At 70.6% G+C, this 57,671-nt stretch carries 47 protein-coding genes and 1 pseudogene (1 of these 48 running past the window's edge); 18 read left to right on the top strand and 30 right to left on the bottom strand.

All coding sequences use genetic code 11. The annotated features are described in order from the left end of the window. Positions 1–170 carry the final stretch of an acetate uptake transporter gene (locus tag ACFVW8_RS13305; RefSeq protein WP_389689241.1) on the top strand. The gene continues 403 nt to the left of window position 1, outside the view, so 170 of the gene's 573 nt are visible here — the last part of the coding sequence; its start codon lies beyond the left edge, outside the window; the stop codon is at positions 168–170. Between the two features lie 144 nt (positions 171–314). Here the strand turns inward: ACFVW8_RS13305 and glmS are convergent, their stop codons facing one another. Both glmS and ACFVW8_RS13295 read right to left on the bottom strand, forming a co-directional pair. Continuing rightward, the gene (gene glmS / locus ACFVW8_RS13300) at positions 315–2,144 is read right to left on the bottom strand and encodes a glutamine--fructose-6-phosphate transaminase (isomerizing) (RefSeq protein ID WP_389689239.1); all 1,830 of its coding nucleotides are present in this window, start codon (positions 2,142–2,144) and stop codon (positions 315–317) included. A gap of 97 nt (positions 2,145–2,241) precedes the next feature. Beyond that, on the bottom strand, positions 2,242–2,517 hold the full coding sequence (locus ACFVW8_RS13295; protein WP_389689237.1) for a hypothetical protein: 276 nt from the start codon (positions 2,515–2,517) through the stop codon (positions 2,242–2,244). Positions 2,518–2,844: 327 nt separating this feature from the next. On the opposite strand from ACFVW8_RS13295, the gene ACFVW8_RS13290 reads away from it, so the two are divergent. Beyond that, positions 2,845–4,506: a beta-N-acetylhexosaminidase gene (locus tag ACFVW8_RS13290; RefSeq protein WP_389689235.1), complete on the top strand. Its 1,662-nt coding sequence runs from the start codon at positions 2,845–2,847 to the stop codon at positions 4,504–4,506. Between the two features lie 121 nt (positions 4,507–4,627). Here ACFVW8_RS13290 and ACFVW8_RS13285 read toward each other — a convergent pair whose 3' ends face one another. From ACFVW8_RS13285 to ACFVW8_RS13260, 6 genes are all read right to left on the bottom strand, one after another. Continuing rightward, positions 4,628–5,605: an ABC transporter substrate-binding protein gene (locus ACFVW8_RS13285; protein WP_389689267.1), complete on the bottom strand. Its 978-nt coding sequence runs from the start codon at positions 5,603–5,605 to the stop codon at positions 4,628–4,630. Positions 5,606–5,781: 176 nt separating this feature from the next. Next, positions 5,782–6,423 carry a GNAT family N-acetyltransferase gene (locus tag ACFVW8_RS13280; protein WP_389689233.1) on the bottom strand — a complete coding sequence of 214 codons (642 nt, stop codon included), beginning with the start codon at positions 6,421–6,423 and terminating at the stop codon, positions 5,782–5,784. A gap of 103 nt (positions 6,424–6,526) precedes the next feature. Next, on the bottom strand, positions 6,527–7,693 hold the full coding sequence (locus tag ACFVW8_RS13275) for an acyl-CoA dehydrogenase family protein (RefSeq protein WP_389689231.1): 1,167 nt from the start codon (positions 7,691–7,693) through the stop codon (positions 6,527–6,529). Positions 7,694–7,701: 8 nt separating this feature from the next. Next, a complete protein-coding gene (locus ACFVW8_RS13270; protein WP_389689265.1) occupies positions 7,702–8,631 on the bottom strand; it encodes a hydroxymethylglutaryl-CoA lyase in 930 nt (309 codons plus the stop codon). 20 nt (positions 8,632–8,651) lie between these two features. After that, a complete protein-coding gene (locus ACFVW8_RS13265; RefSeq protein ID WP_389689262.1) occupies positions 8,652–10,730 on the bottom strand; it encodes an acetyl/propionyl/methylcrotonyl-CoA carboxylase subunit alpha in 2,079 nt (692 codons plus the stop codon). 13 nt (positions 10,731–10,743) lie between these two features. Further along, positions 10,744–12,351 carry a carboxyl transferase domain-containing protein gene (locus tag ACFVW8_RS13260; protein WP_389689229.1) on the bottom strand — a complete coding sequence of 536 codons (1,608 nt, stop codon included), beginning with the start codon at positions 12,349–12,351 and terminating at the stop codon, positions 10,744–10,746. 93 nt (positions 12,352–12,444) lie between these two features. Here ACFVW8_RS13260 and ACFVW8_RS13255 point away from each other — a divergent pair, with 93 nt between their 5' ends. From ACFVW8_RS13255 to ACFVW8_RS13240, 4 genes are all read left to right on the top strand, one after another. Beyond that, positions 12,445–13,089 carry a TetR/AcrR family transcriptional regulator gene (locus ACFVW8_RS13255; protein ID WP_389689227.1) on the top strand — a complete coding sequence of 215 codons (645 nt, stop codon included), beginning with the start codon at positions 12,445–12,447 and terminating at the stop codon, positions 13,087–13,089. Positions 13,090–13,235: 146 nt separating this feature from the next. Next, a complete protein-coding gene (locus ACFVW8_RS13250) occupies positions 13,236–14,663 on the top strand; it encodes a glycosyltransferase (protein ID WP_389689225.1) in 1,428 nt (475 codons plus the stop codon). 62 nt (positions 14,664–14,725) lie between these two features. Continuing rightward, positions 14,726–16,234, top strand: coding sequence for a DUF6056 family protein (locus ACFVW8_RS13245; protein WP_389689223.1), 1,509 nt, complete (start codon positions 14,726–14,728; stop codon positions 16,232–16,234). Between the two features lie 118 nt (positions 16,235–16,352). Beyond that, complete coding sequence (locus ACFVW8_RS13240; protein WP_389689221.1) at positions 16,353–17,132, top strand: phosphatase; 780 nt, start codon at positions 16,353–16,355, stop codon at positions 17,130–17,132. A 95-nt stretch (positions 17,133–17,227) separates the two neighbouring features. Here ACFVW8_RS13240 and ACFVW8_RS13235 read toward each other — a convergent pair whose 3' ends face one another. From ACFVW8_RS13235 to ACFVW8_RS13220, 4 genes are all read right to left on the bottom strand, one after another. Next, positions 17,228–18,313 carry a cation diffusion facilitator family transporter gene (locus ACFVW8_RS13235; protein ID WP_389689219.1) on the bottom strand — a complete coding sequence of 362 codons (1,086 nt, stop codon included), beginning with the start codon at positions 18,311–18,313 and terminating at the stop codon, positions 17,228–17,230. Between the two features lie 59 nt (positions 18,314–18,372). Then, the gene (locus ACFVW8_RS13230) at positions 18,373–19,260 is read right to left on the bottom strand and encodes an acyl-CoA thioesterase (protein ID WP_389689217.1); all 888 of its coding nucleotides are present in this window, start codon (positions 19,258–19,260) and stop codon (positions 18,373–18,375) included. An 18-nt stretch (positions 19,261–19,278) separates the two neighbouring features. Continuing rightward, positions 19,279–20,436 carry an acyl-CoA dehydrogenase family protein gene (locus ACFVW8_RS13225; RefSeq protein WP_389689215.1) on the bottom strand — a complete coding sequence of 386 codons (1,158 nt, stop codon included), beginning with the start codon at positions 20,434–20,436 and terminating at the stop codon, positions 19,279–19,281. 147 nt (positions 20,437–20,583) lie between these two features. Next, positions 20,584–21,354 (bottom strand): TetR/AcrR family transcriptional regulator, encoded by a 771-nt coding sequence (locus ACFVW8_RS13220; RefSeq protein ID WP_389689213.1) that lies wholly within the window; start codon positions 21,352–21,354, stop codon positions 20,584–20,586. 144 nt (positions 21,355–21,498) lie between these two features. Here ACFVW8_RS13220 and ACFVW8_RS13215 point away from each other — a divergent pair, with 144 nt between their 5' ends. Together ACFVW8_RS13215 and ACFVW8_RS13210 are read left to right on the top strand one after the other, a co-directional pair. Then, positions 21,499–22,125 carry an NADPH-dependent FMN reductase gene (locus ACFVW8_RS13215; protein ID WP_389689211.1) on the top strand — a complete coding sequence of 209 codons (627 nt, stop codon included), beginning with the start codon at positions 21,499–21,501 and terminating at the stop codon, positions 22,123–22,125. 28 nt (positions 22,126–22,153) lie between these two features. After that, complete coding sequence (locus ACFVW8_RS13210) at positions 22,154–23,668, top strand: MDR family MFS transporter (protein ID WP_389689209.1); 1,515 nt, start codon at positions 22,154–22,156, stop codon at positions 23,666–23,668. 136 nt (positions 23,669–23,804) lie between these two features. Here ACFVW8_RS13210 and ACFVW8_RS13205 read toward each other — a convergent pair whose 3' ends face one another. Continuing rightward, a complete protein-coding gene (locus ACFVW8_RS13205; protein ID WP_389689207.1) occupies positions 23,805–25,274 on the bottom strand; it encodes a PucR family transcriptional regulator in 1,470 nt (489 codons plus the stop codon). 123 nt (positions 25,275–25,397) lie between these two features. Here ACFVW8_RS13205 and ACFVW8_RS13200 point away from each other — a divergent pair, with 123 nt between their 5' ends. Then, positions 25,398–26,885, top strand: a complete 1,488-nt coding sequence (locus ACFVW8_RS13200; RefSeq protein ID WP_389689205.1) for a sodium:solute symporter — start codon at positions 25,398–25,400, stop codon at positions 26,883–26,885. Between the two features lie 65 nt (positions 26,886–26,950). Then, positions 26,951–27,292, top strand: a complete 342-nt coding sequence (locus ACFVW8_RS13195) for a DUF5713 family protein (protein WP_389689203.1) — start codon at positions 26,951–26,953, stop codon at positions 27,290–27,292. 42 nt (positions 27,293–27,334) lie between these two features. On the opposite strand, the gene ACFVW8_RS13190 is transcribed toward ACFVW8_RS13195, so the two are convergent. Together ACFVW8_RS13190 and ACFVW8_RS13185 are read right to left on the bottom strand one after the other, a co-directional pair. Further along, positions 27,335–27,556 carry a DUF397 domain-containing protein gene (locus tag ACFVW8_RS13190; protein ID WP_389689201.1) on the bottom strand — a complete coding sequence of 74 codons (222 nt, stop codon included), beginning with the start codon at positions 27,554–27,556 and terminating at the stop codon, positions 27,335–27,337. Further along, positions 27,549–28,343 (bottom strand): Scr1 family TA system antitoxin-like transcriptional regulator, encoded by a 795-nt coding sequence (locus tag ACFVW8_RS13185; protein ID WP_389689199.1) that lies wholly within the window; start codon positions 28,341–28,343, stop codon positions 27,549–27,551. Before ACFVW8_RS13185 ends, ACFVW8_RS13190 begins: the two co-directional genes overlap by 8 nt. Positions 28,344–28,455: 112 nt before the next feature. Between ACFVW8_RS13185 and ACFVW8_RS13180 the strand changes: the two genes are divergently transcribed. Beyond that, positions 28,456–28,764 carry a hypothetical protein gene (locus tag ACFVW8_RS13180; RefSeq protein WP_389689197.1) on the top strand — a complete coding sequence of 103 codons (309 nt, stop codon included), beginning with the start codon at positions 28,456–28,458 and terminating at the stop codon, positions 28,762–28,764. Between the two features lie 48 nt (positions 28,765–28,812). Here ACFVW8_RS13180 and ACFVW8_RS13175 read toward each other — a convergent pair whose 3' ends face one another. Continuing rightward, positions 28,813–29,433, bottom strand: a complete 621-nt coding sequence (locus ACFVW8_RS13175) for a hypothetical protein (protein ID WP_389689195.1) — start codon at positions 29,431–29,433, stop codon at positions 28,813–28,815. Between the two features lie 260 nt (positions 29,434–29,693). Between ACFVW8_RS13175 and ACFVW8_RS13170 the strand changes: the two are divergent. Next, a pseudogene (locus tag ACFVW8_RS13170) lies at positions 29,694–29,843 on the top strand (DUF5713 family protein); the annotation flags it as partial. Between the two features lie 77 nt (positions 29,844–29,920). On the opposite strand, the gene ACFVW8_RS13165 reads toward ACFVW8_RS13170, so the two are convergent. From ACFVW8_RS13165 to ACFVW8_RS13105, 13 genes are all read right to left on the bottom strand, one after another. Next, a complete protein-coding gene (locus ACFVW8_RS13165; RefSeq protein ID WP_389689193.1) occupies positions 29,921–30,745 on the bottom strand; it encodes an SDR family oxidoreductase in 825 nt (274 codons plus the stop codon). Then, entirely contained in the window at positions 30,742–31,869 is a 1,128-nt protein-coding gene (locus ACFVW8_RS13160; RefSeq protein ID WP_389689191.1) for a hypothetical protein, read from the bottom strand. Before ACFVW8_RS13160 ends, ACFVW8_RS13165 begins: the two co-directional genes overlap by 4 nt. Positions 31,870–31,947: 78 nt before the next feature. Continuing rightward, entirely contained in the window at positions 31,948–32,958 is a 1,011-nt protein-coding gene (locus ACFVW8_RS13155) for an AraC family transcriptional regulator ligand-binding domain-containing protein (RefSeq protein WP_389689260.1), read from the bottom strand. Positions 32,959–33,202: 244 nt separating this feature from the next. Continuing rightward, positions 33,203–34,069: an immunity 49 family protein gene (locus ACFVW8_RS13150; RefSeq protein WP_389689189.1), complete on the bottom strand. Its 867-nt coding sequence runs from the start codon at positions 34,067–34,069 to the stop codon at positions 33,203–33,205. Between the two features lie 15 nt (positions 34,070–34,084). Then, positions 34,085–36,922 carry a hypothetical protein gene (locus tag ACFVW8_RS13145; protein ID WP_389689187.1) on the bottom strand — a complete coding sequence of 946 codons (2,838 nt, stop codon included), beginning with the start codon at positions 36,920–36,922 and terminating at the stop codon, positions 34,085–34,087. Further along, on the bottom strand, positions 36,919–37,344 hold the full coding sequence (locus ACFVW8_RS13140; RefSeq protein WP_389689185.1) for a DUF6507 family protein: 426 nt from the start codon (positions 37,342–37,344) through the stop codon (positions 36,919–36,921). The genes ACFVW8_RS13145 and ACFVW8_RS13140 overlap by 4 nt, the downstream gene beginning before the upstream one ends. 92 nt (positions 37,345–37,436) lie before the next feature. Next, entirely contained in the window at positions 37,437–37,757 is a 321-nt protein-coding gene (locus tag ACFVW8_RS13135; RefSeq protein ID WP_389689183.1) for a pore-forming ESAT-6 family protein, read from the bottom strand. Between the two features lie 106 nt (positions 37,758–37,863). Next, a complete protein-coding gene (locus tag ACFVW8_RS13130) occupies positions 37,864–38,196 on the bottom strand; it encodes a hypothetical protein (RefSeq protein WP_389689181.1) in 333 nt (110 codons plus the stop codon). 109 nt (positions 38,197–38,305) lie between these two features. Continuing rightward, positions 38,306–39,772 carry a DUF6177 family protein gene (locus ACFVW8_RS13125; protein WP_389689179.1) on the bottom strand — a complete coding sequence of 489 codons (1,467 nt, stop codon included), beginning with the start codon at positions 39,770–39,772 and terminating at the stop codon, positions 38,306–38,308. Positions 39,773–39,838: 66 nt separating this feature from the next. Continuing rightward, the gene (gene eccCa / locus ACFVW8_RS13120) at positions 39,839–43,849 is read right to left on the bottom strand and encodes a type VII secretion protein EccCa (RefSeq protein ID WP_389689177.1); all 4,011 of its coding nucleotides are present in this window, start codon (positions 43,847–43,849) and stop codon (positions 39,839–39,841) included. A gap of 52 nt (positions 43,850–43,901) precedes the next feature. Beyond that, positions 43,902–45,101 carry a MinD/ParA family protein gene (locus ACFVW8_RS13115; protein WP_389689175.1) on the bottom strand — a complete coding sequence of 400 codons (1,200 nt, stop codon included), beginning with the start codon at positions 45,099–45,101 and terminating at the stop codon, positions 43,902–43,904. A 79-nt stretch (positions 45,102–45,180) separates the two neighbouring features. Further along, complete coding sequence (eccD, locus tag ACFVW8_RS13110) at positions 45,181–46,521, bottom strand: type VII secretion integral membrane protein EccD (protein ID WP_389689173.1); 1,341 nt, start codon at positions 46,519–46,521, stop codon at positions 45,181–45,183. Positions 46,522–46,710: 189 nt separating this feature from the next. Next, positions 46,711–47,001 carry a hypothetical protein gene (locus ACFVW8_RS13105; protein ID WP_389689171.1) on the bottom strand — a complete coding sequence of 97 codons (291 nt, stop codon included), beginning with the start codon at positions 46,999–47,001 and terminating at the stop codon, positions 46,711–46,713. A gap of 262 nt (positions 47,002–47,263) precedes the next feature. Between ACFVW8_RS13105 and speB the strand changes: the two genes are divergently transcribed. The 4 genes from speB to ACFVW8_RS13085 all read left to right on the top strand — a co-directional run bounded on the left by speB (position 47,264) and on the right by ACFVW8_RS13085 (position 54,948). After that, positions 47,264–48,292: an agmatinase gene (speB, locus tag ACFVW8_RS13100; RefSeq protein WP_389689169.1), complete on the top strand. Its 1,029-nt coding sequence runs from the start codon at positions 47,264–47,266 to the stop codon at positions 48,290–48,292. Further along, positions 48,289–49,974: a thiamine pyrophosphate-binding protein gene (locus ACFVW8_RS13095; protein ID WP_389689167.1), complete on the top strand. Its 1,686-nt coding sequence runs from the start codon at positions 48,289–48,291 to the stop codon at positions 49,972–49,974. Before speB ends, ACFVW8_RS13095 begins: the two co-directional genes overlap by 4 nt. A gap of 179 nt (positions 49,975–50,153) precedes the next feature. After that, a complete protein-coding gene (locus ACFVW8_RS13090; RefSeq protein ID WP_389689165.1) occupies positions 50,154–51,011 on the top strand; it encodes a serine hydrolase in 858 nt (285 codons plus the stop codon). A 148-nt stretch (positions 51,012–51,159) separates the two neighbouring features. Further along, positions 51,160–54,948, top strand: a complete 3,789-nt coding sequence (locus ACFVW8_RS13085) for an ABC transporter ATP-binding protein (protein ID WP_389689163.1) — start codon at positions 51,160–51,162, stop codon at positions 54,946–54,948. A 26-nt stretch (positions 54,949–54,974) separates the two neighbouring features. Here ACFVW8_RS13085 and ACFVW8_RS13080 read toward each other — a convergent pair whose 3' ends face one another. Beyond that, the gene (locus ACFVW8_RS13080) at positions 54,975–55,475 is read right to left on the bottom strand and encodes a hypothetical protein (RefSeq protein WP_389689161.1); all 501 of its coding nucleotides are present in this window, start codon (positions 55,473–55,475) and stop codon (positions 54,975–54,977) included. A 198-nt stretch (positions 55,476–55,673) separates the two neighbouring features. Between ACFVW8_RS13080 and ACFVW8_RS13075 the strand changes: the two genes are divergently transcribed. Continuing rightward, positions 55,674–56,090, top strand: a complete 417-nt coding sequence (locus ACFVW8_RS13075) for a hypothetical protein (protein WP_389689159.1) — start codon at positions 55,674–55,676, stop codon at positions 56,088–56,090. Between the two features lie 97 nt (positions 56,091–56,187). Next, positions 56,188–57,663: a S28 family serine protease gene (locus ACFVW8_RS13070; RefSeq protein WP_389689157.1), complete on the top strand. Its 1,476-nt coding sequence runs from the start codon at positions 56,188–56,190 to the stop codon at positions 57,661–57,663. The last annotated feature ends 8 nt before the right edge of the window (positions 57,664–57,671 follow it).

Genomic DNA, 57,671 nt, shown 5'->3' with positions numbered 1-57,671 from the left:
TGCTGGGCATCGGGCAGTTCGCGGACAGCGGCTTCCTCGCCAAGGCGGGCGGCTGGTTCGCCGCCGTGGCCGGCCTGGCCGCCTGGTACGGAGCCACGGCCGCACTGGCCCACTGGCCGACGGCGGTACCGAGGCGCGCTGCCGGCCGAGGAGTGACGGCCACCGGCTGAGGGCCTGCCGCCCGGTCGGAGGGCACCGGGAAGGCTCCGGGGCAGCGGACGGGCCGGTACCGGCGGCACCGGCCCGGTTGGAGCGGCCCCGCACCCGTGCGAGACGGTTGCGGGGCCGCTCCTGAGCCCGGAGTGCGGGCGCGACTACTCGACGGTGACGGACTTCGCCAGGTTGCGCGGCTTGTCGATGTCCCGGCCCATGGCCAGCGCCGTGTGGTAGGCGAAGAGCTGGAGCGGGATGCCCATCAGGATCGGGTCCAGCTCGTTCTCGTTCTTCGGTACGACGATGGTGTGGTCGGCCTTCTCCTGCACCTGGTGGGCGACGGCGAGGATGCGGCCGCTGCGGGCCTTGATCTCCTCCATCGCGGCGCGGTTCTTCTCCAGCAGATCGTCGTCCGGAACGATCGCCACGGTCGGCATCGCGGGCTCGATCAGCGCCAGCGGTCCGTGCTTCAGCTCCGAGGCCGGGTAGGCCTCGGCGTGGATGTACGAGACCTCCTTGAGCTTCAGCGAGGCCTCGCGGGCGACGGGGTAGCCGCGCACCCGGCCGATGAACATCATCGACTTGGCGTCCGCGTACTCCGCGGCCAGCTTCTTGATCTCGTCCTCGTTGTCGAGGATCTCGCTGATCTGGGCCGGCAGCCTGCGCAGCCCCTCGATGATCCGCTTGCCGTCGGCGACCGACAGGTCCCGGATCCGGCCCAGGTGCAGCGCGAGCAGCGCGAACGACACGACGGTGTTGGTGAAGCACTTGGTGGAGACGACGCAGACCTCGGGGCCGGCGTGCACGTACGTACCGCCGTCGGCCTCGCGCGCGATGGCGGAACCGACCACGTTGACCACACCGAGCACCCGGGCGCCCTTGCGCTTGAGCTCCTGGACGGCGGCCAGCACGTCGTACGTCTCACCGGACTGGGAGACCGCGACGTACAGCGTGTCCGGGTCCACCACCGGGTTGCGGTAGCGGAACTCGGAGGCCGGCTCGGCGTCCGCGGGGATGCGGGCGAGCTCCTCGATCAGCTGGGCGCCGATCTGGCCCGCGTGGTACGAGGTGCCGCAGCCGAGGATCTTGATCCGGCGGACCCCGCGCGCCTCGCGGGCGTCCAGGTTGAGCCCGCCGAGGTGGACGGTGGCGAACCGGTCGTCGATCCGGCCGCGCAGCACCCGGTCGACGGCCTCGGCCTGCTCCGAGATCTCCTTGTGCATGTACGTGTCGTGGCCGCCCATGTCGTACGACTCGGCCTCCCACTCCACGGTGGTCGGCGTGGCCGTCGTGGTCGAGCCCTCCGTGGTGTACGTACGGAAGTCGTCGGCCTTGATGGTGGCCATCTCGCCGTCGTCGAGCGTGACGACCTGGCGGGTGTGGGTGACCAGGGCGGCGACGTCCGAGGCGACGAACATCTCCTTCTCGCCGATGCCGAGGACGACCGGGGAGCCGTTGCGGGCCACCACGATGCGGTCGTTGAAGTCGGCGTGCATCACGGCGATGCCGTACGTGCCCTCGATGGAGCGCAGCGCCTCGCGGACCTTCTCCTCCAGGGTGTCGGCCTCGGAGCGGGCGATCAGGTGGACCAGCACCTCGGTGTCGGTCTCGGAGAGGAAGACGACGCCCTCGGCGACGAGCCTGGTGCGCAGCTCGGAGGCGTTGTCGATGATCCCGTTGTGGACGACGGCGACCTTGCCGCCGGCGTCCAGGTGCGGGTGGGCGTTCTCGTCGCTCGGGGCGCCGTGGGTGGCCCAGCGGGTGTGGGCGATGCCGGTCGTGCCGGTGAACCGCTTGGGGACCCGGGCCTCCAGCTCGCGGACCCGGCCCTTGGCCTTGACCATCTTCAGCGCGGCGGCCTTGCCGGCCGCGGGCTTGCCGGTGATCACGATGCCGGCGGAGTCGTAGCCCCGGTACTCCAGCCGCTGCAGCCCTTCCAGCAGCAGCGGAGCCACATCACGCTTTCCGATATAACCGACGATTCCGCACATAACGTCTCTGCCCCTCCGTGAATCCGACGACGTACAAGTAAGTGGACGTACAAGTGAGTGACGTGCAAGTGAGTGGGTGCCCGGCCGCGGGCCGGCCTCAGCCGTAGACGATGCGGCGCAGCTGCCGGAGCGAGAGCTCCGGCGGTGCGACCGCCCGGTGCGGCAGCTCGGCCGCGATCCGCTCGAAGATCTCCGCGTTGACCAGGCCGCCGGACTGCATTTCGCGATGGCGGCGGCGGACGAAGTCGTCGGTCGTCTCGTCGAAGTACGCCAGCACGTCGAGGATCACCCGGGAGGCCTCACCGCGCTGGAGCGCGGTGCTGCGCACCAGGTGGTCAATGAGGTCGTCGTACGACGAGCGGCGTTCGAGCACTCGTCGATACTGCGGCGGAAGGGGCTCCAGCGCAACAATTCTGCCCGATATCGGGCAGGACTGCGGGCAATCGGCCCTCCTTCTGTGGTTGGCGACGGTTTCGGAGCTCCTCGGGGTGGTTTCCGTGGTGCCCGGCACGCTCCGCGCCCGACGGGGCCGCAGGGATGAATTCGGCCATAAGCCGCGGAACGTCGGCCACGTTCCGGCACGGCCAACAGGGGGAAGTGGTCTACACCTTGACCATCCGTTGGGTACGCGGTACGGATGTCGACGGTTCGGTTGGTCAGGAGATCCGCAGATGTGAACCCGTAGAAAGGGACCCGGCTTGTGAGACTGCACACGGCGCGGCGCAGTGCTCTTCCCCGTGCTCTACCCCGACTTCTCGGCTCGCTGCTTCTCGTCACGGCGGCCGGTATCTCCACCGCCTGCGCGGCCCCCACGGCATCGGCGGTGGCCGGCAGCCCGGCCGCCCTGACGTCCCGGCCGCTGGGCCAGGTCGTGCCCGCCCCCGCTTCGGTCAGGCCGGGCGGCGCCCCCTACTCCCTCAACGACGGCACCAGGATCCGGGTCGACGGCTCGTCCGGCGAGGCCCGCAAGATCGGTGAGTACCTGGCGGGCGTGCTGCGCCCCTCCACCGGGTACGCCCTGCCGGTCACCACCAAGAACGGCGCCGACGGCATCCGGCTGCGGCTCGGCTCCCGCGACAGCAAGCTGGGCGCGGAGGGCTACACCCTGACGTCCGGGCGCGGCTCCGTCACCATCACCGCCCGGAAGCCGGCAGGGCTCTTCCACGGCGTCCAGACGCTGCGTCAGCTGCTGCCGGCCCAGGTGGAGTCGCACAGCCGCCAGAAGGGCCCCTGGAACGTCGCCGGCGGCAGCATCACCGACACGCCGCGCTACGGCTACCGGGGCGCGATGCTCGATGTCTCGCGGCACTTCTTCTCGGTCACCGAGGTGAAGCGCTACATCGACCAGATCGCGCTGTACAAGATGAACACGTTCCACATCCACCTCTCCGACGACCAGGGCTGGCGCATCGCCATCGACTCCTGGCCGAAGCTGGCCACGTACGGCGGCTCGACGGAGGTCGGCGGCGGAAAGGGCGGGTACTACACCAAGAGCCAGTACAAGGAGATCGTGCGGTACGCGGCCTCCCGCTACCTGGAGGTGGTGCCCGAGATCGACATGCCGAGCCACACGAACGCCGCGCTCGCCTCGTACGCCGAGCTGAACTGCGACGGCGTCGCGCCGCCGCTCTACACCGGCATCGAGGTCGGGTTCAGCTCGCTGTGCGCCGGCAAGGACGTCACGTACGACTTCATCGACGACGTCCTTCGCGAACTGTCCGCGCTGACCCCCGGCAAGTACCTCCACATCGGCGGTGACGAGGCGCACTCCACCAGTCACGAGGACTACGCGGAGATCATGAACAAGGCGCAGGCCGTCGTCGGCAAGTACGGCAAGACCGTGATGGGCTGGCACCAGATCACCGGGGCCACGCCGGTCAAGGGCGCGGTCGCCCAGTACTGGGGCTACGACAAGACGAGCGCCGCGGACCGGCAGCAGGTCGTCGACGCCGCGAAGAACGGCACCAAGCTGGTGCTGTCGCCGGCGGACCGGGTGTACCTGGACATGAAGTACAACGAGCAGACCGAACTGGGCCTGAAGTGGGCCGGTCTGGTCGAGGTCCAGCGCTCCTACGACTGGGACCCGGCGACCTATCTCACCGGCGCCCCGCAGGACGCGGTGCTGGGAGTCGAGGCGCCGATCTGGGCGGAGACGCTGACGGACAGCGACGACATCGACGCGATGGCGTTCCCGAGGCTGCCCGGGGCGGCGGAGCTGGGCTGGTCACCGGCGGCGACGCACGACTGGGACACGTACAAGCTGCGGCTGGCGGCGCTCGGGCCGCGGTTCACCGCGATGGGGATCGACTACTACCGGTCGCCCCAGGTGCCGTGGCCGGCGGAGCCGGCTTCGGCGGGGTGACGTGAGGTGAGCCCGTCCGGCGATTGAGGCCTTGTCCTCAATCGCCGGACGGGCTTCACACGCTGTCCTCGGTCGACGGGCGGGCTTGCCCTCGGTTACGACCGGAACGGCTGGTTCCGCTTCAGCGGGCCTTCTTGGCGTCCTCGATGGCCTTCGCGAGGTCGTCGAGGATCGGCGCGCACTTGTCGTAGCTGAAGATCGGCTCGGCGGTTCGGGGGATGACCTGTCCGGCCTTGACCGCGGGCAGCTGCGTCCAGGTCGGCTTGGACGTCAGGGCGCCGGGCTGGAGCGCCGATGACCGGTTGTCCATCATGATGATGTCGGCCTGGTACTTGTCGACGTTCTCCCAGCTCAGCTCCTCGAAGAAGCCCGCCGAGTTCACCTTCGGCTCGACGAACTTCACGCCCAGCTCCTGGAAGTACAGGGTGTCGGCGGCCGTCTTCGCGAGGGTGACGTAGAAGAGGTCCTGGCTGGCCGAGCCGATCATGACCTTGATGTCCGGCTTGGACTTCGCGGCGGCGCGCAGCCGGGCGGCGGCCTTCTCGAAGCGGGCCTTGGCGTCCGTGACCTTCGTGGCCTTCACATCGGCGCCGAGCGACACGGCGAGGTCCTCGTGACGCTGGATGGCCTTCGGGATGGTGGTCTGCGCCGCCCACAGGGCGACGCTCGGGGCCAGCTTAAGGATCTTGTCCTTGGACTGGTCCGGCACGTACCAGAGGGCGTCCTTCTCCCACATCGCGGTGACCAGCAGCTCCGGGCCGAGCGCCGCGTACTTCTCGACGTTGAACTCGCCCCAGACGTTGCCGAGGATCTCGACCTTGCTGATGTCCAGGTCGCCGGCCTGCACATCGGCCTTGCCGTCCTTGGTCTTCGTCGGACCGAACACGGCCTTGACCTCGACGCCGTAGTCGTGGAGCGCGGCGGCGACACCGGTGAAGGCGACGATGTTCTTCGGCACCGACTTGGCCTCGGCGGTCTTCCCGCGGTCGTCCTTGAAGCTCCACGGCCCCGCGCTCTTCGAGCCGGCGGCCCCCGAGTCCTTCCCGTCGCTGTCGCCGCAGGCGGCGAGCACGGCGCCGAGGCCTACGGCGCCGCCCATGGCCAGCAGGCCACGGCGGGTGGGACGGGACGCTCGGGCAGTGCGCATGACAGGGTCCGCTTTCGTACGAGCCGGAGACCGGCCGCTGACAAGGTCGAGGGAAGGCTAGCCTAACCTCAGGGTTTGCCGACCTGTCGAGGGCCCCGCCCCGGGGGTACCGGACGAGAAGGGCGGACTCATCCGCCGAACATTCCCCGGCAGCCGTCGAGCCCCTCGATCGTCACCTCGACCGTGCGGTGCTCCTCCCACCGGGTGCGCTCCAGGCGCAGCCGCTGGAGCGTGACGGGGGCGCCCCGCAGGGCGGCGGTCTCCAGTCCGTCCGGGAGGTAGCCGAGCCGGCGCGAGACACCGAGCGAGCGCGGGTTGTCGGTCATCGCCGCGGAAACGGCCGTCTCGGCGCCGAGACCCGCGAAGACGAGGTGAAGGGCGGCGGCCCGCATCTCGGTGCCGATGCCCCGGCCCTGGTGCGCGAGCCCCAGCCAGGAACCGGTGCTCACCTCACCGGTCACCGCGAAGTCCTTCGCCATCACGTCCTGACGGCCGACCACCCGGCCCTCGTGCAGCACCGCGAGGCTCAACGACCAGTCCCGCGACGACCAGTTGGCGACGGAGGCCAGCACGTGCTGGAACACCGCCCTCCCGCGCTCGGCGGGCGAGCCGTCGGTCCAGGGGACGGTGAACGGCATGGCGTCAGGCGAGTGCACCCCATCGGCGGCGACCGAGGCCAGCTCGTCGAGCAACTCCAGGTCCGGGAGACGGAGTTCCAGCCGGGGCGTGCGGATGCGGAGCCCGTACAGGGGCCAGTGCTGCGGCTTCATGGACGAACACTGCCGGGAACGGGCTCTTACTGTCGAGCGGATTGACGCGGGCGGGGAGCGGGATGGTGCAGGTCGGGGACCTGGGCCACCCCGCGCGCCGGGCTCAGGCCGGCAGTCCCAGCTCCCGCGCGATCAGCATCCGCTGCACCTCGCTGGTGCCCTCGCCGATCTCCAGGATCTTGGAGTCGCGCCACATCCGGGCCACCGGGTACTCGTTCATGAAGCCGTAGCCGCCGTGGATCTGGGTCGCCTCGCGGGCGTTGTCCACCGCCACGGTCGAGGAGTACAGCTTGGAGATCGCCGCCTCCTTCTTGAACGGCTCGTCCGCCAGCAGCCGTGACGCCGCGTCCCGCCAGCCGATCCGGGCCATGTGCGCCCGCATCTCCATGTCCGCGATCTTGAACTGGATCGCCTGGTTGGCGCCGATCGGCTTCCCGAACGCGTGCCGCTCGGCGGCGTACTTCACCGACTCGTCCACACAGCCCTGCGCGAGGCCTGTGGACAGCGCCGCGATGGCGATCCGGCCCTCGTCCAGGATCCGCAGGAACTGTGCGTAGCCGCGGCCCTCCTCGCCCAGCAGGTTCTCCAGCGGCACCCGCACGTCGGCGAAGGAGAGCTCGCGGGTGTCCGAGGCGTTCCAGCCGACCTTGGAGTACGGGGCGGCGACCGTGAAGCCGGGGGTGCCGGACGGCATGATGATCGCGGAGATGCGCGGGGCGCCGTTCTCCTTGCGGCCGGTCACCGCCGTGACCGTCACCAACTCCGTGATGTCCGTGCCGGAGTTGGTGATGAAGCACTTGGAGCCGTTGATCACCCACTCGCCCGTCGCCTCGTCGCGCACGGCCGTCGTCCTGGTGCCGCCCGCGTCCGAGCCGCCGTCCGGCTCGGTCAGGCCGAACGCGCCGAGCGCCTCGCCCGCGCAGAGCTTCGGCAGCCACTGCCGCTTCTGCTCCTCCGTACCGAAGCGGAACACCGGCATCGCGCCGAGCGAGACCCCGGCCTCCAGGGTGATCGCCACGGACGAGTCGACCCGGGCCAGCTCCTCCAGGGCGATGCCGAGGGCGAGGTAGTCGCCGCCCATCCCGCCGTACTCCTCCGGGAACGGCAGCCCGAACAGGCCCATCCGCCCCATCTCGCGCACGATCTCGTACGGGAACTCATGGCGCTCGTAGAAGTCGCCGATCTTCGGCGCGACCACGTCGTGGGCGAACTCCTCGACGATGCGTCGGAGTTCCTCGTGCTCGGCGGTCAGCCGGTGGTCCAGGGACATGGGGGCGGTCACTCCTTGTGGGACAGGGCACGGACGGTGCGGGACGGGCTGGGTCGGCCCAGTTGTTCGGCGAGCCACACGCTGGTGGCGGTGAGCGCGTCGAGGTCGACCCCGGTTTCGATGCCGAGGCCGTCGAGCATCCACACGAGATCCTCGGTGGCCAGGTTTCCGGTCGCGCTCTTCGCGTACGGGCAGCCGCCGAGGCCGCCCGCGGAGGCGTCCACGGTGGTGACGCCGTGCTGGAGGGCCGCCAGGGTGTTGGACAAGGCCTGCCCGTACGTGTCGTGGAAGTGCACCCCGATCGTGTCGGTGGGCACCCCGGACTCGTTCAGCGCGGACAGCAGCGTCCGTACGTGGCCGGGCGTGGCGACGCCGATGGTGTCGCCGAGCGAGAGCTCGTCGCAGCCGAGGTCCATCAGCGCCCTGGCCACCCGGACGACCTGGTCGACGGGGACGGGCCCCTCCCACGGGTCGCCGAAGCACATCGACAGGTAGCCGCGCACATGCACCTTCTCCGCCTTGGAGCGGGCCACCACGGGCTCGAACATGGCGAGCGACTCGTCGACGGTGCGATTGAGATTGCGTGCGGCGAACGTCTCCGTGGCGGAGCCGAAGACGGCGATCCGGCGGGCCCCGAGGGCGAGCGCCCGGTCGAGCCCCCGCTCGTTCGGCACGAGGACCGGGAGCGCCACGTCACCCACGTCCCCTATGTCACCGAGCAGCGGGAACAGCTGCTCGGCGTCGGCGAGTTGGGGAACCCACTTGGGGTGGACGAAGCTCGTCGCCTCGATCGTGGAGAGCCCGGCGACCGCGAGCCGGCGGATGAACTCCGCCTTCACCTCGGTCGGTACGACCGCCTTCTCGTTCTGAAGGCCGTCGCGGGCGCCCACCTCGTGGATCCGGATCCGGGCGGGCAGGCCCGGTGCGGCGACGGTCATCGGCAGGGTGCGGTCGTCTCTCATGCTTCCTCCCCGGCGGCGGCCACGGGTGCGACCACGGCCAGTACCTGGTCCATGGCGACCGTGGCCCCGGCGGTCACATCGAGTTCGGTGACGGTCCCGGCGTGCGGGGCGGAGATGACGTGCTCCATCTTCATCGCCTCCACCACCAGCAGGCTCTGCCCGGCCACCACGTCGTCGCCGACGGCCACCTTCACCACGGTGACGGTGCCGGGCATGGGCGCGGCGAGCGTGTCCGCCCCGGAGCGGGCGGCGCCGGTCAGCGACGCCTCCACCGGATCGTGGTCCCGTACGTGCCAGGTGTCGCCGTCCCTGCCCAGCCAGCGGCCCTCGGGGGAGGCGGTATGGGCGAACGAGTGCGTGACACCGGCCAGTTCGAGAGTGACGCGATGCCCGTCCGCGGCGATGATCCGGGCCGTCTCGGGGCCGCCCGGCAGCGGGCCGAGCGGGCCGCAGGTGCCCGACTCGGGGGTCGGCGGCTGCGCGCCCTCGCCGATGTGGCCGAAGGTCAGCTCGGTGCCCGAGCCACAGGGCCGCAGGCCCACCTGGACCGGTTCGTGGCCGGGGATGTGGAAGTCCCGCACCGTCCGGGCCGGGGTGCCGCCCAGGCGCCAGCCGTCACCGGCCGAGAACGGGTCGGCCCAGGACCGCGGGCCCGGGGCGGCGGGGGAGTGCTGCCGCAGCAGCGCGGCCGCGGCGTACACCTCCTCGGGGACCCCGTCCGGCACCAGCGCGTCCACCTCGCGCTCGACCAGGCCGGTGTCCAGCTCGCCCGCCACCACGGCCGGGTGGCCGAGCAGCCGGCGCAGGAAGCCCGCGTTGGTCGGGACGCCGAGGACCACCGTGTCCGCGAGTGCTCCACGCAGCCGGCGCAGGGCCGTGGCCCGGTCGGGGCCGTACGCGATCACCTTCGACAGCATCGGGTCGTACAGGCTGCCGACCTCACCGCCCTCGGCGAGCCCCGAGTCCGTCCGCACTCCGCCGCCCTGCGGTTCGTGCAGCGCCAGCACGGTGCCACCGGACGGCAGGAAGCCGCGCGCCGGATCCTCGGCGCACACCCGGGCCTCGACCGCATGCCCGGTGAGCGTGATGTCGCTCTGCCCGTACGGGAGTTGCTCACCTGCCGCGACCCGCAGCTGCCACTCCACCAGGTCGAGGCCGGTGACCAGCTCCGTCACCGGGTGCTCGACCTGGAGGCGGGTGTTCATCTCCATGAAGTAGTACGACGCCGGGTCGTTGCCCGGGACGATGAACTCCACCGTGCCCGCGCCGACATACCCGCAGGAGCGGGCGGCCTGCACGGCCGCCTCGCCCATCGCCGCCCGGGTCTCCTCGTCGAGCAGGACGGACGGCGCCTCCTCGATGATCTTCTGGTGGCGGCGCTGCAGCGAGCACTCCCGCTCGCCGAGGTGCACCACGTTGCCGTGCCCGTCCGCCAGGGCCTGGATCTCGATATGGCGCGGCCGGTCGATCCACCGCTCCACGAGCAGGGTGTCGTCGCCGAAGGAGGCGCGGGCCTCGCGCCGCGCCGCCGCGATCTCGTCCGCCAGGAGCGCCTCGTCGCGGACCAGCCGCATGCCCTTGCCGCCGCCGCCCGCCGAGGGCTTCAGCAGGACCGGCATCCCGATCCCGTGGGCAGCCTCGGCCAGTTGGCCGTCCGTCAGCTCGCTGCCGGTGGAGCCGGGCACCACCGGAACGCCGGCAGCGGAGACCGTCTCCTTGGCCCGGATCTTGTCGCCCATCAGCGAGATGGCGGCGGCGGGCGGGCCGATGAAGACCAGACCCGCGTCCGCGCACGCCTGGGCGAAGCCCGCGTTCTCGGCGAGGAATCCGTAACCGGGGTGGACGGCCTGCGCGCCCGTGCGGCGGGCCGCCTCCAGCAGCCGGTCCACGGAGAGGTAGCTCTCGGCGGCCGGTGCGGGCCCGATCCGTACCGCCGTATCGGCCTCCCGTACGTGCCGGGCGTCCGCGTCCGCGTCGCTGAAGACGGCGACCGAGCGCACCCCCAGCTCGCGCAGGGTCCGGATGACCCGGACCGCGATCTCGCCGCGGTTGGCGACGAGAACCGTGTCGAACATCGTCATCTGTTCCTCACATCCGGAAGACGCCGAAGCCGGCATCGCCCAAGGGGGCGTTGGCGCAGGCGGTCAGGGCGAGCCCCAGCACCTGCCGGGTCTCCATCGGGTCGATCACGCCGTCGTCCCAGAGCCGGGCGGTGGCGTAGTACGCGTTGCCCTGGGTCTCGTACTGCTCGCGGATCGGGGCCTTGAAGGACTCCTCGTCCTCCGCGCTCCAGTCGTCGCCCAGCTGGTCGCGCTTGACCGTGGCCAGGACGGACGCGGCCTGCTCGCCGCCCATCACGGAGATCTTGGCGTTGGGCCACATCCACAGGAAGCGGGGGCTGTAGGCCCGGCCGCACATCGAGTAGTTGCCCGCCCCGTAGGACCCGCCGACCACCACGGTCAGCTTCGGCACCCGGGTGCAGGCGACGGCGGTGACCATCTTGGCGCCGTGTTTGGCGATGCCGCCGGCCTCGTAGTCGCGGCCGACCATGAAGCCGGAGATGTTCTGGAGGAAGACGAGGGGGATGCCGCGCTGGTCGCACAGCTCGATGAAGTGCGCGCCCTTCTGGGCGGACTCGGAGAACAGGATGCCGTTGTTGGCGACGATCCCGACCGGGTGGCCGTGGATGTGCGCGAAGCCGGTGATCAACGTCGTTCCGTACTCGGCCTTGAACTCGGCGAAGCGCGATCCGTCGACGACCCGGGCGATCACCTCCCGTACGTCGTACGGGGTGCGCGAGTCGACCGGGACGGCCCCGTACAGACCGGCGGGGTCCACCTTCGGCTCGTCGGCCGGCTGTACGGACCAGGGCAGCGCGCCCCGGTCCGGCAGGGTGGCCACGATGGTGCGCACGATGCGCAGCGCGTGCGCGTCGTCCTCCGCGAGATGGTCGGTGACCCCGGACGTACGGGAGTGCACCTCGCCGCCGCCCAGCTCCTCTGCGGTGACGACCTCACCCGTCGCGGCCTTCACCAGCGGCGGGCCGCCCAGGAAGATCGTGCCCTGGTTCCGGACGATCACGGCCTCGTCGCTCATCGCGGGGACGTACGCCCCGCCGGCCGTGCAGGAGCCGAGCACCGCAGCGATCTGCGGGATGCCGGCGCCGGACATCCGGGCCTGGTTGTAGAAGATCCGCCCGAAGTGCTCCCGGTCCGGGAACACCTCGTCCTGCATCGGCAGGAAGGCGCCGCCCGAGTCCACCAGGTAGAGGCAGGGCAGCCGGTTCTCCAGCGCCACCTCCTGGGCCCGCAGGTGCTTCTTCACGGTCATCGGGTAGTACGTGCCGCCCTTGACGGTCGCGTCATTGGCGACGATCACGCACTCCCTGCCGCTGACCCGGCCGATCCCGGCGATCACCCCGGCGGCCGGTGCCGCGCCCCCGTACAGCCCCTCGGCCGCCAGCGGGGCCAGCTCCAGGAAGGGGGAGCCCGGATCGAGGAGGGTGTCCACCCGCTCCCGGGGCAGCAGCTTGCCGCGCGCCACATGCCGGGCGCGGGCCTTCTCACCCCCGCCGAGCCTGGCCGTGGCGAGCCGCTTGCGCAGCTCGTCGGTGAGCGCGTGATGCGCCGCCTCGTTGGCCTGCCAGGCCTCCGAGGCGGGATCGGCCGCGCTCGCCAGCACCGGTGCCTGCTGCATCCTGTCGAGCCCCCTTGCCCGTACCGCGGTGTTAATGAGCGTTAACGCCTTCAGGTTAACGACCGCTAACCCCTCTGTCTAGAATGATGGGTCATGAGCACCCATGCCGCCGCCCGCGTCGCGGCTCCCACCCGCCGTGAGCAGATCCTCAAGGAGGCCGCGCGCCTCTTCGCCGAGCGCGGCTTCCACGGTGTCGGCGTCGACGAGATAGGGGCCGCCGTCGGCATCAGCGGGCCCGGCCTCTACCGCCACTTCCCCGGCAAGGACGCGATGCTCGCCGAGCTGCTGGTCGGCATCAGCGAGCGGCTGCTGGCGGGCGGGGAGCTGCGCGTGTCCCAGGACGCGGCGTCCGGCGGCGGATCGCGCGAGGCGCTCCTGGACGCGCTCATCGACGGCCACATCGACTTCGCCCTCGACGACCGCCCCCTGATCACCCTGCACGACCGCGAGCTGGACCGCCTGCGGGACACCGACCGCAAGCGGGTGCGCCGGCTCCAGCGGCAGTACGTCGAGGTGTGGGTCGGCGTGGTCCGCGACCTCTACCCGGACCTCCCCGAGCACGAGGCGCGCGCCGCCGTGCACGCCGTGTTCGGCCTGCTCAACTCCACCCCGCACCTGGGCCGCCCCGGCGCCCTGCCCGACCGCACGGACACGGCGGCGCTGCTGCACCGGCTGGCCCGCGGCGCGTTCGCCGCGGCGGGCGCCGCGCGGCCGGCGCCGGACGGCATTCCGGAATAGAAGGGCCGCCGGAAAACGCACCGCGTACGGCCGGGTGCGGATTCCACGCCGACTTTTCCCCGTGAACCCCATTCGCCTGAGTTGTTTCGGCAGGGTGCGGACATAGGCTTCGGGACGGTCGCGTCCGCGCCTGATGGGGAATCGAAATGAAAAACTGCCAGGTATCGATCGTCGTCCCTTGCTACAACGAGGACGAGGCGGTCAAGGCGTTTCACCGCGCACTGGTCGAAGCCCTCGAACCGACCGGGAACACTTTCGAGGTCTGCTATGTCGACGACGGCAGCGAAGACCTCACCCGCGCGGAACTCATCCACCTGTCCGCCGTCGACGAACGGGTCCGCTACACCGCCTTCAGCCGTAATTTCGGCAAAGAGGCCGCCATGCTCGCCGGACTGCGGATGTCCCGCGGGGACTGCGTCGTCCTGATGGACGCCGACCTCCAGCACCCGCCCGGACTCCTGCCCCGCATGCTCGAATTGAGCCGGCACGGATACGACCAGGTGATCGCCCGGCGCGACCGCGAGGGCGAGGGCGCTCTGCGCTCCCTCGCCAGCCGCTCCTACTACCGGGCCATGGGCCACTTCATGGACGTGTCCGTGGTCGACGGCGAAGGGGACTTCCGGCTGCTGTCCCGCCGTGCGGTGGACAGCGTGCTCGCGCTCCCGGAGTCCAACCGGTTCTCCAAGGGGATCTTCTCCTGGATCGGATACGACACCACCAGCTTCGTGTACCGAAACGCCGAACGCGTGGCCGGGCGCTCGAAGTGGGGCGGCAGGAAGCTGCTCAACTACGGCATCGACGGGCTGATCTCCTTCAACAACCGCCCCCTGCGCCTCGCCATCTACGCCGGCCTTCTCATGGCGCTGGCGGCGATGGGATACGCCCTGTGGATCATCGTGGAGGTGGCACGCCACGGAGTGGGGGTGCCCGGCTACACCACCCTGCTCACCGCCGTCGTGGCCCTCGGCGGAATCCAGCTGGCCACGCTCGGCATCGTCGGTGAATACGTCGGCCGTATCTACTGCGAGACGAAGAACCGCCCGCACTATCTGATCCGGGAAACCGATGAGAACCCGGCTCCCGCCGCACCCGCCCGGCCGTTACGGGTGAGAGGCAGCGGCGCGAGCGCCTATGGATCGGGCAGGTCCCGAACCGTGCGCCAATTCCTCACCTTCGCCATGATCGGCGTCGTCAACACGGCGGTCTATCTCGCCGTCTACGCGACGCTCAACCGCTGGATGCCCTATCTGGCCGCCCATGTCATCGGCTATTGCGTGAGTGTCGTCGGTTCCTTTCTGCTCAACACCTACATCACCTGCCGGACCACTCCGACCTGGCGGGCCTTCGTCCGCTTTCCGCTGTCGAGTCTCGTCAATCTCGTGCTGTCCGGGGCGCTGCTCTACGTCGGGGTGAGCCATCTGGGCATGGGAAAGAACATCGCCGCGCTGGCCGCCGGAATTCTCGCCACCCCGTTCTCCTTCCTGATCGCCCGGTGGGCCATCACATCCGGCGCGGCCGTGCCCGGACAGCCGGAACCGCTGGTCGGCGGCCGGGCCGGCCGCCCCGGCGACTGACCCCTCGGCACCACCACGGCACACGTACGCAGCGGCATCGCACGAAGGGCACCGGCACCTCCATGACCGCCGAAGCATCGGGAACCGCGGACCCCCCGCCGACGACGGACGACGCACCCCACCGCCGGCACGACGAACAGCCCCCGAGGCCCGGCGCACCGCTCTGGGCGGCCGTTCTCACCGTGTTCCCGCTGGCCCTGCTGGCCGCGTCCTTCTGGATCGGCCGGCTGGTGCGGCCGGGCGGCGACGACTGGTGCTTCCTGCCCGTGCTCCGGGACGAAGGCGTCTCCGGCATGATCGGGAAGTTCTACCTGCACGACAACGGACGCATCGCCAACGCCCTGATGGTCGCGCTCTACGGCGCCGGGGGCGTGCCGGGGCACCAGTGGTACGCCACGGTCAGCGGACTGCTGATCCTCGCCGCCGTATGGGCCGTGACCGCCGCCGCCCTGCACGCCGCCGGGCGGACCGCGCCGCGCGGAGTGCCCCTGCTCGTCGCGGCGACGACCGTGGTGGTGTTCTTCTTCGCCACCCCCAACACGTACAAGACGTTCTACTGGCCGGCCTCCTCCGTCTCGCACACCGTCGCCCCGGCGCTGGCCGCCGCGGCGGTGATCCCGCTGCTCCGGGCCAGGTCGCACCGGGGGAGGGTCCTCGCGCTGTGCGTCGCCGCCGTCGCCGGGCTCTTCATCGGGACCCTCTCGGAAGGGACCTCCATCGTCGCGGGCGTCCTGCTCTGCACCGTCCTGCTGCTCAGCCTCAGGTCGCGGCCGGGCCCCGCCCGCAGCCACACCCGCCGCTGGTGCGTGGTCTCGCTGGCTGCCCTGGTGGCGGGGATGATCGTCCTCTACACGTCGCCGGGGTCCCGCACCCGCCGTGACCGCTTCGGCACCGGCGCCACGTCCGTGGTCGACACCGGTTCGCTGGCCGACGCGCTGCGGACGTTCGGCGACATCCTGGGGACCGTGCTCACCACCTGGACCTACCTCGGCGCACTGGCCGTCGGTGTCCTGCTGGGCCTGCTGCTGCGCGAGGACGACGCCCCGTCCGGCGACGGGCCCCTGCGGAGCCGGCCTCTCGTCCCGGCCCTGGCCGGTGTGGCGGCCTTCCTGGTGTCCGGGTACCTCTGCACCCTCGTCACCCTGCCCGCCTTCGCGGACAACATGATGACGTACGGCACCCGCACCTGGAACGACTACCTCTTCCTCCTCGTGCTGCTGCTCGCCGGGCTCGGCGCCCTGCTCGGCGCCGCCCTTCGCGCCCACGGGCGGGTCGCCGACGCCGCGACCTGGGTGGCCGCGCTGCTCTGCGCCGCGGTCTGCGTCGGGCTGGCCGTGCCACTGACCGATCTGGCCCACGACATGGACGTCCGGGCCCGGCACTGGGACCGCCAGGACCGGCTGCTGCGCGAGGAGGCGGCCGAGGGCGCCCGGGTCCTGCCCTACGTACCGGCCTCGGTCGGGCAGATGCGCGACCCCTTCGGCAACCACGGCCGCAGCTACTGGCCGGCCGACTGCACGGCCCGGTACTACCGCCTGGACCGGATCACCTACGCGACCCGGCTGCCCTGACCCGCTGCCGCGATCCGCCTCTTCCCGCCGCCCGCTGTGTTCGGTACCACCGAAGCCTGTGCGGCCCGCCACCCGATACGACCAGCACACTGCGCATACCTGGCGGCACAATGGGTTCATGCCGATACCCAGCCGCGCCGCCCTCGTCGAACAACTCGTCCGTACGCGTATAGCCGGAGACGTCGCGACCCCACGCGACAACAACCTCTCCCACTACCGCAAGCTCGCCAACGGCGACCGCCACTTCTGGCTGGGTCTCGAGCTCGGCGACCGGTGGCGCGACGAGCAGGACGTGCTGGCGGTGATGGCCGAGCGCTGCGGCGTCAGCGACGACCCCGAGCACCGGTTCGGCCAGGACACCATCGACCCCGAGCTCACCGTCGACGCCCTTGACCGGGCGGCGGCCCGGCTGCGGAAGGCGGCCGCCGGATCCGAGCGGGTGCTGCTCGCCACCGGGCACCCGGGCGGGCTGCTGGACGTCCACCGGCTGACAGCCGCCGCGCTCAGGGCGGCCGGCTGCGAGATCGTCCGCATCCCGGGCGGGCTGATGGCGGACGAGGGCATGGTCTTCCAGTTCGCGGACGTCGCCGTGCAGGAGCGTGGCGCGACCCTCTGGCACACCCACTCCCCGGCCCCGATGGCGGCCGTCCTGGACGGCCTGGAACGCGAGGGCCGCCCCATGCCCGACCTGGTCGTCGCCGACCACGGCTGGGCCGGGTGCGCGGCGCAGCGCGGTCTCGACGCCATCGGCTACGCGGACTGCAACGACCCGGCGCTGTTCCTGGGGGAGTCCGAGGGCACCCTCCAGGTGGCCGTGCCGCTGGACGACCACGTGCTGGACCCGCGGTTCTACGACCCGATGACGGACTACCTGCTGGACGCCGCCGGACTGCTCTGACGGGCGGCGGACCCACGCACTCGGGAACGCTCCGAGCCGTAGGCCGCCTGGCTCGCCACGACGTGGTGACCGGGCGGACGGCGGTGTGACGCGGCCTATTCGTCTTCGTCCAGGCGGTCGGTGAACAGGCCTCCGCCGTCCCCGTTGCCCTCCCCGTCGCCGGGCCCGACCACCGGATTCCCCCCGGCCGCGCGGGCGCGGCGGCGCTGCGCCACCCCCGGCGTCGGATCCAGGTAGACGCGCTGGATCGACGGATACCGCTCCCGCAACTGCTGCTCCGCCTCCTCACAGGCCCACTCGACCTGTTCGGCGCTGGCCACGTCCCGGAAGTCGACCTTCGCGGCGATCAGGATCTCGCTCGGCCCCTGGATGAGTGTGGTCAGCTCCAGAACCTCGATGATGTGCGGCACCGAGAGCAGCTCCTCCCGTACCCCCGTCCGCATCGACTCCGGTACCGGACGCCCGATCAGCAGCTGGGCGTTCGAGCGGCCCAGCACCCAGGCCACGTACACGAGCAGCACACCGATCAGGATCGACGCGATGCCGTCCCAGACACCGGAGCCCGACAGCTGGCCGCCGAGCAGCCCGCCTGCGGCCAGCAGCAGTCCGACCAGCGCCGCCGAGTCCTCCATCACGACGGCCTTGACCGCGGTGTCGGGTGTGAGTCGCAGGTACCGGGCGGGAGCGGCGCCCAGCCGGGCCGCCTCGCCGCGGACCTGCCGCAGCCCGGTGCGCAGGGAGAACCCCTCCAGCAGGAAGGCGAGGCCCAGCACGATGTACGAGACCAGCGGATCGCCGAGGTCCTCGCCCTCCGTGAGGGTGTGGATGCCGTCGTACAGCGAGAAGACCGCGCCGCCGACGAACGTGGCGACCGAGGCGAGCATCGCCCAGATGTAGCGCTCGGGGCCGTAACCCAACGGGTGGTCCTCGTCGGCGGGCTTCTCGCTGCGCTTGAGCGCGGTGAGCAGCAGCACCTCGGTGACGGTGTCGGCGACCGAGTGCGCCGCCTCGGAGAGCATCGCGCTCGATCCGCTGATCAGTCCCGCGACGGCCTTGGCCACGGCGATGCCGAGGTTGGCGCCTGCGGCGACGATGACGGTGAACGTGGACTCCCCGCCGCCGCCATTCGCCTCGCCCGGCTTCCCGTCGGACTCCCCACCGGCTGATTTCTCGTCACTCATGGTGGGGAGTATGTCCGCAGCCGGGCCCGGCATGTCCGATGCGCGGCCGTGCGGCCCGTTCAGTCCGTCCGGGGAACCCGGACGACGCCCTCCTGGATGACGGTGATCGCCAGTCGGCCGTCCTGCGTGTAGATGCGGGCCTGGCCCAGTCCACGTCCACCGGACGCGGACGGCGACTCCTGGTCGTACAGCAGCCATTCGTCGGCCCGGAACGGCCGGTGGAACCACATCGCGTGGTCCAGGCTCGCGCCCACCACGTCACCGACCGCCCAGCCGCCCCGCCCGTGGGCCAGGAGCACCGAGTCGAGCAGCGTCATGTCGGAGACGTACGTCGCCATGCAGACGTGCAGCAGCGGGTCGTCGGCCAGCTTGCCGTTGGTACGGAACCACACCTGCGAGCGGGGTTCGCGCGGTTCGCCGACGCTGCCGAAGGGCGGCGCGTCCACGTAGCGCAGATCGACCGCGGCCCGCGCCTCGATCAGCCGGTCCACGACACCCGGCTCGCTGAACCGGTCCGCGTAGCGCGGCAGCATCTCGGCGGCCGTGGGCAGCGTCTCCGGGTCGGGCGCGGGCGGCATGTCAGCCTGGTGCTCAAGACCTTCCTCGTACGTCTGGAAGGACGCCGAGAGGTGGAAGATCGGCTGCCCGTGCTGGACGGCCACGACCCGCCGGGTGGTGAAGGAGCGGCCGTCCCGGATGCGGTCGACGGTGTAGACGATCGGCGCGCCGGGGTCGCCCATCCGCAGGAAGTACGCGTGCAGGGAGTGGGCGGGCCTGTCCGCGGGGACGGTACGGCCCGCGGCGACCAGCGCCTGCGCCGCGACCTGTCCGCCGAAGACGCGGGGCACGAGCGCCGAGCGGCTCGTGCCCCGGAAGATGTCCTGCTCGATCTGCTCCAGATCCAGCAGGGCGAGCAGATCGAGCAGGGGGTCAGGGCTTGCGTTCATGGAGAGAACGTAACCGCTCTACAGGCCCATGGACTTCGCGATGATCGACTTCATGACCTCGCTGGTGCCGCCGTAGATGCGGTTGACCCGGTTGTCCGCGTACAGGCGGGCGATCGGGTACTCGTTCATGAAGCCGTAGCCGCCGTGCAGCTGGAGGCAGCGGTCGATCACCCGGTGCGCGACCTCGGTGCAGAACAGCTTCGCGGAGGCGGCCTCGGCGGCGGTCAGCTCACCGGCGTCCAGCGCCTCCAGCGCGCGGTCGGCGACGGCCTGGGCCGCGTCCACCTCGGCCTGGCAGGCGGCCAGCTCGAACTTGGTGTTCTGGAACGAGGCGACGGTCTTGCCGAAGACGGTGCGCTCCAGCACGTACTCCTTGGCGAACCGGACGGCGGCCGCGGCCTGCGCGTACGCGCCGAAGGCGATGCCCCAGCGCTCGGAGGCCAGGTTGGTGCCGAGGTAGCCGAAGCCCTTGTTCTCCTCGCCGAGGAGGTCCTCGACCGGGACCTTGACGTCGACGAACGCCAGCTCCGCGGTGTCGGAGACCTTCAGGCCCAGCTTGTCGAGCTTGCGGCCGACCGAGTAGCCATCGGACTTGGTGTCGACGGCGAAGAGGGAGATGCCGAAGCGGCGGTCGTCCTCGCGCGGGGCGGAGGTGCGGGCGCAGACGATGACCCGGTCGGCGTGCACACCGCCGGTGATGAAGGTCTTGGCGCCGTTGAGGACGTAGTGCGTGCCGTCATCGGAGAGCTTGGCGGTGGTCTTCATGCCCGCGACGTCGGAGCCGGTGCCCGGCTCGGTCATCGCGAGGGCCCACATCTCCTCACCGGTGGTGAACTTCGGCAGCCAGCGCTTCTTCTGCTCGTCGGTGGCGAGCATCTTGACGTAGGGCAGGCCGAGCAGGGTGTGCACACCGGAGCCGCCGAAGGAGACACCCGCGCGGGCGGTCTCCTCGTAGATGACGGCTTCGTACTTGTGCGAGTCGATGCCCGCGCCGTCGTACTCCTCGTCCACGTTGATGCCGAAGACACCCAGCTCGCCGAGCTTGAGGTAGAAGTCGCGCGGCGCCTGACCGGCGGCGAACCACTCGTCGTACACGGGCACGACCTCGGCCGCGATGAAGGCGCGGATGGTCTCCCGGAACGCCTCGTGGTCCTCGTTGAATACCGTACGGCGCACGGGGTGCCTCCCTGGTCGGCTTCGCTCGGCTCGGCTAAGCGCTTGCTCAGCCTTGGTTAAAAGTTACCCGGCGGTCACCGAAGCTGTCCAGGGTGATGCTGAGCACGCCTGCTCCGCCCCCGGTCCGGCCGCCTTCGGCGCTGCCCGTCAGATGCCGAAACGGGCCGAGATCCCGTCCAGGACGCAGTCCAGGCCCACTTCGAACGCCCAGGCCGCGTCGTCCTTGCGGGTCGCCCGTTCTCCGTAGCGCCGGTAGGTGGGATAGCGGCCGGTGTCCATGAGGTACGTCATCTGCGGCGCCAGGCCCATCCGCGTCTCGGTGCCGGAGGACCAGCCCGCCGACCGAGTCCACTCGTGCAGGGCCAGCTCGGTGCTCACCGCGCCGTGCGCGTAGGCGCTGACGGTGCGGAAGACGACCATCATCGTGTCCTCGTCGAGGCCGAGTCCGTCGAGCGCGGCCAGCTGCCGTTCGGCGATGGCCAGCCTGCCCGGTGTGAGTACGAAGAGTGCGGTGGGCAGCTGCCCCAGCCACGGGTGGCGCAGCATCATGTCCCGGGTCAGCAGGCCGAAGGTTCGCAGCACCTCGCGCCAGCCGGTCACCTCGTCGGGGATCCGCTGCTCGGCCGCCACCCGTTCGGCCATCAGCGCCCACAGGTCGTCCTTGCCGGAGACGTGCCGGTAGGCGGCCATGGGTGCGACGCCCAGTTCCGTGGCGAGCCTGCGCATCGTGACGGCGGCGAAGCCTTCCGTGTCGGCGATCGCCACCGCGACGGCCCCGATGCGCTCCAGGGACAGTGCGGCGCGGGGTGGCGCCGGCTGTTCCAGCCGCTGCCATAGCGACTTGTCCGGCGTGCTCGTGCCGTCCTTCTTGCCGTCCCTGTTCTGGCCGGCCATGGCGGACCCCTCTCGGTAGGTCATAGGCGTACAGCGTATCTGTCAGTAGACGTTGTACACAGTGATGTGTACGTTGTACTCGCAAGGATACGTCGTACACGTCCGCGTGGTGCACGTTCATGCACGTTCACGCCGTGTGCTCTCAGCCGACCCGACCCGGGGGACCTCATGACCGACACCGACACCGACACCGACACCGACACCCGCACCAGCCACCCTCTCCGCGTCGCCGTAGTCGTCGGCAGCACCCGCGAGGGTCGATTCGCCCCGGTCGTCACCCAGTGGCTCAAGGGGCACCTGTCCCGGCGCGGCGACATGACCACCGACGTCATCGATCTCGCCGAAACCCCGCTGCCCACCGTTCTGCCCGCCTTCGGGCAGCCTCCCGCGCCCGGAACCGAGGAGGCCCTCGCCCTGGTGTCGCCGCGCCTCGCGGCGGCCGACGCGTTCGTCCTCGTCACGCCCGAGTACAACCACAGCTTTCCGGCGTCCCTGAAGAACGCCATCGACTGGCACAACGAGCAGTGGCACGCCAAGCCGATCGGCTTCGTCTCCTACGGCGGCCTCTCCGGCGGACTGCGCGCGGTCGAGCAGCTCCGCGTCGTCATGGCCGAGCTGAACGCCACGACCATCCGCAACACGGTCAGCTTCCACAACGCCTACGGCAGGTTCGCCGAGGACGGTGCCGTGGACGACCCGGCGGTCGACGCTGCGGTCAAGGCCCTGCTCGACCAGCTGGCCTGGTGGGCACAGGCCCTGCGGGACGCCAGGTCCATCCGCCCGTACGCGGCCTGACGCCACCTCACACAGCCCGGGGGCAACCATGAGCGAGCACACGAACCACACGAACACCGCACAGGTACCGGACGCCGGCCGGCCATCCGCCGCCGACGATGACGGCCCGTCGAAGCTGGTCCTCTTCGGACTGCTTCTCGGGCTGATGCTCGGTCTGCTCGACGGCACGATCGTGGGCACCGCCCTGCCCACGATCGTCGGCGACCTGGGCGGCGTCGACCACCTGTCCTGGGTGGTGACGGCCTATCTGCTGACCGCCTCGCTCTCCACCCCCGTCTGGGGCAAGCTCGGCGATCTCTACGGACGCAAGGGCAGCTTCGTCTGGTCGATCACGGTGTTCCTCGCAGGCTCCGTACTCTCCGGTCTCGCCCAGGACATGGGCCAGCTCATCGCGTTCCGTGCCGTGCAGGGCCTCGGTGCGGGCGGGCTCATGGTCGGCGCCATCTCGATCATCGGCGTCATGCTGCCGCCCTCGCAGGCGGGCCGGTCGCAGTCGATGGTCGGCGCCATGATGCCCGTCGCGCTCGTCGGCGGACCGCTGCTCGGCGGCTTCCTCACCGACCAGCTGAACTGGCGCTGGGTCTTCTATGTCAACGTGCCCATCGGCGCGCTCGCCCTGCTCGTCATCGGTCTGCGTCTTCGTCTGCACACCGAACGGGTCGAGGCGCGGATCGACTACGCGGGGGCCGGGCTGCTCAGTGCCGCCATCCTCGCCCTCACCCTGCTGGGCAGCTGGGGCGGTACGGCATACGCCTGGTCGTCACCGCAGATCCTCGGCCTCGGAGTGATCGGCGTCGGCTCCCTGGCCTGGTTCGCCCGGGTCGAACGGCGCGTCGCCGAGCCGATCATCCCGCCCCGTCTCTTCGCCGACCGCAACTTCACGCTCGCCCAGGTGCTCACGTTCCTGGTGGGCGCGGCCATGCTCGGGGCGTCCGCCTATCTGCCGCAGTACATGCAGTTCGTACGCGGAGCGACCTCGACGGCCAGCGGCATGCTGCTGCTCCCGTTGATGGCGGGGATGTTCGGGGCGCAGCTCCTGGTGGGCCGGCTCGTCGCCGGCGCAGCCGGTTATCGCGCCTACTCCATCATCGGCGGCGCGCTGACGACCACGGGCGCGCTCGCACTGCTGACGACGGGCACCGGTACTCCCACGGCCGTGACGTCCGCACTGACCCTCGTCCTCGGCACCGGCCTGGGCCTGCTGATGCAGTGCACGCTCCTGATCACCATCACCAGCGCGACACCGCGCGACATGGGCGCCGCCACCGGCACCGCCACCCTCGTCCGTACGATCGGGAGCTCGCTGGGCGTCGCGGTGCTCGGCGCGGTCTACGCGAGCCGGCTCCACTCGGGCGGAATGCCCGAAGGCGGAACGGCCTGGACGCCCGAAGCGGTGCGCCGGATGCCGGACGGGGTCCGGGACGCGGTACGGACCGCGGTCACCGACGGACTGCACGGGGTGCTGCTCGGAGCCGCGATGCTGGGGGCCGTGGCCGTCGTGGTGGCCTGGCTGATGCGGGAGGCGCCGCTGCGGCAGGAGTGACTGCCGCGGAGGGAGCGACCGGTCCGGGATGCGACGGGGCCGGGAGGGGCGACGGGGCCGGGAGGGGCGACGGGGCCGGGAGGGGTGACCGGTCCGGGCCGAGTGACCGGGGCAGCTGTCCGTGCGTATCCGCGGGTCACCCGCGCCGCAGCGCCACCCACAGCTCCGTCCGCACATCCATGTCGTCCAGATCCGCATCCAGCAGACCCGCGCAGCGGGTGATGCGCTGGCGGACCGTGTTGCGGTGCACCTGAAGCGCGGTGGCCGTGCGGTCCCAGCTGCCGTGCAGGCTCAGCCAGCAGCGCAGGGTCTCGGCGAGCGGTTCGGTGAGCGGGGCCAGCAGTGCGCGGGCGTGCGCCTCTGCCGCCCCCTCCGGAATGAGGGCGGCCAGTCCGCGACCGGTGTCCGCGCGGTGGTGGGCCAGCGGGGTGCGGGTCGCCTCCGCGCGGCCCAGGGCGCGTGACGCCTGGGTGTCGGCCACGTCCAGCGCGGTGATCGCCGCGGGCGCGGAGGCGCCGAGCGTCCACCCCGGCTGCGGGGTGACCCGGTCACCGCCGGGCACCAGTACCCGCACCGCGTCGCCGCCCCGGCCCGCGTCCACCAGCGCCGAGCCCAGAGCCGCGCCGAGCGCCCCCGCGGTGAGCGGGTCCACCGGCCCGCCGCCGCTGCGGCGGGCGTGCACCACCGTCCACAGCTCCGCGCCGCCCAGCAGCGGGGCGACGCCCGCCGGGTCCGCGCCCAGCAGCAGCCGGACCAGCGCCGCCGAGCGCCCTGCGGCGTGGGCGCCCTGGTGCGGGGCGGCCAGCAGGGAGAGCAGCACGACCGCGACCCCGGCGATGGTGTGGTCGCCCGCCTCGCGTCGTTCCGTCGCCAGCGTCAGGACGAGCCCCTGCCCGCCGCCGAGCGCGTACGCGGCGAGATGCGTGCTGCCCAGGGTGTCGGTGGCCGAGGCGGGCGCGGGGCGTACGACGGGCGCGACCACCCGGGAGAGCCGGACGAGCGCGGCCCGTACGCCGGGCGCCGGAGCCCGGCCCGCCGCGTGCAGCTCCTCGCCGTCGGCCGTGAGCAGGACCGCCCGCCCCTCCAACTGGGCAGCGAGCTGATGCAGCACCGCCGGCACCGGATCGGTCCTGGCCGCAGCGGTGGCGAGGGCCTGCTGGGCGCGCGTCACCCGGCGCAGCTCGCGCAGCCGGGCCTCCGCCATCAGCCGCCACACCGCACGCGCGATCGCCGTGAACGGGGTTTCGGGCGGCACCTCGATCAACGGCAGCCCGTGCCGCTCGCACGCCGCCACCAGCTCCGCCGGCACCGTCTCGTGCACCGGCCGCACCCCGAAACCGAGCGCGGCGGCCCCCGCCTCCACCAGCCGTGCCACATAGGTGTCCGGGTCCGTGAGCAGCACCCCCGCGCTCAGCAGCAGCTCACCGCCGAGCAGATACGGATACGGGTCGGCCATCTCCGAGGTGTGCACCCACAACAGCTCCGCCTCCGCGGGCCCCGCGATCCTGCGCAGCCCGAGCTCCTCCCGGGCCAGCAGCTCGGTCAGCGGGATGGGCGGGGTCGGCGGCGTCGTCGGTGCCATCTGCCCTGCGGGGAGTTCCGGCATGGATGGATCATCCGTTCAGTGTGGCGAGAATGGATGAAACGTACACTTCAGCGCCGCTGCCGGGCCACCTACCGTCTTCACCACCCACACCTGTGACTTTGCGATCGAGACGGAGGGAAGCCCATGGCAGTCGACTACGCCGTGATCGTCGTCTATCTGGCCGGCATGCTCGCCATGGGCTGGTGGGGCATGCGCCGCGCCAAGTCCAAGAGCGAATTCCTGGTGGCGGGCCGCCGGCTCGGCCCCTGGATGTACTCCGGCACCATGGCCGCCATCGTCCTGGGCGGCGCCTCCACGATCGGCGGCGTCGGCCTCGGCTACCAGTACGGACTCTCCGGCGCCTGGATGGTCTTCACCATCGGCCTCGGCCTGCTCGCCCTCTCCGTGTTCTTCTCCGCCCGCATCGCGCGGCTGAAGGTCTACACCGTCTCCGAGATGCTCGACCTGCGCTACGGCGGCCGGGCCGGACTCATCTCGGGCATCGTCATGTGGGCGTACACCCTGATGCTCGCGGTCACCTCGACCATCGCGTACGCCACCATCTTCGACGTCCTCTTCGACATGAACAGGACCGTCGCGATCATCCTCGGCGGCACCATCGTCGTCGCGTACTCGACGCTCGGCGGCATGTGGTCGATCACGCTGACGGACATGGTCCAGTTCGTCGTCAAGACCATCGGCGTACTGCTGCTCCTGCTGCCCATCGCGGTGATCAAGGCGGGCGGCTTCAGCGAGATGAAGGCCAAGCTGCCCACCGACTACTTCGACCCGCTGGGCATCGGCGGCGAGACGATCTTCACGTACGTGCTGATCTACACCTTCGGCATGCTGATCGGACAGGACATCTGGCAGCGGGTGTTCACCGCCCGCAGCGACCGCGTGGCCCGACTCGGAGGCACCGTCGCCGGCACGTACTGCCTGGTGTACGCGGTCGCGGGAGCGGTCATCGGCACGGCCGCCAAGGTCATGTACCCGAAGCTGCCGACCGCGGACGCGGCCTTCGCGACCATCGTCAAGGACGAACTCCCGGTGGGAGTGCGGGGCCTGGTCCTCGCCGCAGCACTGGCGGCGGTGATGTCCACGTCCTCCGGTGCGCTGATCGCCTGCGCGACGGTGGCCAACAACGACATCTGGTCGCGGCTGCGGGGCGCGGTGTCCGGGGGCGGCGGGGACAGCACGGAGCACGACGAGGTGAAGGGCAACCGCGCCTTCATCCTGATCATGGGTATCGCGGTGATCCTCATAGCCATCGCGCTGAACAACGTGGTCGAGGCCCTGACAGTCGCGTACAACCTCCTTGTCGGCGGCCTGCTGGTACCGATCCTCGGCGGCCTGCTCTGGCGCCGGGGCACGGCAGCCGGCGCACTGGCGGCAGTCGCGGTGGGCGGCGTTGCGGTGATCGGCCTGATGGCGGGCTACGGAATCCTCGCCAACGAGCCGGTCTACTACGGCCTGCTGGCCTCGCTCGCCGTGTACGTCATCGTCTCGCTGGCGACGAAGCCGACGGACGCGGAGGTGCTGGTCGCCTGGCGCGAGCGGCTGGCGGGTCGCGGCGGGGACACGGATGCGACGGAGTCTGCGGACTCGCCGGGGGAGCGGGTCGCGGGCTGACCTGCCCGCACCGGGTGTTGTCAGTGCGGTGGTGCAGCATCGGGAGTGACGAAGGGGAGGCCATCGTGGCGATCACCAACGAACACCTCGCGCAGGACGCGCTTCTGCTCCCGCTGTACGAGGACGACTACTTCCCGGACCACGTCCTGGACAAGGGCAAGGCGATACTGCTGCGCCTCTGCGAACGGATCGAGTCGGATCACCCGGCCGACCTCGTGGCGCTGTACGCGCTGACGGCTGTGGCGACGGAGGAGTTCAACGCCCTGGAGGCGGAGTTCGACGCGGCGGGCAGCGAGATCGAGACGGTGGCCCGTGAGGAGATCGGCGAGGCGTTCTGGCGCATCGCGAAGGCGTACGGCTTCCCGGACGCGGACGCGGAGGAGCTGATCGCGGCGCGGGAGTGGTGAGGGGCGGGGTGCGCGGGTGCGAGGACCGGCGCGTCGGTCCGGTCAGCCGGACAGCGTCCCGGCCTTGACCGCTGCGACGAACGAGGCCCAGCCGGCGGCGGGGATGAGCAGGGCGGGCCCGCCGGGGACCTTGGAGTCGCGGACGGGGACGGCGTGGGGGTGGTGGTCCTGGACTTCGAGGCAGCTGCCGCTGTCACTGTTGCTGTAGGACGACTTGCGCCATCCGTCGAGGGCAGACGTGCTGGGGGTTGTGTGCTCAGCCATGTTCTTCATAACCCTTCGCCGTCGCCTTCAGCAGTGCCAGCGACTCCTTCAGCGGCAATGCGTCACTCAGTGCGAGAGCGTAGCGGCCCTGCAGTACCTCGACTACAGACGGGGAGTCGTGCAGCTTCCCCATCCTCAACCCTTCGCTGTAGGCGACCGGTGGTTGGTCCTCGAACCACATCAGCGTCAGCATGTTCTCCAGCAGAGGGTGGTACCCGAGCGAGAACGGAATGACGTGGGCGCGGATGCGTTCACTCTCGACGAGGCTCACGATATGGCTGAGCTGCGCGGCCATGATCTCGCGCCCACCGACCGGGCGACGTAGCACTGCCTCGTCCAACAGTGCCCAGACGACCGGGGCTTTCGGGTCCTGGAGAATCCGCGCACGGCCGAGCCGTGCGACGACAGCCCTGTCACACTCCACCTGGCTCAGCGGCGGGAACCCCATGCCGAGCACGGCACGTGCGTAAGCCTCGGTCTGGAGAATGCCCGGCACGAAGGACAGGGCGAACTCTCTCAGCACCGTTGCCTGTTGTTCGAGTTGAAGGGCCGACTCGAAGTACTCGGCCACAGCAGCGTCCTGATCCGGCAGAAAACTAGTGAGCACATCCCCCGTACCCAGGGCCAGGTCCAGACGCCGCGCGTCCTCCCGCGACGGCACCCGCCGGCCGCCCTCGATGTGCGAGATGTGCGACCGGGTCATGATCGCCGCATCCGCCAACTCCTGCTGCGTCATCCCGGCGGCCTCGCGCCGGGCCTTCAACCACTCACCGTAGGTATTGCTCAAGGCCAACTCCCGTGCGACGAAGGCGGTGTCACTCCGTATCCCCTGGCGAGCCTAGCCGCGCCCCTCTCACCCTGTGAGTGGATCGCTACACATGGCAACGAAAGGGTGCGCGATGACGAAGACCCCAGGTGGCGCGGGCGGTAGCCGAGTAGAGGCGCTGCGGCTGTTGCCGTGGTCGAGCCCGGAGGGGAAGCCCTGCTACGTCTCCGGGGACGGCACGGGGTACGTCTCCCGGCTGGCCGACGAGATGGAGAGTGTGCAACTGTCGATGTGCGTCGAACTCCTCGACCACGCGGACGACATGATCGGCGACCTGGACACCACCGTCGACCAACTCCGCTTCCTGGCGGCCCGCATGGCCGAGTCGCTGCGCGACGTCCATCGAATCGCCACGAGCCGTGGCCTGCGGCTCCTGAGGTAGGACAGCTCGGCGGAAGGGGTAGTCATCCCATCGCCCCCCGCCGCGACTTCAGAAGCGAAAACCAATGATGCCGTAGCCGGGCCGTGCTTCCGCGTGCCGCATCCAGCCGAGGCACTGCATGACGGCCTCCAGGACTTCGGGCTCCAGCGACGGGGCCTGACCTGACTCGTCGACCGCACGCTTGGCGGCCTCGAACTGCTGGAGCGCCAGGGTGATGTGGTCGGGTTCCCACTCACCGCAGCCCGGTATGTCGGTGTATGGCAGGGGAGTCGGCAGATCGCTGTAGCTGAACGCGTCCACGGATACAGCGGTGATGCCCAGGGCCGCCAGGCCCCGGTCGACGACAGAGAGCCAGTCGCCCCTGTGCGGCGTGAAGCAGTCGTTGGGCAGGAACGCACCGGTGAGCGAGCACAGTCGTTGGTAGGCGTAGCCGTACTGGAAGGCATGGCCCCGGTCTTCGCTGAAGGGGCCGCCGTGGATGACCGCTCGGAGCGCCTCGTCGGCCGTGGGGGATCCCTGCTCGATCGCGTAACTGTGGTAGTCGTCGTCGCGGGCCAGGTCATCCCCGAACTCGGTGCGAATGAACTCCAGCAATTGGTCATCGCGGGATCCGACCAGGGCGCGTGCAGCGGCCACGTCCAGCAGGTACACGCTCAAGGAAGAACTCATGAGACGAACCTAGCGGAGGCCACTGACACTCCTGCGAAGCGCAGTGGCCGTGCAGAGACACGGCAGGCTGGGCTACTCAACAGGACCCGGGATCACGGCGTTTGTCCGTGTGGCACGGCCCCGTGAATGTCAATCTCTGCCGTCGATATCGGTGCAGGTCAGCGTCTGCGGGAGTTTGGCAATTGAGCAACGATGATCGTGCTACGGGCTCTGAGAAGAGAGAATGTGAGCATGTGCACCTCTGCCGTTATCCAGGCTTCGAGTTCGACGTCCTGGAGGCGGAGTTCGACGCGGCGGGCAGCGAGATCGAGACGGTGGCCCGCGAGGAGATCGGCGAGGCGTTCTGGCTCATCGCGAAGGCGTACGGCTTCCCGGACGCGGAGGAGCTGATCGCGGCACGGGAGTGGTGAGGGGCGGGGAGCGCGGGTGCGAGGACCGGCGCGTCGGTCCGGTCAGCCGGACAGCGTCCCGGAGAGGGGTGAGTCCTCTACACCGACCGGCTCTTGGCCAGCATCTTTCGCTGGACCCGTCTGCCCTGCGCGACCGCCAGGGGGACGGCACGCAGCCCGAAGGAGGGGAGGGCGTCGGCCAGGCGTGCCTGCAGCCCTCGCCAGCCCGGGACCGCGGTGACCGGGCGCGGGCGGTCCAGCACCTTGCGCACCGCGGCGGCGACGTCCTCGGGCTTGAGTAGCTTGCCGGAGAAGGACAGTGCCGAGGCAGGGTCGTCGAGTTTGTCGTGGAGCATCGGGGTCCAGATGCCGTCGGGGCAGACGCAGGAGATGTCGATCTCGTTGATCCCGGCCAGGCGCAGGTCGGCGAGTGTGCTCAGGCTGAAGCCGATCGCCGCGTGCTTGGACGCGGCGTACACTGCCTCGCCCGGGACCGCGGTCAGTCCCGCCAGCGATACGACGTTGACAATGTGCCCGCCCATGCCCCGCATGGCCTCGATCGCGACGACGGTGCCGTTGACAGTACCGAGCGCGTTGACTTCCAACATCAGGCGGCGTACGTCGGGCGACTGCTCCCAGGCCGGGCCGGTCACGAGCACGCCGGCGTTGTTGACCCACACGTCGAGGCGGCCGGCCTGCGCCACGATGAGGTCCCGCGCCGCGGTGACCTGGACCTCGTCGCGCACGTCGACGCCGGCCCACAGCACGTCCGACCCGAGTTCGGCCGCAGCGGTCCGCGCCGCCTCCTCGTCGATGTCGGTGACCAGCACGCTATGGCCGCGCTCCACCAGCAGCGTGGCGATGAGCCTGCCCAGCCCGCGGCCCGCCCCGGTGACCACCGCGCCGGCGGGTGAGTGGTTCATCGCCGGCCGCCCTTGACCTCGCCGTAGGCGATCCCGCCGTGGACGTAGGTGGGGACCACCGGCCAGAACCGCTTCCAGGGGGCGAGTTCGGTCGAGGGCAGGATTTGCAGCCAGCGCGGGTCCGCCTTGCAGCGGTCGGCGAGGGTCTTCTCCTTGACCATCGAGTCGTACTGGTCGAGGGAGTCCTCCAGGGTGTTGGCGTTGGGGCAGATCTCGCGGCCGAAGGCCTCGTGGTAGCGGCGCACCCCGGGGATCCTGGAAAGCTCCGGCTGCCAGTTGTCGAGGGAGATGCCGTTCTCGGAGGACACCCACACGCCGTCGGGGGTGTTGAGCACCAGTGAGTGGTTGCCGTCGGTGTGTCCGGGAGTCCACAGCAGTGTGACGCCGGGGCCGAGCTCGATGTCGCCGTCGAAGGTGACGAACTTCTCCGGGGCGACGCCGCCCAGGCCCCCGTCGACGTACCACGCCCACTGCATCGGGTGGAGGGACTGGAGCGTGGCCAGCTCGCGGCTGTGCACGAGCATCTTCGCCCCGCCGAACAGCGGCTCGCGCGGCGCCGACTCGCCCTTGATGACCTCGGTGGAGCCCATGATCATCCGCGGGTCCTGCACGTGCAGGTGGTCGAAGGTGCAGAAGTCGATGTCGTCCGGGGCCAGCCCGAGCCGGCGCAGGACGTCGCCGGGCTCCGCGTAGTACCTCAGCACCATCCGCTCCAGCAGCTTGCCGCCGGGGACCTTTGCCGTCAGCTTCTGCAGGTTGCGGTAGAAGGGTGCCTCCGCGGAGCCGTCCGGCACCGTCGGCTCGAAGACCAGCGTGCGGGCCCGGCCGTCGAAGTCGTCGTACTGCACGACGATCATGCGGTTGATCATCGAGATCAGCGGGAGCGTGGGCACCGAGACGGCGTCGTGGAAGGCGTACTTCACCGGGTATGGCGCTGCGGCGATGTCCACCGACTTCACCGCGCGCACCTGGCCCTGCGCCTTGAAGCGCTCCTTGTATGTCGCGGCGGCCTCGCGGACCGCCTTGAGGCGTTCGCCGCGCGGCCACACGTCGTGCACGCCGTCGAACTCAGGGATCAGTCGCGCACCGATCCCGGTCAGGTGGTCGGTTCCGGCTGTCGCCATGGGCCACTCCTCGCACTCGTCGTCGGGCCAGCAGCATGCCCTCCCGAGCCGGGCAGGATTTGTTCCAGCACGACAATCTCAGGAGATGCCCTGCACCCGGCAGCGCACCTCGCTCGGGCTGGAGCCCGTCCACCGTCGTACGGCGTGGCTGAGGCCGGACTGGTCGGCGAAGCCGGCCATCGCGGCCACCTGTCCCAGCGCCAGGTCGGTGGTGGTGATGTAGCGCAACGCGAGATCCCGTCGTACGGCGTCGAGGATCTCCTCAAAGCCGGTCGACTCGGCAGCGAGTCGCCGTTGCAGGGTGCGGGGATGCATCGCGAGAAGCCGGGCGACGGGACCGATGGCCGCCGGGGTGGTGCCGACGCTCCCGGCCAGGGCCCGCCGGACGTGCGTGGAGACGAGGCGCTCCGGGTCGGTGTGGTGACGGGTCAGGTAGTCGAGTGCGAGCCGGCGGATCGCCGCGTCCGCACCGCGGAACTCCTTCTCCAGCATCCGCCGTTCCACGCGCAGCGCGGCGGTCGGGCACCCGAACTTCACGTCCACGCCGAAGAACTCGATGTACCGCGACACCGGCGACAGGGGCTGGTGAGGCAGCTCCACCGACCGAAGCCCGGCCAGGCTGCCTACCAGAGCCAGGGCCACGCGGTGAAAGAGGCCGATCCCGAGTTCCATGGCCTGCGGCGAGTACGGCGACTCTCGCAGATCCTTCCGGTAGGTCAGCGCGACCACCTCACGCCGACCCCGTGGATCCGGCTCCACACCGACGCTCAGCGCCGGGCTGTGGACGAACATGAACCGCGACGCGCACTCCAGTGCCTCCGCGACCGTCGACGATGCCTGTATGGCCAGCGCCAGTCGGCCGAGGATGCCGAGATCCTGGCCGCAGGCCAGGCGGAGGCCGAAATCAGGGCATCGAAGATCACGGGCAACCGCGTCGAGCATCAGGTCGTGGCCGGTGATCGGGACGAGCCCCTCCTCGGAGACGAGCGCCTCCGGAGGGATCGCGAACCGCCCCATGAACTCCTCAGGGTCGCCGCCGAGCTCGTCGACGAGGCGCGCAAACCCGCGCAGGCTGGCTCCTCGAATCATCGCACCCACCGGGCGATGCTAAGGGCTGTCCCGCCGGCCGGGTGGACAAGCACGCGAAAGCTCCTGGCGGACTGGTGATCTTGGTCGTGAACCCGTCTACCAGGAGCTTTCTTCATGCCCGCCGCCGGGGTCACCAGCCCAACCACCCGTCAGGTTGGAAGAGGCTCACTGATCACCGAGCTGTCCTCCCGAGCGGGGCACGCCAACGTCGGTGCCGGCCCGGTGCCGACGCGAAGGGAAGGCGTCAGGTGGGGAACTCCCCGAGCCAGCTGCGCTGGAGGAGGTGTTTCGGGAGGTATTCGGACTCGACCTCGACCGGCATGTCCGCGTCGTATGCCATGCACGCGATGGCCAGGGGGCCCAGGGCGACAAGGCCGTCCCCGCTCAAGGGGCGAGCCTCGTCCGCCGTCCAGTACTCCTTGTGCCAGGTCAGAGCCTTCACTAGGGAGTCGGTGAAAGCTTGGTTCTCCCGACGCAGGTAGAGCTGGAACAACTCCAGCGGCGGGTAGAGGATTTTCAGCATCAACTCGGTGCTTGCGACCCGAGCTTGTTCGGGCGCTGTGCCCTGGACGGCGGCGACCAGGGAATCCCAGACCTGCGGGCGACCGAACCAGAGATGTTGAAGGGTCTCGATCCAGGCGTAGATGTAGTCGTCGAATTCCGCACCGGAGGCACGTAGGAACGACACCGGAACCTGGGCAAGTTGGTTCACCCGATCGTTCTCGCGGCAGATCACCGACAAGTAGAAGGAGGTGAGCCAGTTCCCGGCGTGCAGGTACTCCTGCGGGCCGGTCCGGGGGAGCGTGCGCACTTCGTCCAGAGCTCCGACCCGGCAGGTCACCGTGCTCTCCTGCGCCGTACCGGCGATGAAGAGCGCGGAGCCGACTTGCATAGCCAGAACCCACGACTCCCAGGTGTCGAGCTCGCCCACATCAGGGTCTAGGAGGCAGCGCCATTTCGCGGCGCCAAGCGCGAATGGCAGGGCGTCGTAGCGATCGTCCTCGGACGTATCGATCCCCTCGATGGCCTCCTGCGCGGCCGCGACGACAGGCTTCATGGCCTCCGCAGCGTTGTCCGTACGGAAGCTGTGGCGCCGGATAGGCGTTGCCATCTACTTTCCTCCAGTTTATATCTTGAATTCGTCTATTACGGCTCCGCCGTAGAGGCCGTTGACGTCCTCCATTGCCTTGACCAGGACATACCTCAGCTTCCCAGACTTTAGTGCGGCGCGGAGATCTGCGGCGATCTCAGCATCCCTGCCGCCGCGGGACGTCATCTCGGCCAGAATTGTCCGAATGTAAGGCCTGGTGCCCTGCTGTACCCGCAAGCCCTGGGCACCACCGTGGTCATTCGGGCTCAGCGGGTCGGGATCAGCCTTTCCTTGACGCCAGTCGGGATCGTTAGACGGCGCCTTTTCCTCCACGAGTAGGCGCTCCCCGCCGGGGAGCTTGTATGCACCATCGAACATATTGGCACCGTTGGGCGTCTTCGGAAGGTCGATCACCTCCGCTAGGGGGAACTCTCGCGGGATCACGTGGAGCGTCGCCGCTCGGTTGCCCAGAGCCTCCGGGATCTTACTGTTGTTGGGGACTCCGGGCAGCCGGGCGTCGTAGGCCGCTCGCGCCAGCCTGACGTCCTCGCGGTGTGCCGCGGTGTCCGCCTCCCTGAGCTTGAGCTCCGCGTTATTCAAGTTGGTGGACACGCGGCGGTCCCCGGCGACCTTGTCCAAGTCCGGCAGGACCCCGTCGGGCACTGAGTTCTTGTCCAGCGGCTTGGGGTTGAACCTCGCCTCCCGCGGTCCGTTCGGCAAGTCGTGAACGGAGATCCACTTGCCGTTGGCGTCCAGGGTCAGCTGGGGCAGCTCGACACCGTCCACCAGGTTGACGATCCGCTTACGGCGGCCAAGAGTGTTGTAGTGCTCCAGGCGCCAGGCCTCGTTGGTGTTTGCCAGCTCGACGTGCTTCTGCTGGAGCTCCTTGAGCCGCTCGGGGCTCATCACTTCGTCGCTGTTGCGCGTGCCGCCTGTGGCGTCGTCCGAGGCGCCGCCGTGAGGGGCGGCATTGTCCGTGGTGTCGACGCCTGAGCCGGAGCGATCGGAACCGGTACCGCCACTGGGGCGACCGTCGGAGTGGGTTGCGCTGGTGCGAGAGCCAGAGTGGTGGATGTCTGCAGAGAGCGGGGCGCCGCTAGAACCGGACTGGTCGCCGCGAGGACTGTTGCCCGACTCGTTTCGAGGCATGTTGTCGCTCGCGGCACTGCCGGGAGTGGTGTCGGGGTGGGCGCCTGGGGCTCCGTTGTCCACTGTCCGGACTGGGCCGGTGATGTCCGAGCTCAGCCGCGAGGCGTCAACGCCGGTGTGGGCGCCGACGAGTGCAGGCTGAGGGGACGGGGTTCGGCTGGACGGGGCCTCCGCGCCGGCAGCCGGGTTCTCCCGCTGCGCTGCGGTGTGGTGTTGCAGAAGGGTGCCGTCCTCTTTCAGGAGGTTGCCCGGGCCGTCTGCGTAGATGGTGTTGCCGTGCACGTCGGTGAGGGGGACAGCGCTTTCGGGCAGGGCTGTGGTGCCGTGGGGGAGTTTGAGGGCGCCTTCGGGGATGTTGAGGGTGCCGGCCGGGGGTGTCATGCCTTCGGGGAGTCGGACCACGCCGTCGCCCAGGTCGATTGCGCCGGCCGGGATGTCGACGCCGTCCGGGAGCTTGACGGAGTTGCTCGGGATCTCGAACGCGCCCTCCGGGACTGCCGCGCCCTCCGGGAGGTGCAGTGTGCCGTCGGCGAGCTTGAAGGCGCCGTCCGGCAGGCTGATCGCGCCTTCCGGGAGGGGGATGACCTCGGCCGTGCGGGCGCCGCGCAGCCCCTTGATGACGTCGCTGACCTTCGTCACGCCCATGCCGACACCCTTGAAGACGTACGTCATGGGGTCGACGAACCGGCCCACCTTGCCCGCGGTGGACAGGGCCTTTGCTGCGATGGCGGCCTTGCCTGCGCCGGAGGCCGCGCCGCCGGCGCCGCCGGTGAAGACGGTCGTCAGGACGTTGAACGTCACCGCGCCCGCTGCGCGCGACGGGTTCTCGCCCCACTTGTCCCAGGCCACCAGGGCCTTGCCTGTCTCCTTCACCGCCGCGCGTGACTCGCGCAGGTAGGCGGGGAGTTTTTCGTCGGGTATGGACCAGAAAACGAAGCCGCCCATGGCCGGGTTGCTCAGAGCCAGCCCCGTGGCGAGCTTTCCCAGGCCCGACCAGGCCTGCTTGGCGGAGTCCCAGCCGTCGGTGCCGACCAGGGTGCCCAGGCCCTTGATCGTGCCCCAGACGCCGTCGACGAAGAAGCCCTTGGCGAAGTCCCACGCGTGCTCGTGGATGTGCCACCACGGCTTGGACTCCTCGACCGGGTCGCCCCACGGCAGGCCCTTGGCGTGCTTGAGCGCCTCGGCGTCGTAGCCGTAAGTGCCCGCCTTGCCCGAGCCGTCGTCGACCTTCAGCGCGTGGCCGCCGACCAGGGCGACGATCTTGTCGTGGCAGGCCCGCTCCACGGCCTGGAACGCCGTCCAGGTCTCCCTTATCTCGTCGTGGCGGTGGTTGTTCTCGTCGACCAGGTCGCCGTCCTCGCGCCACTTGTCGTCGGCGTTGGCCTTGACCAGGAAGGCGCCCGCGTCGCGCTTGAGTTCCTTCAGCTTCTCGACCAGCGGGTAGGCCTCGTCCGAGTACGTGCTCAGCGCGCCGGCGACCGTGGCCAGCTCCGATTTCAGGGACTCCCCGCGGTCCGCGACCGGCTTCGTCGTGGCGAACAGCTGATCGGCCTCGGGCGCCTTGTAGAAGGCCTGCAGACCGCCGAAGCTGCTGTGTACGTCACCGGCCGCGGTGGAGATCGCCTCTCCGCCCTTGGTCAGTGCGGTCACCTTGGTGTCGAGCAGGGCGAGGTCGCCGGTGAACACCGGTATCCCCGCCAGGTTGACCGGGTCGTTCTCGCTCACTTGCCGGCCCCCATGTCCTTGAGCAGGTCCAGGCGGACGGACTTGGCCGCGTCCTGGGCCTGCTTGGCCGTGTCCAGGTCGCCTTCGACGTACTCGTTCGTCGCCGTGGCCGCGCCGAGCGTGGCAGCCTGGATGCGTTCCGACAACGCCTTCAGCTGCGGCGTACGCCTATTCAGGTATTCGGCGAGCGCCGCAGCCACCGGGCCCGTCGCACCCCGTGACAGGGGTGCCTGACCTGGAGCCACCGGGCCCTGCAGCGGCGTACTGGCCGCCGTCCCCAGTACTGCCGTGCCGGCCGCCTGCGCCGCCTCCGACATGGCGGTGACCATCGCGTTCAGTGCCTTCTCCAGGTCACCGGCGTGCGCACCGACCACCTTCAACTGACCTTGTACGCCTTGCGGCTTGATGTCCCACGCCGTCACTGACGCCCCCCGCCCCCGTACCCGTCATGATGTCCGTCCGTCGCGCCCCCGGAGGAACGACTCGTCGTCCCGGGGCTGTGCAGCGAGGGGCCTCAGCCGATGTTGTCGACCGCTGCCTTCGCCCGTGCCAGCGTCTGCTGCGCCGTGCCGTCGTTCTTCTCCAGCGTCGAGCGCAGCAGCCGGATGATGTTCCTGACCTCCTGCGAGGTCGTGTTCCAGCGCAGTTCCTTGCCGTGGTACTCGTCCGCCACGCCGTCGGCCGCGAAGTCGCTCATCGCCGTCTTCACCTGGGTGTCCCGCGCCGTGATCACCAGCTCCAGTTGGGCGATCACCGCCTGGATGTTGCCCTGGGTCTCGGTAGAGGCACCCGTGTCGTACGAACGCCGGTCTGCGTTCCCCGCGTTTCCTGCCATCACCCGTCACTCCCCGTCAGAAGTCAGAAGTCAGAAGTCAGAAGTCGGAAGTCGGAAGTCGGAAGCAGGGCAGTCTGATTGCTGCCCTCTCGTCGAACCGCCGGTGTCAGCGGCCCGAGAACCGTGCCGCGTCGAAGTTGGCCGAGGCCATCTGCGTCCGCGCGTTGTCGCCCTGCTCCTGGTCACCCTGACCGAACGCCGCGTCCATCCCCGACTGTCCGCCCAGGATCCCGGACAGCGAGGCGTTCAACGCCGTCGTGATCTCGTCGGAGCGGTTCTTGAAGTCGTCGAACGCGACCTTGCCCGCCCCGTTGAACTTGCCCTCCAGCGGCTCCGCCGCCGCGATCAACTGCCGGATCAGCGTGCCCAGATCCGTACTGGACCCCTGCGACTGCGACATCAGCGTCGAAAGGACCGAGGCCCCCATGTCGAACTTCATCAACTTCCCCCACCACGTCGAACGAACGTGTGTCTGTTCAGGATCATGTCTATCAACATCTACATCGCTACTGCAATCTGCAATCGGACAGATTTTGGCTGTGTCTGACTCATGGCGTAGAGGCCGGACTCGCGGTCCCGCCGAGGTGGCGCATCAGGCGCTCGAAGTCTCCCCAGCCCGCCAGGTCCGACGGGTCTCCCGGCAGCGAGTAGTACAGCGCAGGGCGGGTTTTCGGGCCTAGAGGCACCGGGGGTTCGGGCAGTGGCGTGTGGCGGGCGCGGTCGCCGGGGAGTTCACGGACCTCCTCCGCGCCGAGCGCGAACGCCAGCGGGACACCCGGACCCTCGAAGCGTGCGGGTACGGCCAAATCGCGTCGCGCTTTGCGAACCTGTACGAGCATCGACTGGAGATCGTGCCGGGTGGCGAGAGCCTCGGCGAGGGCCGGCAGGGCGTCCACCGGACACTCCTCACCGCTCCCGTAGCCGAACGCCAGCGTGACGTGTTCCTCGACGCCCGACTTCGTACGGGTGACGCGCACGGTGGCGAGGCCCGGCCGGCCGGGACTGCCGACCACGACGAGCCAGGTCGGTTCCGGCGCCCTCCGGTGCGCGAGGTCCGTCAGCTGCCGCAGCGACCACGGGAGGTTCGCCGGCTCCGATGTGCCCCAGCCGGCCGGGGGTTCCCCGGTCAGCTCCCGCCACGCCGTCTCCAGCCCGCCGCCGAGCACCAGGCGGTCGTCCGCCGGGTGGACCAGCCGGAAGGTGAGGGCGAGCTGGCGGTCGCCGGTGGCCGTGACCTCCTGGTAGGCGGCCGCGACCGGGGTGTCCGGTTCGTCGTCCGTCGCGGCGGGGGAGGTGAACGGAGCCACCGGAGCCACCGGAGCCACCGGAGCGAACATGCCGTCCTGCCAGCGCAGCACCGCCCCGGTCAGGCCGTCGTAGTAGCCGTCCCGCTCGTCCTGGACGATCCAGCGCGACGGCCATCCGCCGAGACCGTCACGCACGGCGGGGGAGAGCGTGGTGCCGGCCGGGCTGACGATCTGCAGGCCGAGTCCGGCCCCGGCCGCCGCCCGGAAGGCGTCGGAGAGCCAGGCCGTCATCGCGACCACCGGGCGGTCCTGGATGACGACGGCGACCTTCTCGGTGAGCACGTCGATGGCGGGCTGCGCGGCGACGGGCACCGGGGCGACGCTCACCCCGTCCGCCTTCACCACGGCCAGTGAGTCCGAGGTGCCGGGCGGCCACGCGGTGCCGCCCACCAGGGCGGTCAGCCGGGTCGCGAACGTCCCCGCGAGCTGCTCCGCCTCCGCGACCCCGGTGGTGGCACGGGCTTCCGTCCACCAGTACGGGACCGGCGGCGCCGTCGCCCCGAGCAGCCGCTCCGCCTCGCCCTCCACGGCGACCAGCAGCGGTGCCTCGACCGAGAGGAGCGGGCGGCCCTGCTCGTCGCACAGCTGCACCACGGCCCCTTCGCCCCGGGAATCCACCAGCTTGTCCGGGCCGCCGGAGAGCAGGCCCGCGAGCACGCTCCACGGATCGGGCATACGGGCGGTGAGCGCGATGACGTCCTTCGTCATGGAGTCGTCCGGTCCTTCGTTGCTCGGTGGCGGAAATGATGGTGGTGGTGGGTCATCGGCAGATCGTCACCCCGGTGAGTGCACCGTCTGGATGAGCCGGTTCGGACGGCCCCGCTGAATGAACATGCCCCGGCCCGCGGCCTGTTGCGATGCGTACACCCGAGGGAACAACTGGCCCTCGCTCCGGTCGCCGGACATCACCAGCGCCGACGCCCCCGACTCCCGCAGGCTCTGCACCAGCGGCTCGTACATGCCGCGCGACGCACCGGCCACGCGCCGCGTCAGTACGAAGTGGAGGCCGATGTCGACGGCCGAGGGGATGTACGGGAGGAACGCGGCCAGCGGGGACTGGCCGGCGGTCGTCAGCACGTCGTAGTCGTCGACCAGGACCACGATGCGCGGGCCCTTGCCCCAACTGCCCGGCTCCAGGTCCTCCAAGCGGGCGTTCTCGTCGGGCAGCCGCTTCTCCAGCTCGGTGGCGATCCCGGCGGAAAGCCCGGCGCACAGCTTGGAGTTGTAGGCGTAACCCCCGTTGAACTCCTCCGGGACCACGCCCCGCAGGGACCGCCGGGGGTCCATCACGGCGAACACCAGATCGTCCTCGCCGTAGCGGTCGACGAGGCCGTTCGCGACCGCCCGCAGCAGGTTCGTCTTGCCGCACTCGCTGTCGCCCATCACCAGCAGGTGCTGGTCGTGACGGAACAGGTCGAGCAGGACGGGGGCGAGGGCCGACTGGTCAAGACCGATGGGGACCCGCTGCGGCTCGGCGGCCGGGCCGGGCAGCAGCTGCGGCTCCAGATCGTGCGGCAACACCCTTACGGGCTGCGCCACTTCGCCGTGCCAGGTGGCGCGCGCCGCACGGGTGGCGCGCTCCAGCACCGCACCCAGGTCCGCCGTGCCGGCCGCCCCGTCCGTACGGGGGAGGGCGACCTGGGCGAAGAGCTTTCCGTCGGTGAGGACCCGGCCCGGCTCGTCCGGCGACAGGGTCTCGACCAGCTTTCGGTCGATGCTCGACTCGCCGGGGTCGTTCAGGCGCAGCTCGACGCGGGTGCCGAAGTTGGACTGGACGGCGATGCGTACGTCGTTCCAGCGCAACATGCCCGCGACGACGTGGATGCCGTATCCGCCGCCGCGCTTGAGGATGTCGGCGACCGCGTCGTCGAGTTCGTCGAAGTCGTCCCGCAACGCGCCGAACCCGTCGATGACGAGCAGGATCTCGGCGGACGCCAGCTGCGGCAGCCGGCCTGCCGTGTGGAGGGTGCGCAACTGCTCGACCGAGTCGATGCCGTGCTCGCGGAAGAGGTCCTCGCGCACGGCGAGCATGGCGCGGACCTCCTCGACGGTGCGTGCCGCCCGTTCCCGGTCGGCGCGGCCCGCGATGCCTCCCACATGCGGCAGTTCCGACAGCGCCTGAAGGCCGCCGCCGACCAGGTCGAGCCCGTAGACGCCGACCTCCTGCGGGGTATGGGTCAGCGCGAGGGAGAGGACGAGCGTGCGCAGGAGCGTCGTCTTGCCGGACTGCGGGCCACCGATCACGGCTGCGTGGCCGCCGGCCACCGTGAGATCCAGGAACCACGGCCCCTGCCACTGTCTGGCGGGGTCGTCCAGCAGACCGAGGGGTATCAGGAGCGGTCCGTCCTGCCGTGAACCGGCTCTGCCGTCACCCTCGCGCGCCCCGGCCAGACGCATGCCGCGCGGGCCGACGTCGAGCGGCCCGGCGACCGTGTCCAGGGCGATGGCAGAGGGGAGCGGGTCCAGCCAGATGCTGCGTACTCCGGGCGCGGCACCGGTCAGCTGTTCCACCATGACGCCGAGTTCGGTCGGCCCGGTCTCGCGCCGGCGTGATGACGCTTCCGGGGCCTGCTGCGTACTGTCCGGTCCGGCCAGGGTGTTGAACGCCTCGTACTCCAGCGCGAGCGGACCGGTCTCCTCTTCGTCCGCCTGCCGGGCGGGTCCGCGATAGGCCCCCGAGACATAGCCGGCCTTGAACCGGGCGTAGTGGCTGGTGTCCACCTTGAGGTAGCCGAAGCCGGGCAGCGGCGGCAGGTGGAAGGCGTCCGTGGTGTCCAGGACCGTGCGGGACTCGTCGGCGGAGAAGGTCCGCAGGCCGAGCCGGTAGGAGAGGTAGGTGTCCAGGCCCTTCAGCCGTCCACCCTCGATCCGCTGGCTGGAGAGGAGCAGATGGACGCCGATGGAGCGCCCGATCCGGCCGATGGAGAGGAACAGGTCGATGAAGTCCGGTTTGGCCGTGAGCAGTTCGCCGAACTCGTCGATCACGACGAACAGATGAGGCAGCGGGTCCAGATCCGGCCGCTTCTGCGCGCGCAGGGCAGCGTAGTCCCCGATGTCGGCGACATTGCCCGCATCCTTGAGTGCCTGCTGGCGGCGTTTGACCTCACCGGCGAGCGAGGAATGGACCCGTTCGACCAGACCGGCCTGGTTCTCCAGGTTGGTGATGACGCCCGCGACATGCGGCAGATCCGCGAACGGCGCGAAGGTGGCACCGCCCTTGTAGTCGACGAGTACGAGGGCGAGGTCCTCCGGCGGGTGGGTGGCTGCCAGACCCAGGACCAGGGTCCGCAGCAGCTCCGACTTTCCGGAGCCGGTGGCGCCCACGCACAGTCCGTGCGGGCCCATGCCGAGTTCGGAGGACTCCTTGAGGTCCAGGAGCACCGGTTCGTGGGAGTCGCTGATGCCGATCGGGACGCGCAGGAAAGCCCGCTCCCCACGCGGTGCCCACAGCTCCTCCAGGTCGAGCCGGGCCACGTCGTCGATGCCCAGCATCGCGGCGAAGTCGACCGGACCGGCCAGCGGCGCGTCCACCAGGGATTCGGCGGAGAGCCGCAGCGGCGCGAGCATCCGGGCCAGGCCCTCGGCGAAGGGAACGCCCACATCGTCCACGGTGCCGCGGGCCTCGACCGGCTCCGGCTCCCGCAGGTCCTCGATGGTCACGTCGGTGCCGTCGACCGTGATGCGTACGTTCACGTGTCCCGGTTCCTGCACCTGCCGTTCGAGCAGGTGCAGCACGCTGACGCCCATCTCGCGCAGACCGACCGCGTCGTCGGGGCGGGGCAGATCGACGGCGTCCTCGCCGTGCCCGTCGACGACGACGAGCAGCCGGGAGTTCATGGACAGCGCGTCCCGGTCGGCCAGGCCGCGGCGGACCTCGGCGGCGTAGGAGGCCCGGCGGCGCAGCTCGGCTCCGAGCCGGCGGGCCAGCTGGGGTGCGGACGGTGCGATGCGGCGGGCGGCGACCGGGCCGTCGAACTGCTCGGTGTCGAGCAGATGCGGAAGCCACTTGGCCCACTCCCAGTCCGCTATGCGGGTCCCCGGTGCCGCGACGGCGATGGCCACGTCGTCGGGTGCGTGCAGGGCGGCCGCCTGGACGAGCAGGGCACGCGCGACCCGCAGGCAGTCCTCGCGGGGGCCGATCACGCTGACGTTGCCGGCCCGGTCGAGCGGTACGGTCAGCGGCAGTTCGGTGCCGTTGCGGAACCGGTTCACCAGGGCCGAGGCCTCGTTCAGCATGAAGAGGTCGGGCGGGGTGAGGACGGACGAGCCCTGCTCGGCGATCCGCAGGTCACGCACCGGCATCTCGCCGGTGCCGGCCCGGACCCGGAGGAAGTCGTCGTCGACCCTGCGCCGCTCCCAGAGGCGTGCCGGGTCGCGGACGATGTCGTACAGGGCGGGCGGCGCGGGGTTGAGCACATCGGCCCGCTCCCGGCGTCCGCGCTCCTCGGCCGACAACTCCTCCCGCAGGTCCTCCACATAGGTGAGGTAGGCCTCGCGCTGGGTGCGTCGGGTGCGCTGGGCCTTGCCGCGCTGCGAGAAGAGCAGGGCCGCGGATCCGATGACGGTGACCACGAGGATGATCGCGCCGAGCCCGGCGAACTGGCTGTTGCGGACGACCGTCATCATCACGACGGACGACATGACCCCGGCGACCGGCAACAGCGACATCGCGATGTTGCCGGCCTTGCCCTCGGGCAGGTTGGGCGGTGCCTCGATGGTGCGGGGCGCGGGCTCGGCCGGGGGCCGGGTGGTCCGGGCGGGGCGGTGGATCCGTCGGGTACTCATCGGCTGCGTCCGGTGTTCAGGGCCGGCTGACGACCGGGGCTGGGCATGGGGGTCACCGGCGCTTCTGGGAGAGCTGGAACACCTCGGCCGCCAACCGGGTGGCCGCCAGCCGCGTCGGCCGGGCGAGCAGCTCGGTGCGCAGCGGGCCGCCCGCTGCCAGGTGCCGGTCGAAGGGCAGTACGTGGACGGCCGCGCCGGTGGACCGGAGCCTCTCGGCGGCCGCGTCCATGTCGATGCCGGGGCGCGCCGCCATGTTGGAGAGCACGACCACGGTTCCGTCCATCACATGGCGGGGCAGCCCCTGCATCCACTCCAGTACCGCGTACGTACTCGTGACGCCGTCCAGAGTGGCGGGGGCGGTCAGTACGCGGGCCTGGGAAGCCGAGAGGGCGACCCGGGCGACCTCCGCCGGCAATGTCTCGCAGTCGACGACCGTCACGCCGAAGTAGCGCCGCAGCGCCACCATGACCCGTTCGTACGTCGAGGTGTCCAGCATCGTCCCGATCCGGCCCTGACTGCCGGGCAGCAGCCAGGCGTTGCCCGGCAGCTGGACGAGGTAGCCGGTGACGTCGAGCAGCGACATCTGCGGCTGCACGATGTCCGCCAGGTCGGCCGTGGTCCACCGGAGCGTCTCGGCGCCGAGCCGCAACGGCAGTGAGCCGAGGGCCGGATCGGCCTCGACGAGGAGGACCGGATCCTGGCGGTAGTGCGCGTACGCCGTGCCGAGCAGCGCGGCGACGGTCGTCTTGCCCGCGCCGCCCCGGATGGAGGTGACGGCGATCTGGCGTCCCGTGGTCACCGGCTGCTGGAGCATCTCGGCGGCACGGGTGGCCTCGGCGACCTCGCGCGCCGTCGAGGAGGAAACGATATGGCGCAGTGCGCGCGAGGCCCGTACGACGACTGACTCACCCCTCTGCGGACGCCGTGCCGCGACGGCCGGATCCCTGTCCACCACGGCCCGCGCATCAGGCGTCGGCCGGTGAGTGGCGTGCGGGGCGGGGGCAGACCCCCCGTGCGGGGCGTGGGCAGACCCCCCGTGCGGGGCGGGGACGGCTGCCCCCGGGCCCCGCGCGGGTATCTGCTCGGCCGACTGCCCCTGGGAGGACAGCCGTTGACGCGCCTGGGGCTGCGCCTGCTGCTGTGCCGGGGCGGGCGCTGCGACAGCTCCCGCGCCGGGGGCCGGCGCAGCCTGCGCGGCGGTGCTCCTCAGATCGCGCAGCACATCGCCCTGCCAGTTGTCCGCGTTCGGCATGTCTGCCCTTCTTCTCCGCTTCGAAGCCCCGCCCGGAGCGCCTGCGCAGGTGGTGTCAGAGACGGTGGTGTCAGAGACGTCAGAACTTGTTGAGCAGCTGTCCGTACATGCCGAACACCCCGATGGCGAGCGGGAAGAGCCCCACCACGCCGATGGACTCGACCAGATCGGCCGTGCGCCGCAGCCGGACCCGTACGTGCTCGGGCGGCTCCAGCGACAGGGCGAGCAACGGCAGCAGGGCCGCCGCCCCCAGCACCAGGACGGGTCCGGCGCCGCCGGCCTGCTCCATCCACAGCATCACCAGTCGGACGACGAGAACCGCGGCGGCGGCGAAGAGCGCCACCACCTCGGCCACCAGCGGGAACGCCCGCGCCCGCGACAGGAGCACCGTCGCGACGAGCGACGGCAGCAGTACCGTCCACACGGTCGGCCGGTCGGCCAGGGTGAGGAGCCAGCCCGCGGCGGCAGCCGATACGGAGCTGACGAGGGTGGCGAGGGAGAGCCCGCGATGGGTGGCGGCCAGGGCGTTGCCCACGTCGTGACGGCTGACGGACGCACCGCCCGAGCGCCGGTCGTCGAGTGCGGTCAGGCCCGAGGCCATGAGGGCGAGCCGGGGCAGCAGGCCGAGCAGAACCACCGAGAACACGGCCATGACGGCACCGAGCCGGGCCGGATCCGTCTCGACGGCGGCGACGCACTCCCAAACCGCCGTGACGGCGGCCACCGCCATGGCTCCGACGAGGCCGCCGCGGCCCAGCGGTGAGAAGAGGCCCAGCAGTACCAACGAGAGGATGACCGCACCCGCCACGGCGGCCAGCCGGAACGCCCCGGACCAGTCGTACGCGTCGGCGGCGGTCCAGGCCGTGAGGACACAGAGCCCGGCGCCGACGAACAGCAGCGCGGTCGCCAGGCCGCGATCGTCCCGGCCGAGCCGTGCGACGAGCGCACCGGCCGCCAGGAGAGCGGCGGTGACGGCCGCCAGCGAACCGGACAGGGCGGCGAGCGGGAACTCGCTGCGGGCGAGCAGCGCGGCGATCACCGCAAGGGCCACGGTCGTCACTCCGGCACAGGTCCGCCGTGCGGCCGGACGCCAGCGCCAGGCCTGGAGATCGAGGCTGTCGGCCACCAGGTCCGTGACGTCGTGGACGACGGGAGCGGGTGGGGCGGAGTGGGACCGGACCAGTCGGAGCACGGCGCCGTCGCTGACGCCGGCCGATGCCAGCGTGCTGTCGTGCGGCAGGGCCGAACCGTCGGAGGTGATCAGCTGCCGGGCCAACGGCCGCGATGCGGCCCGGTCGTCCAGCAGCTGCAGAATGTCCGGCAGGAGCTGTCCGATGGGGGTGTCCGAGGGCAGAACGATGTCGGCCCGGCGTCGCTCGCCGACGAGGGTCACCCGGCTCATTTCCGTCCGCGAAGTCATTGCTTTGCTCACCACTCAAGCAAACCTATCATTGCAAATTTCCGAAATTTCGGGCCAATTGGGCAAAGTGCGCCGAGCGTTCTTCCGCAGTCCCGACTTTGGCGAAATCTCTTCGGTGGCCCGTCGCCGGCTCCGGATGCTTCGCGCATTCCCCGTCGTGTCACAGGGGTGGGGCGCCGACGGCTGTGTCTATCGGGCCGCACCCGGTGACGGTGACGACGCCGGCCCCTCGTACTGCTGCGCCTGCCGCTGCTGTTTCTGCTGCTCGGCCTTCTGTGTCTGCAGGGTGTGCTGGAGAAAGGACCACCCCACGCACCCCGCGCACAGCACGGCCGTGATCGCGATTCCCGCGAACACTTTCCCGAGGCGCTCGTCCGCCGTGCGCCGCGTGCGCCGGGCGCCGAACAGAAGGGCGTCCCGCATCCTCCGTCGGCGCACCCCCACCGACTCCAGCAGCTGGCTGTCGTAATCCCGTGCCATGTGATCCCCCTTTGCCACTGCAACATAATCCATGGATCGACGAGCGGGTGCATCGGGTGGCGGTATCCGGGCGGACCGGCAGGGAGGCGCCATGTGTGCGTTTCATCCCTCATGGGTGGCAAGAATGGATGAAACGCACACTTCAGGCCTGGCTCCCCGCCGCTTAGCGTCGTGAGCGGACCCGTGCGCGTGCTTCCGTGCCGTTCCGGGAGATCCGGCACACTCGAAGCAGCGCGTCATCGAAGGAAAGGCCACCCACTCCATGAGCAGCACCGAAACGCCGCGCGGACCCGTCGACTCCTCCCGCGTCCCGAGGTACGCGGGGCCGGCGACGTTCGCCCGGCTGCCCCGGCTCGACGAGGTCGGCCGGGCCGATGTCGCCGTGGTCGGCGTGCCCTTCGACAGCGGGGTCTCCTACCGGCCCGGCGCACGGTTCGGGGGCAACGCGATCCGGGAGGCCTCGCGGCTGCTCCGTCCGTACAACCCGGCGCAGGACGCCTCGCCCTTCGCCCTGGCACAGGTCGCGGACGCCGGTGACATCGCGGCCAACCCGTTCAACATCAACGAGGCCGTCGAGACGATCGAGGCCGCGGCCGACGATCTGCTCTCCACCGGTGCCCGGCTGATGACGCTCGGCGGCGACCACACCATCGCGCTGCCGCTGCTGCGTTCCGTCGCCAAGAAGCACGGGCCCGTCGCGCTGCTCCACTTCGACGCACACCTCGACACGTGGGACACCTACTTCGGCGCCGAGTACACCCACGGCACTCCGTTCCGCCGGGCCGTCGAGGAGGGCATCCTCGACACCTCGGCGCTCTCCCACGTCGGCACCCGCGGCCCGCTGTACGGAAAGCAGGACCTCACCGACGACGCAAAGATGGGCTTCGGGATCGTGACCTCCGCCGACGTCATGCGGCGCGGTGTCGACGAGATCACCGACCAGCTGCGTCAGCGCATCGGTGACCGGCCGCTCTACATCTCCATCGACATCGACGTACTGGACCCGGCGCACGCCCCCGGCACCGGCACCCCCGAGGCCGGCGGCCTCACCTCCCGCGAGCTGCTGGAGATCGTGCGCGGGCTGTCCTCCTGCCACCTGGTCTCCGCCGACCTGGTCGAGGTCGCTCCCGCGTACGACCACGCCGAGATCACCTCCGTCGCCGCCTCGCACACCGCCTACGAGCTGACGACGGTCATGAGCCGCCAGATCGCGCAGGCCGGACAGCAGCAGGCCGGACAGCAGCAGGCCGGGCAGACGCAGGCCGGACAGAAGGAGGCAGGGCAGAAGTGAGCCACGACCACCACGACGAGCGGCCCGAGCTCACCCCCGAGCAGATCGCCGCCGCACTGAACCCTCCGCCGGGCCGCAACGGCGGCGACCTCGCCGTCGAGACGCTCCAGGGCCTCGGTGCGACCACCGTCTTCGGACTTCCCGGACAGCACGCGCTGGGCATGTTCGACGCGCTCCGCCGCTCGTCCCTCAGCTACGTCGGCCTGCGCGTCGAGAACAACGCGGGCTTCGCCGCCGACGCGTACGGGCGCATCACCGGCGAGGTGGCCCCGCTGCTCCTGTCCACCGGACCGGGCGCGCTCACCTCGCTCGCCGCGCTCCAGGAGGCGGCCGCCGCCTCCGCGCCGGTGCTGGCCATCTCCAGCCAGATCCCGACCGCCGGGCTCGGCGGCGGGCGCCACGGATACCTGCACGAACTGCGCGACCAGAAGGCGTCGTTCCGCGATGTCGTGAAGTCCGTGCACACCGTGCGGGCCGCCTCGCAGATCCCGTCCGCGATCGCCGCCGCCTGGGAGTCCGCGCTGACGGCCCCGCACGGACCGGTCTGGGTCGAGATCCCGCAGGACGTGCTCCTGGAACAGACGACGCTGCCCGTCGTCACCGCGATGGACGCCACCCCGCGCGAGCTGCACGCCCGGCCCGAACTCATCGCCGTGGCAGCCCACTTGCTGTCGAACGCCGAACGCCCGGCGATCATCGCGGGCGGCGGCGTCGTACGCTCCGACGCCTCCGGCAAGCTCCGGGCCCTCGCGGAGCGGGTCGGCGCCCCGGTCGTCACCACCTTCGGCGGCAAGGGCGCCTTCCCGTGGGAGCACCCGCTCTCGCTGCAGTCCTGGCTGGAGGACCGGCACACGACGGACTTCCTGGAGGACGCCGACGTCCTGCTGGTCGTCGGCTCCGGCCTCGGTGAACTCTCCTCGAACTACCACACGTTCGTCCCGCGCGGCCGGGTCGTCCAGATCGAGGCCGACGCCGGGAAGCTGGAGTCCAACCATCCCGCGCTCGGCATCCACGCCGACGCCCGTGACGCGCTGGCCGACCTCCTCGAAGCGGTCACCCCGCGCGAGGACCCGTCCGCCGCGGAACGCGTCTCGGCCGTGCTCGGCCTCGTACGCGACAGGATCGCCGCCCAGGAGCTCACCCTGGAACAGCACCTCGTCGCCGAGATCCGGGCAGCCCTGCCCGACACGTCCCCCAGCTTCTGGGACATGACGATCCTCGCCTACTGGGCCTGGTCCGCCTTCGACGCCCGGCATCCGAACACCATGCACTCGGCCCAGGGTGCGGGCGGCCTCGGCTACGGCTTCCCGGCGGCCATCGGCGCGGCGGCCGCCGACCGTACGAAGCCCGTTCTGGCGGTCTCCGGCGACGGCGGCGCGATGTACTCGATCGCGGAACTCGCCACCGCCCGCCAGTACGACCTCCCGGTCACCTGGCTGATCGTGGACGACGGCGGGTACGGCATCCTGCGCGAGTACATGACCGGCGCCTTCGGTGAAGCCACCGGGACGGAGCTGTCCCGCCCGGACTTCGTCGCCCTCGCCGAGTCCTTCGGCGTCCCGGCCGTCCGCACGAGCCCCGAGACGCTCGCCGACGACCTGGCCAAGGCCTTCGCGCAGCCGGGCCCCTCGGTCGTCGTACTCCCGGCGCTGCTCCGGATGTTCGAGCCGACGCACCTCTAGGACCTTCGGCACGGTGTCGCACCCGGGGCCGCTACGGCTCCGGGTGCGGTCCGTTGCTCTCGTCACAGTTGCGATGAATGGGGCTTTCGTCACATACAGCTATCCCGTTGTCCGCGAGTCTGTGCTGATGGGTGTGCCGGGGTGCGCCCGCAGGAACGACTCAGGGACGGGAACGCACCATGACGAAATCCCACATATCCCGCCGCGCCCGCGGCGGGATATGCGCCGCGCTCGCCGTCGGCATGCTCACACCCGTGGCGCTCGGCGCCGCGCCCGCCGCAGCCGCGACGCCGAAGGTGAGCTGCACCTCGGCCAAGGGCGGGCTCGCCGCCAAGCTGTCCAAGGACATCACCGCAGCCCTCAAGGGGCGCATGCCGACCACCGCGGTGGCACTCCACGACCGGACCAACAGGACGACGTGCACCCTGCGGCCCACGTCGGCGTACGACTCCGCCAGCGTCGTGAAGGCGACCGTGCTGGCCGCGCTGCTCCGGGACGCCGACCGGCACAACCGGCACCTCACCCAGCGCGAGACCGCCCTCAGCACCAAGATGATCACCAAGTCCGACAACGACGCGACCACCACCCTGTGGAAGCAGCTCGGCGCCACCAAGGTCAGGGCATTCCTCAAGGCCGCCGGGATGACGCACACCGTGCCCGGGGCCGGCGGCTCCTGGGGGCTGACGCAGATCACCGCGCAGGACGAGCAGCGGCTGCTGACGCTGCTCACCGCGAGGAACTCCGTGCTCAGCGACAGCGCACGCTCCTACGAGCTCGGCCTGATGCGCAAGGTCATCCCGTCGCAGCGCTGGGGCACGCCCGCCGGCGCGCCGGCCTCCGACACCGTCCAGGTCAAGAACGGCTGGCTGCAGCGGGCGACCCACGGCTGGCGGGTGCACAGCATCGGCGCCTTCGCGGGCAACGGGCACGACTACACGCTGACGGTGCTCACCCAGGACAACAAGACGATGAACGACGGGGTCGACACCATCCAGGCCGTCGCGCGGAGCGTCCACCAGGACCTGAACCGTTCCTGACCGGTGAGCGTGCCGTTACGGCACCGGCCTACGACCAAGGTTCGGCATCTCCTGCGACCAAGGTCCCGTAATTTGTTGCGGAGGGATGAAATCCGCAACACCCCGCGTTGGTGCCATGCGGCAGAGCAGGTCGAACGGGAGGCACCGGGTGTCGGACGCAGGGGAGACAGAGGGCGAGCCGCAGCAGCGCGGCTGGGCGCGCAGGCTGTGCGGTTATGCCTGGCGCTACCGGCGCAACGTGCTGCTCGCGCTCGGCTCGTCGCTCGCGGGAATGGCCGTGATGGCCCTCGTCCCGCTGATCACCAAGGTGATCATCGATGATGTGGTCGGCAACCACACCCGTTCCCTGGCCGTCTGGACCGGGCTGCTGATCGCGGCAGCCGCGCTCGTCTACGTCTCGACGTTCGTCCGCCGCTACTACGGCGGCCGGCTCGCCCTGGACGTGCAGCACGATCTGCGGACCGAGATGTACGGGACGATCACCCGCCTCGACGGGAAGCGCCAGGACGAACTGTCCACCGGACAGGTCGTCGGCCGCGCCACCAGCGACCTGCAGCTGATCCAGGGGCTGCTGTTCATGCTCCCGATGACCATCGGGAACGTCCTGCTGTTCCTGCTCTCCCTGGTGATCATGGCGTGGCTCTCGCCACTGCTGACGCTCGTCGCGGTCGCCGTGGCCCCCGCCCTCTGGTTCATCGCCCGCCGCTCCCGCACCCGGCTCTTCCCCGCCACCTGGTACGCCCAGTCGCAGGCCGCCGCCGTCGCCGGAGTCGTCGACGGGGCCGTCTCCGGGGTGCGGGTGGTCAAGGGGTTCGGGCAGGAGGACCAGGAGACCGGCAAGCTGCGCGAGGTCGGGCGCAGGCTCTTCGCCGGGCGGCTGCGCACCATCCGGCTGAACTCCCGGTACACCCCCGCCCTGCAGGCCGTACCCGCGCTCGGCCAGGTCGCCATGCTGGCCCTCGGCGGCTGGCTCGCCACCCGCGGCGAGATCACCCTCGGTACGTTCGTCGCGTTCTCCACCTACCTCGCCCAGCTCGTCGGCCCGGTCCGGATGCTCGCCATGGTCCTCACCGTCGGACAGCAGGCCCGCGCCGGTGTGGAACGCGTACTGGAGCTGATCGACACCGAGCCGACGATGCAGGACGGCACCAAGCAGCTCCCCGCCGACGCCCCGGCCAGCGTCGAGTTCGACGACGTGCGCTTCGGTTACGCGGCGCCGGGCTCTGCCTCGGCCCCTGACGGGGAGCCCGGCGGCGGACCCTCGGAACGCACCGTCCTCGACGGGTTCTCGCTGACCATCGAGCCCGGCGAGACCGTCGCCGTCGTCGGCGCGTCCGGCAGCGGCAAGTCCACCGTCTCGATGCTGATCCCGCGGTTCTACGACGTGACACACGGCGCCGTGCTGGTCGGCGGACACGATGTCCGCGAGCTGACCCTCGACTCGCTGCGGGCCGCCATCGGGCTCGTGCCCGAGGACAGCTTCCTGTTCTCCGACTCCATCCGCGCCAACATCGCCTACGGCCTCCCGGACGCCACCGACGAGCAGATCGAGCAGGCCGCCCGCGCCGCGCAGGCCCACCGGTTCATCGCCGAACTGCCCAAGGGGTACGACACCGAGGTCGGCGAGCACGGGCTCACCCTCTCCGGCGGCCAGCGCCAGCGCGTCGCCCTCGCCCGCGCCATCCTCACCGACCCCCGGCTGCTCCTCCTCGACGACGCCACCTCCGCGGTCGACGCCCGTGTCGAGCACGAGATCCACGAGGCGCTGCGCCAGGTGATGGCCGGGCGGACCACCCTGCTGATCGCCCACCGGCGCTCCACCCTCAACCTCGCCGACCGGATCGCGGTCCTGGAGAACGGCCGGCTCGCCGACATCGGGACGCACGAGGAGCTGGAGCGCCGCTCCCCGCTCTACCGGCGTCTGCTCACCGACCCGGACGAGCTCGGCGGCACCTCGCCCGGCCACCGGCCGGCCCGCCCCGCCGCCGACGCCGAGGACGACCGCGCACTCCAGGAGGAGCTGGACGCAGAATTCGACGCCGAACGCGGCATCACGCCCGAGCTGTGGGTCCGCAAGGAGGAGGTCCGCGACACCGACGCGGCCGGGATGCCCGCCACCCCCGAGCTGCTGGCCCAGGTCGACGCCCTGCCCCCGGCGACCGACGTCCCGGACGTCGACGAGGCCCGTGCAGTGCACGCCGAGGAGTCCTACGGGCTCCGCAGGCTGCTGCGCGGCTTCGGCCTTCCGCTGCTGGTGAGCCTGGCGCTGGTGGCCCTGGACGCCGGGGCCGGACTGCTCCTTCCGGTGCTGATCAGGAACGGCATCGACGAGGGCGTCACCCAGCTGGCGCTCGGCGCGGTCTGGACGGCCTCCGCTCTCGGCCTCGTCGTCGTCCTCGTGCAGTGGGCGGCCCAGATCGGCGAGACCCGGATGACGGGCCGCACCGGCGAGCGGGTGCTCTACTCACTGCGGCTGAAGATCTTCGCCCAGCTCCAGCGCCTCGGCCTCGACTACTACGAGCGCGAGCTGACCGGCCGGATCATGACCAGGATGACGACGGACGTGGACGCGCTGTCCACGTTCCTGCAGACCGGCCTGGTCACGGCCTTCGTCTCCGTCGTCACCTTCTTCGGCATCATGGTCGCGCTGCTCGTCCTGGACGTCGAGCTGGCCCTCGTCGTCTTCGCGACACTGCCGGTGCTGATCGTCGGCACGTTCTTCTTCCGGCGCAGGAGCGTCAAGGCGTACGAGCTGGCCCGCGAGCGCATCAGTGCCGTCAACGCCGACCTCCAGGAGTCCGTCTCCGGGCTCCGGATCGTGCAGGCCTTCCGCCGCGAGCGCGACGGCGCCGACCGGTTCGCCGCACGCAGCGACCACTACCGCCAGGCCCGGGTCCGCGGCCAATGGCTGATCTCGGTCTACTTCCCGTTCGTGCAGCTGCTGTCCTCGGTGGCCGCCGCCGCCGTGCTGATCGTCGGTGCGGGCCGGGTCGACAACAACACCCTCACCACCGGTGCTCTCGTCGCCTACCTGCTCTACATCGACCTGTTCTTCGCGCCCGTGCAGCAGCTCTCCCAGGTCTTCGACGGCTACCAGCAGGCCACCGTCTCGCTCGGCCGGATCCAGGAGCTCCTCCAGGAGCCGACGTCCACCGCCGACCAGGACCAGCCGCTGGACGTGCTGTCGCTGCGTGGCGAGATCGCGTTCGAGGACGTGTCCTTCGCGTACGGCGGCGAGGAGGCCGCGATCAGCGGGGTCGACCTGCGGATCCCGGCCGGTCAGACGGTCGCGTTCGTCGGTGAGACCGGTGCGGGCAAGTCCACCCTGGTCAAGCTCGTCGCCCGGTTCTACGACCCGACGCAGGGCCGGGTCACGGCGGACGGTACGGATCTGCGCAGCCTCGGCCTCACCGCGTACCGGCACCGGCTCGGAGTCGTGCCGCAGGAGGCGTACCTCTTCGCGGGGACGGTCCGCGACGCCATCGCGTACGGGCGACCGGAGGCCACCGACGCACAGGTGGAGGCGGCGTCCAGGGCCGTCGGCGCGCACGACATGATCGCCACCCTGGAGGGCGGCTATCTGCACGAGGTCGCCGAGCGGGGCCGCAATCTCTCCGCCGGGCAGCGGCAGCTGATCGCACTGGCCCGCGCCGAGCTCGTCGACCCGGACATCCTGCTGCTCGACGAGGCCACCGCATCCCTGGACCTGGCCAGCGAGGCGCTGGTCAACCAGGCGACCGACCGCCTCGCGGGCCGGCGCACCACGCTGGTCGTCGCCCACCGGCTGACCACCGCCGCCCGCGCAGACCGGGTCGTGGTGATGGACCACGGCCGGGTCGTCGAGGACGGCACGCACGACGAACTCCTCGGCCTGGAGGGCAAGTACGCCGTGCTGTGGCGCACCTTCATAGGGGAGGACGAACCCGCCGCGGTGTGAGACCGGGGCGGGCGCCGCTCGCAGCACTACTCGCGGATGCCGGAGATCTTCCCGCTCGCCAGCTCCGACTGCACGGTCAGATACGTGTACGTCGGGTCGGCGGCTGAGCCCCAGGTGAGCCGGACGTGCGTCCAGGCGTGCCCGGCGCCGCTGTCGCCCGCGGTGACGCGGAAGCCGGCGGGTACGTCCTGGGCGCGCAGTACTCCGTCGGCGTGGTTGGCCTCCTCCCAGGTGCGCAGCTCCTGGCGCAGGTCCGGCGTGAGGTAGAAGCCGCGCAGCGCGGTGGCGAGGCCGCCGCCGTTCTCGTCGGCGACGGCGTCGATGTACGCGCCGTAGAAGTGGGCGACCTGCGCGGCCTGCGAGGCGGCGAGCTCGTCGTGGGCCGGCGCCGAGGCGGACGCCCGCTGCGGTGCGGCAGCGGCGGTGGCCGGGACGGCGGCGACAGCGGTCAGGAGAGCGGCCGCGAGCAGCGTGCGGCCGATGACGCGACGGCCGCGGGGGCGCTGGGCGGTGCGGAGTGCGGTCATGGTGATGCCTGCCTTTCGTATGGATATGCCCTGTTGGGTCCATCGTGTGCCGCTTCGGATGCCCGAGATGCGGAGCACGCCGGGTGCAACCTCCGGATGGCCTCCCGCGTCGTACGCAGATACACGTATGTGCGTCCGTGTGTCGGGTAGAGGCGCGTGTGTTCGATGAGGCGATGGGGCTTGCTGGTGAACAGAGCGATGATCAGACCGACCGAGGGGCCCGGCGGGCGCACGGGGCGCCGGGGCTCCGTCCGGCTGCTGGTCCTGGCTCTGGCCGCCGCCCTCGGACTGCTCGTCGGCGGGGTCGGGGCGACCGGCGCGAGCGCCGCATCGGTCTGCGCCGGACGGCCGGCGAAGACGCTGAAGTTCAAAACGGGCGAGCTGCGCATCTACAAGACCCGCTCCTACGCCTGCGCCCTCGCGGTCGCGGCCAAGCCCGGGGCGCGCCGCAAGATGTCCGTACAGATCCAGCCGCGCGGCGGCCGGCCCGTCCTCGACAAGGGCACCTTCACCCGGCAGGCCGGGCCGGTGACGGTCCACGCGCTGAACCGGTGCGTCCGGGTCTCCGGCACGATCTCGGGGAAGACCGGCTCCACGGGCTGGATCCTGTGCTGACCGGGTGACGCGTCCGGGCGCGCGGCAATGGGGTCTGGCGGCACCGGTGTTGCCCCGCTAGGTTCACGACGTCTGTTGTGAATCAAGGGGAGGGTGCATGCGCAAGGCGCTCAGAGGGCTCATGTCGCTCGCGGTGCTCATCGGCACAGTGAGTGCGACCGGTGTCTCCGCCGGGGCGGCCACCGCCGCCGAACCGGCCGCGGTCCGTCCCGCCGCCAGTGACAGCGGTACGAGTACGGACATCAAGGACCGCATCCTGGCCATCCCGGGAATGAGTCTCATCGAGGAGAAGCCCTACGCGGGCTACCGCTACTTCGTCCTCAACTACACCCAGCCGGTCGACCACCGGCACCCGTCCAAGGGAACGTTCCAGCAGCGGATCACCCTGCTGCACAAGGACACATCCCGTCCGACGGTGTTCTTCACCGGTGGATACAACGTCTCCACCAGCCCCAGCCGCTCCGAGCCGACCCGGATCGTCGACGGCAACCAGGTCTCGCTGGAGTATCGGTTCTTCACCCCGTCCCGCCCGTCGCCCGCCGACTGGTCCAAGCTCGACATCCAGCAGGCCGCCAGTGACCAGCACCGGGTCTTCACGGCGCTGAAGAAGATCTACTCGAAGAACTGGCTGACCACCGGCGGTTCCAAGGGCGGCATGACGGCCACGTACTACGAGCGCTACTACCCGAAGGACATGGACGGCGTCGTCGCGTATGTCGCGCCCAACGACGTGGTCAACAAGGAGGATTCGGCCTACGACCGGTTCCTGGGACACGTGGGCACCAAGGAGTGCCGCGACAAGCTGAACGGCGTGCAGCGCGAGGCGCTGGTCCGCCGTAAGCCCCTGGAGAAGAAGTACGCGCAGTACGCCGCCGACAACGGCTACACCTTCAGCACCGTCGGCACCCTGGACAAGGCGTACGAGGCCGTGGTCATGGACTACATCTGGGCGTTCTGGCAGTACAGCCTGCTCGCCGACTGCGACTCGATCCCGGCCGACGCCAAGACCGCCACCGACCAGGCGATCTGGGACTCGGTCGACTCCATCTCCGGCTTCTCCGCCTACGCCGACCAGGGCCTGGAGGGGTACACGCCGTACTACTACCAGGCGGGCACCCAGCTCGGTTCCCCCGACATCAAGCAGCCCTGGCTCGGCAAGCTGAGCCGGTACGGCTACCAGCCGCCGCGCACCTTCGTGCCGCGCTCCATCCCGATGAAGGAACGGACCGGGGTGATGCGCGACATCGACAACTGGGTGACGCACCACGCCGACCACATGCTGTACGTGTACGGGCAGAACGACCCGTGGGGCGCGGAGCGCTTCCGGCTCGGCGCGGGCGCCCGTGACAGCTATGTCTTCACCCAGCCCGGCGGCAACCACGGATCGAACGTGGCGGGTCTGGTCCCGGCCGAGAACGCCACGGCCACCGCGGCCATCCTGCGCTGGGCGGGCGTCGCCCCGGCCGCCGTCCAGGCGGACCCGGCGAAGGCGAAGCCGCTCGCGAAGTACGACGCGGTGCTCGACAAGCGGGACCTGGCGACCGAGCACCGGCTCGGCCACCGGCACCCGTAACGCAACCC

The organism is Streptomyces sp. NPDC058221 (genome assembly GCF_042882365.1).
GTDB lineage: Bacteria > Actinomycetota > Actinomycetes > Streptomycetales > Streptomycetaceae > Streptomyces.
Note: the sequence above shows the minus strand (reverse complement) of the source record. Positions and strands in the feature narration are given on the sequence as shown.

Bases quoted from the DNA above. Each gene is read 5' to 3' on its own strand.
- glmS (WP_389689239.1), bottom strand. From the start codon at position 2,144: ATGTGCGGAATCGTCGGTTATATCGGAAAGCGTGATGTGGCTCCGCTG.
- ACFVW8_RS13285 (WP_389689267.1), bottom strand. From the start codon at position 5,605: ATGGGCGGCGCCGTAGGCCTCGGCGCCGTGCTCGCCGCCTGCGGCGAC.
- ACFVW8_RS13280 (WP_389689233.1), bottom strand. From the start codon at position 6,423: ATGAAGCCGCAGCACTGGCCCCTGTACGGGCTCCGCATCCGCACGCCC.
- ACFVW8_RS13275 (WP_389689231.1), bottom strand. From the start codon at position 7,693: ATGTCCCTGGACCACCGGCTGACCGCCGAGCACGAGGAACTCCGACGC.
- ACFVW8_RS13270 (WP_389689265.1), bottom strand. From the start codon at position 8,631: ATGACCGTCGCCGCACCGGGCCTGCCCGCCCGGATCCGGATCCACGAG.
- ACFVW8_RS13265 (WP_389689262.1), bottom strand. From the start codon at position 10,730: ATGTTCGACACGGTTCTCGTCGCCAACCGCGGCGAGATCGCGGTCCGG.
- ACFVW8_RS13260 (WP_389689229.1), bottom strand. From the start codon at position 12,351: ATGCAGCAGGCACCGGTGCTGGCGAGCGCGGCCGATCCCGCCTCGGAG.
- ACFVW8_RS13255 (WP_389689227.1), top strand. From the start codon at position 12,445: ATGAGCACCCATGCCGCCGCCCGCGTCGCGGCTCCCACCCGCCGTGAG.
- ACFVW8_RS13250 (WP_389689225.1), top strand. From the start codon at position 13,236: ATGAAAAACTGCCAGGTATCGATCGTCGTCCCTTGCTACAACGAGGAC.
- ACFVW8_RS13245 (WP_389689223.1), top strand. From the start codon at position 14,726: ATGACCGCCGAAGCATCGGGAACCGCGGACCCCCCGCCGACGACGGAC.
- ACFVW8_RS13240 (WP_389689221.1), top strand. From the start codon at position 16,353: ATGCCGATACCCAGCCGCGCCGCCCTCGTCGAACAACTCGTCCGTACG.
- ACFVW8_RS13235 (WP_389689219.1), bottom strand. From the start codon at position 18,313: ATGAGTGACGAGAAATCAGCCGGTGGGGAGTCCGACGGGAAGCCGGGC.
- ACFVW8_RS13230 (WP_389689217.1), bottom strand. From the start codon at position 19,260: ATGAACGCAAGCCCTGACCCCCTGCTCGATCTGCTCGCCCTGCTGGAT.
- ACFVW8_RS13220 (WP_389689213.1), bottom strand. From the start codon at position 21,354: ATGACCTACCGAGAGGGGTCCGCCATGGCCGGCCAGAACAGGGACGGC.
- ACFVW8_RS13215 (WP_389689211.1), top strand. From the start codon at position 21,499: ATGACCGACACCGACACCGACACCGACACCGACACCCGCACCAGCCAC.
- ACFVW8_RS13210 (WP_389689209.1), top strand. From the start codon at position 22,154: ATGAGCGAGCACACGAACCACACGAACACCGCACAGGTACCGGACGCC.
- ACFVW8_RS13205 (WP_389689207.1), bottom strand. From the start codon at position 25,274: ATGCCGGAACTCCCCGCAGGGCAGATGGCACCGACGACGCCGCCGACC.
- ACFVW8_RS13200 (WP_389689205.1), top strand. From the start codon at position 25,398: ATGGCAGTCGACTACGCCGTGATCGTCGTCTATCTGGCCGGCATGCTC.
- ACFVW8_RS13190 (WP_389689201.1), bottom strand. From the start codon at position 27,556: ATGGCTGAGCACACAACCCCCAGCACGTCTGCCCTCGACGGATGGCGC.
- ACFVW8_RS13180 (WP_389689197.1), top strand. From the start codon at position 28,456: ATGACGAAGACCCCAGGTGGCGCGGGCGGTAGCCGAGTAGAGGCGCTG.
- ACFVW8_RS13175 (WP_389689195.1), bottom strand. From the start codon at position 29,433: ATGAGTTCTTCCTTGAGCGTGTACCTGCTGGACGTGGCCGCTGCACGC.
- ACFVW8_RS13165 (WP_389689193.1), bottom strand. From the start codon at position 30,745: ATGAACCACTCACCCGCCGGCGCGGTGGTCACCGGGGCGGGCCGCGGG.
- ACFVW8_RS13160 (WP_389689191.1), bottom strand. From the start codon at position 31,869: ATGGCGACAGCCGGAACCGACCACCTGACCGGGATCGGTGCGCGACTG.
- ACFVW8_RS13155 (WP_389689260.1), bottom strand. From the start codon at position 32,958: ATGATTCGAGGAGCCAGCCTGCGCGGGTTTGCGCGCCTCGTCGACGAG.
- ACFVW8_RS13150 (WP_389689189.1), bottom strand. From the start codon at position 34,069: ATGGCAACGCCTATCCGGCGCCACAGCTTCCGTACGGACAACGCTGCG.
- ACFVW8_RS13135 (WP_389689183.1), bottom strand. From the start codon at position 37,757: ATGGCAGGAAACGCGGGGAACGCAGACCGGCGTTCGTACGACACGGGT.
- ACFVW8_RS13130 (WP_389689181.1), bottom strand. From the start codon at position 38,196: ATGAAGTTCGACATGGGGGCCTCGGTCCTTTCGACGCTGATGTCGCAG.
- ACFVW8_RS13125 (WP_389689179.1), bottom strand. From the start codon at position 39,772: ATGACGAAGGACGTCATCGCGCTCACCGCCCGTATGCCCGATCCGTGG.
- eccCa (WP_389689177.1), bottom strand. From the start codon at position 43,849: ATGAGTACCCGACGGATCCACCGCCCCGCCCGGACCACCCGGCCCCCG.
- ACFVW8_RS13115 (WP_389689175.1), bottom strand. From the start codon at position 45,101: ATGCCGAACGCGGACAACTGGCAGGGCGATGTGCTGCGCGATCTGAGG.
- eccD (WP_389689173.1), bottom strand. From the start codon at position 46,521: ATGACTTCGCGGACGGAAATGAGCCGGGTGACCCTCGTCGGCGAGCGA.
- ACFVW8_RS13105 (WP_389689171.1), bottom strand. From the start codon at position 47,001: ATGGCACGGGATTACGACAGCCAGCTGCTGGAGTCGGTGGGGGTGCGC.
- speB (WP_389689169.1), top strand. From the start codon at position 47,264: ATGAGCAGCACCGAAACGCCGCGCGGACCCGTCGACTCCTCCCGCGTC.
- ACFVW8_RS13090 (WP_389689165.1), top strand. From the start codon at position 50,154: ATGACGAAATCCCACATATCCCGCCGCGCCCGCGGCGGGATATGCGCC.
- ACFVW8_RS13080 (WP_389689161.1), bottom strand. From the start codon at position 55,475: ATGACCGCACTCCGCACCGCCCAGCGCCCCCGCGGCCGTCGCGTCATC.
- ACFVW8_RS13075 (WP_389689159.1), top strand. From the start codon at position 55,674: ATGATCAGACCGACCGAGGGGCCCGGCGGGCGCACGGGGCGCCGGGGC.
- ACFVW8_RS13070 (WP_389689157.1), top strand. From the start codon at position 56,188: ATGCGCAAGGCGCTCAGAGGGCTCATGTCGCTCGCGGTGCTCATCGGC.